Annotated in this window: 41 protein-coding genes and 2 pseudogenes (1 of these 43 only partly in view); 24 read left to right on the top strand and 19 right to left on the bottom strand. The window is 70.6% G+C overall.

The features are described from left to right. Nucleotides 1-35 precede the first annotated feature (35 nt). Together ACZ561_RS38030 and ACZ561_RS38025 are read right to left on the bottom strand one after the other, a co-directional pair. Nucleotides 36-986, bottom strand: a complete 951-nt coding sequence (locus ACZ561_RS38030) for an ABC transporter substrate-binding protein (RefSeq protein ID WP_471004362.1) — start codon at nucleotides 984-986, stop codon at nucleotides 36-38. A gap of 166 nt (nucleotides 987-1,152) precedes the next feature. Continuing rightward, nucleotides 1,153-2,691 (bottom strand): aminotransferase class I/II-fold pyridoxal phosphate-dependent enzyme, encoded by a 1,539-nt coding sequence (locus tag ACZ561_RS38025; protein ID WP_471004360.1) that lies wholly within the window; start codon nucleotides 2,689-2,691, stop codon nucleotides 1,153-1,155. A 72-nt stretch (nucleotides 2,692-2,763) separates the two neighbouring features. On the opposite strand from ACZ561_RS38025, the gene ACZ561_RS38020 reads away from it, so the two are divergent. After that, the gene (locus ACZ561_RS38020) at nucleotides 2,764-3,681 is read left to right on the top strand and encodes a LysR family transcriptional regulator (RefSeq protein WP_471004358.1); all 918 of its coding nucleotides are present in this window, start codon (nucleotides 2,764-2,766) and stop codon (nucleotides 3,679-3,681) included. 134 nt (nucleotides 3,682-3,815) lie between these two features. Further along, nucleotides 3,816-4,334 (top strand): HAD domain-containing protein, encoded by a 519-nt coding sequence (locus tag ACZ561_RS38015; protein WP_471004356.1) that lies wholly within the window; start codon nucleotides 3,816-3,818, stop codon nucleotides 4,332-4,334. Between the two features lie 90 nt (nucleotides 4,335-4,424). Here ACZ561_RS38015 and ACZ561_RS38010 read toward each other — a convergent pair whose 3' ends face one another. The 3 genes from ACZ561_RS38010 to ACZ561_RS38000 all read right to left on the bottom strand — a co-directional run bounded on the left by ACZ561_RS38010 (nucleotide 4,425) and on the right by ACZ561_RS38000 (nucleotide 8,545). Beyond that, a complete protein-coding gene (locus ACZ561_RS38010) occupies nucleotides 4,425-6,029 on the bottom strand; it encodes a carboxylesterase/lipase family protein (RefSeq protein WP_471004354.1) in 1,605 nt (534 codons plus the stop codon). Nucleotides 6,030-6,060: 31 nt separating this feature from the next. Further along, nucleotides 6,061-6,999, bottom strand: coding sequence for a 5'/3'-nucleotidase SurE (gene surE / locus ACZ561_RS38005; RefSeq protein WP_471004352.1), 939 nt, complete (start codon nucleotides 6,997-6,999; stop codon nucleotides 6,061-6,063). 268 nt (nucleotides 7,000-7,267) lie between these two features. Beyond that, nucleotides 7,268-8,545, bottom strand: a complete 1,278-nt coding sequence (locus ACZ561_RS38000; RefSeq protein ID WP_471004350.1) for an MFS transporter — start codon at nucleotides 8,543-8,545, stop codon at nucleotides 7,268-7,270. Nucleotides 8,546-9,262: 717 nt separating this feature from the next. Between ACZ561_RS38000 and ACZ561_RS37995 the strand changes: the two genes are divergently transcribed. The 3 genes from ACZ561_RS37995 (at nucleotide 9,263) to ACZ561_RS37985 (ending at nucleotide 12,813) form a co-directional block, all read left to right on the top strand. Further along, a complete protein-coding gene (locus ACZ561_RS37995; RefSeq protein ID WP_471004348.1) occupies nucleotides 9,263-9,988 on the top strand; it encodes a phosphatase PAP2 family protein in 726 nt (241 codons plus the stop codon). Nucleotides 9,989-10,089: 101 nt separating this feature from the next. Next, nucleotides 10,090-11,643 (top strand): carboxylesterase/lipase family protein, encoded by a 1,554-nt coding sequence (locus ACZ561_RS37990; protein WP_471004346.1) that lies wholly within the window; start codon nucleotides 10,090-10,092, stop codon nucleotides 11,641-11,643. Nucleotides 11,644-11,805: 162 nt separating this feature from the next. Next, entirely contained in the window at nucleotides 11,806-12,813 is a 1,008-nt protein-coding gene (locus tag ACZ561_RS37985; RefSeq protein WP_471004344.1) for a LacI family DNA-binding transcriptional regulator, read from the top strand. Between the two features lie 130 nt (nucleotides 12,814-12,943). On the opposite strand, the gene ACZ561_RS37980 is transcribed toward ACZ561_RS37985, so the two are convergent. Together ACZ561_RS37980 and ACZ561_RS37975 are read right to left on the bottom strand one after the other, a co-directional pair. Further along, a complete protein-coding gene (locus ACZ561_RS37980; RefSeq protein WP_471004342.1) occupies nucleotides 12,944-13,687 on the bottom strand; it encodes a phosphatase PAP2 family protein in 744 nt (247 codons plus the stop codon). A gap of 209 nt (nucleotides 13,688-13,896) precedes the next feature. Beyond that, nucleotides 13,897-14,850, bottom strand: coding sequence for an alpha/beta hydrolase fold domain-containing protein (locus tag ACZ561_RS37975; protein ID WP_471004340.1), 954 nt, complete (start codon nucleotides 14,848-14,850; stop codon nucleotides 13,897-13,899). A 340-nt stretch (nucleotides 14,851-15,190) separates the two neighbouring features. Here ACZ561_RS37975 and ACZ561_RS37970 point away from each other — a divergent pair, with 340 nt between their 5' ends. The 13 genes and pseudogenes from ACZ561_RS37970 (at nucleotide 15,191) to ACZ561_RS37910 (ending at nucleotide 29,316) form a co-directional block, all read left to right on the top strand. After that, on the top strand, nucleotides 15,191-15,580 hold the full coding sequence (locus ACZ561_RS37970) for an ATP-binding protein (RefSeq protein ID WP_471004338.1): 390 nt from the start codon (nucleotides 15,191-15,193) through the stop codon (nucleotides 15,578-15,580). Between the two features lie 111 nt (nucleotides 15,581-15,691). Then, nucleotides 15,692-17,317 (top strand): annotated as a pseudogene (locus tag ACZ561_RS37965) (AMP-binding protein); the annotation flags it as partial. Then, complete coding sequence (locus tag ACZ561_RS37960) at nucleotides 17,303-17,986, top strand: acyl-CoA thioesterase (protein ID WP_471004376.1); 684 nt, start codon at nucleotides 17,303-17,305, stop codon at nucleotides 17,984-17,986. The pseudogene ACZ561_RS37965 and the gene ACZ561_RS37960, both read left to right, overlap by 15 nt. Further along, nucleotides 17,977-20,331 (top strand): oxidoreductase, encoded by a 2,355-nt coding sequence (locus ACZ561_RS37955; protein ID WP_471004336.1) that lies wholly within the window; start codon nucleotides 17,977-17,979, stop codon nucleotides 20,329-20,331. The genes ACZ561_RS37960 and ACZ561_RS37955 overlap by 10 nt, the downstream gene beginning before the upstream one ends. Nucleotides 20,332-20,345: 14 nt before the next feature. Continuing rightward, on the top strand, nucleotides 20,346-21,374 hold the full coding sequence (locus ACZ561_RS37950; RefSeq protein WP_471004334.1) for a carbon-nitrogen hydrolase family protein: 1,029 nt from the start codon (nucleotides 20,346-20,348) through the stop codon (nucleotides 21,372-21,374). Next, nucleotides 21,371-22,489, top strand: a complete 1,119-nt coding sequence (locus ACZ561_RS37945) for a cupin domain-containing protein (RefSeq protein ID WP_471004332.1) — start codon at nucleotides 21,371-21,373, stop codon at nucleotides 22,487-22,489. The genes ACZ561_RS37950 and ACZ561_RS37945 overlap by 4 nt, the downstream gene beginning before the upstream one ends. Nucleotides 22,490-22,505: 16 nt before the next feature. After that, on the top strand, nucleotides 22,506-23,405 hold the full coding sequence (locus ACZ561_RS37940) for a fumarylacetoacetate hydrolase family protein (RefSeq protein WP_471004330.1): 900 nt from the start codon (nucleotides 22,506-22,508) through the stop codon (nucleotides 23,403-23,405). Between the two features lie 294 nt (nucleotides 23,406-23,699). Then, a complete protein-coding gene (locus tag ACZ561_RS37935) occupies nucleotides 23,700-24,407 on the top strand; it encodes a maleate cis-trans isomerase family protein (protein WP_471004374.1) in 708 nt (235 codons plus the stop codon). Nucleotides 24,408-24,467: 60 nt separating this feature from the next. Continuing rightward, nucleotides 24,468-25,295, top strand: a complete 828-nt coding sequence (locus tag ACZ561_RS37930; protein ID WP_471004328.1) for a PaaX family transcriptional regulator — start codon at nucleotides 24,468-24,470, stop codon at nucleotides 25,293-25,295. 126 nt (nucleotides 25,296-25,421) lie between these two features. Further along, nucleotides 25,422-25,622 (top strand): DUF5988 family protein, encoded by a 201-nt coding sequence (locus tag ACZ561_RS37925; protein ID WP_471004326.1) that lies wholly within the window; start codon nucleotides 25,422-25,424, stop codon nucleotides 25,620-25,622. A gap of 743 nt (nucleotides 25,623-26,365) precedes the next feature. Further along, complete coding sequence (locus ACZ561_RS37920) at nucleotides 26,366-26,983, top strand: TOPRIM nucleotidyl transferase/hydrolase domain-containing protein (RefSeq protein ID WP_471004325.1); 618 nt, start codon at nucleotides 26,366-26,368, stop codon at nucleotides 26,981-26,983. 413 nt (nucleotides 26,984-27,396) lie between these two features. After that, a complete protein-coding gene (locus ACZ561_RS37915; protein ID WP_471004323.1) occupies nucleotides 27,397-27,894 on the top strand; it encodes a lamin tail domain-containing protein in 498 nt (165 codons plus the stop codon). Nucleotides 27,895-28,329: 435 nt separating this feature from the next. Next, complete coding sequence (locus ACZ561_RS37910; RefSeq protein WP_471004321.1) at nucleotides 28,330-29,316, top strand: glutathione S-transferase family protein; 987 nt, start codon at nucleotides 28,330-28,332, stop codon at nucleotides 29,314-29,316. Nucleotides 29,317-29,498: 182 nt separating this feature from the next. Here the strand turns inward: ACZ561_RS37910 and ACZ561_RS37905 are convergent, their stop codons facing one another. The 6 genes from ACZ561_RS37905 to ACZ561_RS37880 form a co-directional block, all read right to left on the bottom strand. Continuing rightward, nucleotides 29,499-32,294, bottom strand: coding sequence for a DUF5682 family protein (locus tag ACZ561_RS37905; protein WP_471004319.1), 2,796 nt, complete (start codon nucleotides 32,292-32,294; stop codon nucleotides 29,499-29,501). Next, on the bottom strand, nucleotides 32,291-33,412 hold the full coding sequence (locus tag ACZ561_RS37900; protein ID WP_471004317.1) for an ATP-binding protein: 1,122 nt from the start codon (nucleotides 33,410-33,412) through the stop codon (nucleotides 32,291-32,293). Before ACZ561_RS37900 ends, ACZ561_RS37905 begins: the two co-directional genes overlap by 4 nt. Nucleotides 33,413-33,501: 89 nt before the next feature. After that, on the bottom strand, nucleotides 33,502-34,914 hold the full coding sequence (locus ACZ561_RS37895) for a vWA domain-containing protein (RefSeq protein WP_471004315.1): 1,413 nt from the start codon (nucleotides 34,912-34,914) through the stop codon (nucleotides 33,502-33,504). Next, on the bottom strand, nucleotides 34,911-36,299 hold the full coding sequence (locus ACZ561_RS37890; protein ID WP_471004313.1) for a hypothetical protein: 1,389 nt from the start codon (nucleotides 36,297-36,299) through the stop codon (nucleotides 34,911-34,913). The genes ACZ561_RS37895 and ACZ561_RS37890 overlap by 4 nt, the downstream gene beginning before the upstream one ends. Beyond that, nucleotides 36,299-36,784: a hypothetical protein gene (locus tag ACZ561_RS37885; protein WP_471004372.1), complete on the bottom strand. Its 486-nt coding sequence runs from the start codon at nucleotides 36,782-36,784 to the stop codon at nucleotides 36,299-36,301. The genes ACZ561_RS37890 and ACZ561_RS37885 overlap by 1 nt, the downstream gene beginning before the upstream one ends. A gap of 266 nt (nucleotides 36,785-37,050) precedes the next feature. Continuing rightward, the gene (locus ACZ561_RS37880; RefSeq protein WP_471004311.1) at nucleotides 37,051-37,644 is read right to left on the bottom strand and encodes a TetR/AcrR family transcriptional regulator; all 594 of its coding nucleotides are present in this window, start codon (nucleotides 37,642-37,644) and stop codon (nucleotides 37,051-37,053) included. A 152-nt stretch (nucleotides 37,645-37,796) separates the two neighbouring features. On the opposite strand from ACZ561_RS37880, the gene ACZ561_RS37875 reads away from it, so the two are divergent. Both ACZ561_RS37875 and ACZ561_RS37870 read left to right on the top strand, forming a co-directional pair. Then, complete coding sequence (locus tag ACZ561_RS37875; protein WP_471004309.1) at nucleotides 37,797-38,231, top strand: hypothetical protein; 435 nt, start codon at nucleotides 37,797-37,799, stop codon at nucleotides 38,229-38,231. A 483-nt stretch (nucleotides 38,232-38,714) separates the two neighbouring features. Next, on the top strand, nucleotides 38,715-39,326 hold the full coding sequence (locus ACZ561_RS37870; RefSeq protein ID WP_471004307.1) for a GNAT family N-acetyltransferase: 612 nt from the start codon (nucleotides 38,715-38,717) through the stop codon (nucleotides 39,324-39,326). A gap of 43 nt (nucleotides 39,327-39,369) precedes the next feature. Here the strand turns inward: ACZ561_RS37870 and ACZ561_RS37865 are convergent. Next, nucleotides 39,370-39,998, bottom strand: a pseudogene (locus ACZ561_RS37865) (transposase). Nucleotides 39,999-40,335: 337 nt separating this feature from the next. On the opposite strand from ACZ561_RS37865, the gene ACZ561_RS37860 reads away from it, so the two are divergent. The 3 genes from ACZ561_RS37860 to ACZ561_RS37850 all read left to right on the top strand — a co-directional run bounded on the left by ACZ561_RS37860 (nucleotide 40,336) and on the right by ACZ561_RS37850 (nucleotide 46,252). Continuing rightward, complete coding sequence (locus ACZ561_RS37860) at nucleotides 40,336-41,619, top strand: RICIN domain-containing protein (protein WP_471004305.1); 1,284 nt, start codon at nucleotides 40,336-40,338, stop codon at nucleotides 41,617-41,619. Beyond that, on the top strand, nucleotides 41,616-43,874 hold the full coding sequence (locus ACZ561_RS37855) for an RICIN domain-containing protein (protein WP_471004303.1): 2,259 nt from the start codon (nucleotides 41,616-41,618) through the stop codon (nucleotides 43,872-43,874). Before ACZ561_RS37860 ends, ACZ561_RS37855 begins: the two co-directional genes overlap by 4 nt. Before the next feature lie 185 nt (nucleotides 43,875-44,059). Next, a complete protein-coding gene (locus ACZ561_RS37850) occupies nucleotides 44,060-46,252 on the top strand; it encodes a discoidin domain-containing protein (protein WP_471004301.1) in 2,193 nt (730 codons plus the stop codon). A 69-nt stretch (nucleotides 46,253-46,321) separates the two neighbouring features. Here ACZ561_RS37850 and ACZ561_RS37845 read toward each other — a convergent pair whose 3' ends face one another. The 4 genes from ACZ561_RS37845 to ACZ561_RS37830 are packed head-to-tail and all read right to left on the bottom strand — an operon-like array spanning nucleotide 46,322 to nucleotide 50,927. Then, on the bottom strand, nucleotides 46,322-47,698 hold the full coding sequence (locus ACZ561_RS37845) for a GH1 family beta-glucosidase (protein ID WP_471004299.1): 1,377 nt from the start codon (nucleotides 47,696-47,698) through the stop codon (nucleotides 46,322-46,324). 34 nt (nucleotides 47,699-47,732) lie between these two features. Continuing rightward, nucleotides 47,733-48,572 (bottom strand): carbohydrate ABC transporter permease, encoded by an 840-nt coding sequence (locus ACZ561_RS37840; protein WP_471004370.1) that lies wholly within the window; start codon nucleotides 48,570-48,572, stop codon nucleotides 47,733-47,735. A 31-nt stretch (nucleotides 48,573-48,603) separates the two neighbouring features. After that, on the bottom strand, nucleotides 48,604-49,596 hold the full coding sequence (locus tag ACZ561_RS37835; RefSeq protein WP_471004297.1) for a carbohydrate ABC transporter permease: 993 nt from the start codon (nucleotides 49,594-49,596) through the stop codon (nucleotides 48,604-48,606). A 14-nt stretch (nucleotides 49,597-49,610) separates the two neighbouring features. Then, complete coding sequence (locus tag ACZ561_RS37830) at nucleotides 49,611-50,927, bottom strand: ABC transporter substrate-binding protein (protein WP_471004295.1); 1,317 nt, start codon at nucleotides 50,925-50,927, stop codon at nucleotides 49,611-49,613. Between the two features lie 185 nt (nucleotides 50,928-51,112). On the opposite strand from ACZ561_RS37830, the gene ACZ561_RS37825 reads away from it, so the two are divergent. Further along, complete coding sequence (locus ACZ561_RS37825) at nucleotides 51,113-52,435, top strand: ROK family protein (protein ID WP_471004293.1); 1,323 nt, start codon at nucleotides 51,113-51,115, stop codon at nucleotides 52,433-52,435. A 167-nt stretch (nucleotides 52,436-52,602) separates the two neighbouring features. Here the strand turns inward: ACZ561_RS37825 and ACZ561_RS37820 are convergent, their stop codons facing one another. Further along, nucleotides 52,603-53,242 carry the 3' portion of a MerR family transcriptional regulator gene (locus ACZ561_RS37820; RefSeq protein ID WP_471004291.1) on the bottom strand. Its footprint extends 365 nt past the window's final position, so the window shows 640 of its 1,005 coding nt (coding positions 366-1,005); its start codon lies beyond the right edge, outside the window — the gene reads right to left on this strand; the stop codon is at nucleotides 52,603-52,605.

Genomic DNA, 53,242 nt, shown 5'->3' with positions numbered 1-53,242 from the left:
GTCACGACGACTGCCCTTCAGTGGTACGCGAGAGGTCAGGAACCGCCGTTGATCTTGGCCGCGGGAATCGCGCCGTCGGCGGCCCCCCACTTGTCCAGGGCGGCCTTGTAGGTGCCGTCCTTGATGATCGCGTCCAGCGCTTCCTTGAGCGCGTCACGCAGCTGGGTGTTCTTCTTGTCGACCGCGATCCCGAACGGGCCGGCCTCGATCTGGTCGCCGACGATCTCGAACGCGTTCCCGCCGTCGGCCTTGAGCGCCAGGTCGAGGGCGACCGGGTAGTCGTTGACTCCCGCGACGGCGCCGCCCGCCTTGACGCGGGTCTGGGCCTCCGCATCGGTCGGGAAGGACTCGATCCTGATGGCGGGCTTTTTGCTCGCCTCGCACTGCTTCGACTGCGTCTTGACGACGTTCTCGAAGGTCGTGCCTCTCTGCACAGCGGCCTTCTTCCCGCAGAGGTCGGTGATGGACTTGATGTGGTGCGGGTTGCCCTTCTGGACGTACACGACGGAGCCCGCGACGAAGTAGTCGACGAAGTCCACGCCGTTGCCGGTCTTCTGGCCCTTGTCGTCCAGACCCTCCTGACGGGCCTTGGTGTCGGTCATCGACGACATGACGATGTCCTGTCGCCCGGAGTTGAGGGAGGTGATGAGGCCGTCGAAAGTGCCGCTGGTGAAGACGAACTTGACGCCGAGCTGCTGGCCGAGAGCGTCGGCGATGTCCGGGTCGACACCGACGATCTTTCCGTTCTCCATGAACTCCATCGGGGCGTACGCGGCGTCCGTACCGACCTTGATCACGCCGGCGACCTGATACTTCTTCGGAAGCTTGGCGAACAGAGGAGCGTCACTCCGTGCGCCACCGGGCTGGGTGCCACCGGAGCTCTGGCCGGCGCCGGTCTGGTCGCCGCAGGCGCCCAGCAGCAGCGTGGCTGTCGTCGCGGCTACGGCGGCGGCGATCGCCTGACGAGTCGGAATGCGTGCGGGCATGGGCGTGCTCTCTCTCGGGGGTGGGTGTGGTGTGCGGAAGGCGGGGGTGGTGCTGGGCGTCCCGGGTAGCCGGGCCGTGTCCGGCGTCTCGGTCGGCCTGGTCGTGCCGGGTGTCCCGGTCGGTCCGAGTGGTGCCCGGTGGCTCGACCGGGTCGTGCCCGGTGGCTCAGTCGGCCTCGGGACGGCTGTGGTCGTGGCCGCTGTCTCCGTCGACGACGCGCAGCCGGGTGACGCCCAGGTCGAGCGCTCCTCGGACATGGCCGTTCGGTGCGGTCGCGGTCTGCTGAAGAAAGCGGACGACCTCGGCGGTGATGACCTCGCCCGGCAGGATGTTGGGGATACCGGGCGGGTACGCGGCCAGCGTGTCCGCGGAGATGCGTCCGACGGCCTGCTCCGCGGGCAGTACCCGGGTCGGGCTCAGGAACGCCTCACGGGCCGTGAGCTTCGCGGGACCGGGCGCGGGCAGCTGCAGCACGGCAGATCGCTCGGTGTCGGATCCCGTGAGCGGGGAGGGCAGGGTGTGCAGCGCTTCGAGGAACCGATCCGTGTCAGGGACGAACCCCGCCCCGATCACGGCGACGATCGCCGCGTCGGTCGCCACCTCGACCATGATCTGGTGGTCCCGGAAGAGCCGACGCCTGGCTTCGTGCCCCGTGATCCCGCCGGCCCGGGTGTCGAGTGCGATCCGCAGCGGATCGGCGCGGACGATGTCGGGGAAGGCGTGGAAGCCATCGCTCACGACACCGAAGCGACCCAACGCGCGCACGACGTTGCGCACCCTGTCCGCGGCCTCGACCGACCCTGAGGTCGCGTCCGCGTCGATGACCAGGCTCCTGCGCGCAAGATCCAGTGACGCGGTCAGCAGGGCACTCGCGCTCGTGGACTGCACCAGCCGGAACGCCCGGTCCACGAGCGGTTCGAGGCGGTCCGCGAACGGGCCTTCGGCCACGTGCAGCATCGCCGACTGAGTCAGGCTGCCACCGAGCTTGTGCGTACTCGAGGTCACCATGTCCGCGCCCAAGGAGAGCGCACTCGCGGGAAGCGCGGGGTGGAAGCCGAAGTGCGAGCCCCATGCTTCGTCGACGATGAGAGGCACCCCAGCGGCATGGGCGGTCTCCGCGATGGCGCGCACATCGGCGACCGCGCCGAAGTAGCTCGGGGACACGATGTACACGGCGGCCACGTCCGGCGTCCGCTCGAGCGCCGCCGCCACGTCCCCGGCGGTCACGCCGTGGGCGATGCCTTGCTCGGGGTCGACGGAGGGCTGGACGAAGACCGCGTCCATGCCCGAGAGCACCAGCCCGTCGATCACGCTGGAGTGCACGCTGCGCTGCACGACGAGCGTGCGGCCCAGCGAGGGGGCCACCATCGAGGCGATCTGATTGCCCTGCGAAGCGCCGTTGGTCAGGAACCAGGTGCGCCGTGCGCCCCAGGCTTCGGCCGCCAGCGCCAGCGCCCTGTCGAGCGGAGTGTCCGGGCCGAGATCGATGCCGTCGAGCAGCGGCGGGAAGTCCAGGGCCGTGATCCGCGAACCGAAGAACCCGGCGAGGTCCGATCCAGGGACCGCGGCATGGCCGGGAACGTTCAGCCTCAGCCAGTCCCGTCCGGCGTGGGCGAGAACCGCCTCGGCGTACGGGGCGGACAGCTGGCCGGAGCCAGGATCAGTGGGGGAGTGGGTGCGGGGAGCGGTCGTTCGCGTGTTCACCCCGGGAGCGTGACACGGCTCCAGTCATTGAGGAATGGTGGACTTTTCGTGACCCCTCCATAGGATCTCTATATGCTCGACGTGAGACATCTCCAGGTACTCCGCTCCATCGCCCAGGAGGGCTCGCTCGCCGCCGCCGGCCGCGCACTGCACTACAGCCAGCCCACGATCACCCACCACCTGGCCTCCCTGGAAGCGCACTTCAACGCCCAGCTCGTCCAGCGTGGACCGCGAGGCGCCACGCTGACCGAGCTCGGCGAAGCCCTGCTGCCGCACGCCGAGGCCGTACTCGACCGTCTGCGCCATGCAGAGCTGGAGGTGCGTAACCTCGCCGAGCGTGGCATGCGCACCATCCACATCGGTACGTTTCCCACGGCCGGGGCCCTGCTGCTGGCACCGGCGGTCAAACGCCTCCACCACCAAGGCGTCCACATCTCGCTCACCGAAGGCGAACTCCCCCTGCTCCTCCGCAGGTTGCGTGCCAGGGAACTCCAGGCCGCCCTCGTGTTCTCCCAGCCCGGCGACCGCCTCGACCTCGAGGAGGAGGTCGAACTCCACCCGCTGCTGTCCGATCCGCTCCTCCTGGTCATGCCGCAGGACCACCCGTGCGCCTCGCTGGGCCAGGTTCCTCTCGCCGAGCTGCGCGACACCGCATGGGTGGGCGCCGCCGACCCGCACGACCCGTGCGACCGCGTCCTGGCATGGGCGTGCGGCCGAGAGGGCTACGAGCCCCTGCACGCGATGCGCACCGACGACTACGCCGTGGTTCAGGGCCTTGTGGCGGCCGGGACGGGCGTGGCCCTCGTCCCCAGGCTCGCCCTGGGAGCACCCCGTCCCGACGTCGTCGTACGCCCCCTGGCCGGACCCGTCCTCGCCCGGGAGATCAGCGTCGCCGTACTGCGCTCGACCTCGGCCAGCGCCGCCCAGGAACTGATCTCGGCGCTACTGGAACAGGCGGCGCTGATCACGGACCGCTGGGCCGCGCCCTGACAGAGGACCGGCGGCATCGCGTCAGGGCGTCCGGCAAGCTGCCGGTGCGGCGGCGGCCTCGCCTCGCCGCAGGCGGCCGCACGGCCCACGCCGTCGCGGCGACACCCGTTGGAATCCATCGCTATCGTGCCCCGGTGACTGGCTCTCCGCAGCGTCCGCTGCTGTTTCTTGATGTCGATGGACCGCTCATCCCTTTCGGCGCGGCATCCGGGCACTATCCGACGTACGTCACCGGACTCGCCCCCGCCTCCGCTGAGAACCCACTCCTGAGCAGGATCGATCCCGACCACGGGCGCCGGCTGGCGGCGCTGCCGTGTGAGGTGGTCTGGGCGACGACATGGATGGGTGACGCGAACGAGTGCATCTGCCCCCGCATCGGTCTGCCGCAGCTGGGCGTCGTGGTCTGGCCGGAGCCTTCCGCCACCGATGCACAGGACGAGCGGGACGGATTGCACTGGAAGACCCGCCCCCTCGTCGAATGGGCGTCGGGGCGCCCGTTCGCCTGGGTCGACGACGAGATCACCGACACGGATCGGGCCTGGGTCGCCACCCATCACCGAGGACACGCCCTGCTTCATCGCGTCGATCCCCGCCGTGGTCTGACCGATGGAGACTACGCAGTTCTCGACTCCTGGCTGCGGCAGCCGTCCTGACGCGAGGAGGAGCACCCGGACCGAGCGACGTGAACGACGCCGGGCCACCGCACACCGACAGGTGTGCGGTGGCCCGGCCCCGTAGCGGAGTTACAGCGGTGGACGAGTCGTTCGGGTCCGCCAGAAACCGCACTGGTGGTCCGTCGCGAAAGACGAACTCGTCCGCGTCGACGTGGGGTTCAGTGAGAGGACCGTCCCGCTCCCGGTCGCGGGCCAGACCGTCTGCCCCGGTACCGTCGGCGTACCGAAGCGGGCGAAGGCACCCCAGTAGCGCTTCATCCGCGTCGCGAGTGCCACCTGGACCTGGGTCAACGGCCGGTCGCCCGCCGTGAAGTCGTGCAGATACGCCAGCTCGGCACTGTGCGCGTTCGACATGTCGAGCCCCGGAACCTGCGCACCCGCGAGCGTCGGCGAGGCCGGGTCGTCGAACTCGTAGGCGTACGTCGGCACTTGTGCGGCGAAGAGCTGCGCCGTCCACGCGGTGTGGCAGGCGAAGGAGGAGTCGGTCATGACCGCCGACAGCGCCAGATACGGCGAGCCGAACGCCGAGACCGGATAGCGGGCGAGCACCTCCGGGCCCGCCGCACCGTACGCCGCCAGGATCTGTGCCTCGTACTCCGCCTCCGTCAGCCGCGGCTGCGTCAGTGCCACGAACAGCCGCGACTCGGAGCGGGTGCTCCCGATCATCACCGGCACCTTGTTCCACTTCCCGCTGCCGATCGCGGCGGCCGGATCCACCGGCAGCAGCCCGTCACCCGAGGCCGGTCCCGAGGTCGGCAGTGTGCGTGCCGCCTCGATCAGCGCCGCCGCCGGGGCGGCGCGCAGGCATGCGACGATCGTGGCCGGATCGGCGCAGCCCGCCCGCCCGGCGAACTCCCGAGCCTGCGCCTCGGCCCGCGCACTGTCGGGTGTACCGATCAGGGTGCACGGCCCGCTCTGCAACACGGCGCGGTGGAACAGCCCGGTCGCCGAGGGCGCCGCGAGAAGCCCGCAGACCGAACCGCTGCCGGCCGACTGCCCGGAGACCGTCACGTTGGCGGGGTTCCCTCCGAACGCCGCGATGTTCTCCCGTGTCCAGCGCAGCGCCTGGATCTGGTCCAGCAGACCGAAGGAGCCGGTGCGCCGGGCGTTCTCCCGGGCGAGTTCGGGCAGAGCGAGGTAACCGAGCTGTCCCAGGCGGTAGTTGATGCTGACGACCACACTGTTCGTGAGGTCGGCCGTCGTCCGGCCGCCGAACTGGGTGCCGGTGCCCTGGCTGTACGCACCCCCGTGGATCCACAGGATCACCGGCAGCCGGGCTCCCGCCCTGGCCCCCTTGGGGCGGTACACGTCCAGGTAGAGGCAGTCCTCGCTGACGGCTGTCGGGTCCGCGATGCCGAACGGCGAGAACTGCACACAGGCCGGCGCCTGGCGGGTCGCCTCCCGTGCTCCGCTCCATCGGCGCGGCTCACGCGGTGCCCCCAGCCGGGCCTCCCCGACCGGCGGCGCCGCGTAGGGAACCCCGAGGAACTCCTGTGCCCCGTCGTGGTTCCGGCCGCGCAGCGTGCCCTGCCCGACGGTGACCACGGGCCGTGCGGACGTACCCGCCGAAGCGGAAGCCGTGGCCGGGACCGCCGATGCGAGCAGTGCCACCAGTGCGAGCGCCGTACCGAGCAGGGGTCTTGCCGAAGTGGGCCGCTTGCCGGGCCGCTTCATCCGTCCTCCTGAGTGGGCCGATGGAGAGCGGTCACGGACGCAGACCGGAGAGGAGGGCAGCGGTGACGGCGTGGTCGGCGGGCCCGGTGTTCCAGTTGGCACTCATCGGGCTGACGGCGATCCGGCCCGCGCTGACCGCTTCCACGTCTCCACCCTTCGCCGCCGGACGCATGTCGACGGTCACGTCGACCTTCCAGGTGCCGTCGCCGGAGTCGGTGAAGTTCGGTTCGAGGATCGTCTGCGGATCCTGGAACGTGGTCGACACCCCGGCGGCGGTGCCCTTGCCGTCGGCGCCGACGACCGGGTGGTTCACGTTCAGCCCGACGCCCTTGGGGAGCAGCGGCCCGGACTTCGCCTGTGTACGCAGCCGGTCGATGAGCTTGACGGCGAAGTCGAGCGTCGGGCCCATCGCGTTGACGGTGGTGACCGGATCGGGCACCGAGAGGCCGCCCGTGCTCAGGGCGATGGCGGGTACGCCGGACTCCACCGCCACGACGGCGCCGCCGACCGTGCCGGAGTGGCTGGCGAGACCGGCCACGTTCGGCCCGAAGTTGGTGCCGGACACCACCAGGTCGGGGGCACGGCCCTCGAACACCTCAGAGAGGCCGAAGGCCACCGAGTCGCCGGGGCTGCCGTCGACGGCCCACACCTTCGGCACGGGGTGCTTCACCGTGATCGTGGGGGCGTTCGACATCTTGGTACCGCTGCCGCTCTGGTTGGTGAGCGGGGCGACGATGGTGACGTCGTGCCCGGCGGCGGTCAGCCGCTCGAACGCCTTGCGGATGCCCGGCGCGTTGTAGCCGTCGTCGTTGGTGAGCAGGATCCGCAGCGGAGCGGCGGTCGCTGCGGGGGCCGCGGGGGCCGCGGGGGCCGGTGCGGTCCGGGGCGAGGCGACCGCGGGCGCCGTACCCACGAGGGCCGCGGTGCACAGGATCAGCATGGCCGGCGGCAGAACTCGCTTGCGTCTCACAGGAGGCTCCTAGGAATTGGGAGGCAGGGGGGTGAGGGTGTGGTGGCGCGAGAGTGGTGTTCCGCGAGGGTGTGGTGGCGCGATGAGGTGGTGCGAGGCCGGCGGGCACGTGACCCTCGGCATGTGCCCGCCGGAGTACGGGTCGGGCGGCGTCGGCGCGGGATGCGGCCGACGGGGCCCGGGCCTCTCTGTCGGATCACCCGAGCCCGGCCTGTCGGTAGGCATGGCACGGCACGCGCCCGATCCGGCGGAGACGGCTCGGCGTGGATCAGCGCACGCTGCGGATCGGGAGGATGGCGAGCGCGCCGATCAAGGACAGGGCCCCGCCGGCCAGGAACAGCGGGGTGTACCCGCCCAGGGCGGTGACGATGGCGGAGGCGACGAACGGGGCGACGATCTGCGGCCCGGCGTTCGCGACGTTCAGGACGCCCATGTCGCGGGCCGCGTCCTCCGCCCGGGGGAGGACCAGGGTGACGAGCGCGGTGTCGACGGCCATGAAGCAGCCGAAGGCGAGGCCGTTGAGCGCGCTGAACACGAGCATTCCGGTCCAGGTCGGGCTGATGACGGGGACGATCATGACCAGCCCGGCCAGCGCCGCCGAGACGCCGACGAACACCTTGCGACGGTTCCAGCGGTCGGACAGCAAGCCGCCGACGACGGTGGAGAGGGCGACGGCGACCATCGACACCGGGGTGAGGATCGCGATCGCCTCGGGCGGGGTCATTCCGGCGGGCAGGGAGATGTGGTCGCCCAGGATGTACAGCTGGTAGCCGACGACGGAGAAGTAGCCGAGCACCATCAAGGCGCGGCCGATGAAGGCCCAGCGGAAGTCGTGGTTGGCCAACGCGGAGAGGAAGGCGGCGAGTTGGGAGCCCTTGGGTCCCTTCGGTGCGGGCTCGGTGCGCGGGGTGTCACGGCAGAAGACGGAGAGCAGCAGTGCGGCGACGGCGACGATCGCGCCGAAGACCAGGTATCCGGTACGCAGATGCGTCGCCGTCTGCGAGGCGATGAGGACGCCGACGGTACCGCCGATCGGCATTCCCAACCCCACCAGCGCGGACGCCGTGCCGCGGCGGGCTGCGGGGACGCGGTCGGGCACGATCGCGGTGACGGCCGCCTGGTAGGTGTTCATCGTCGCCTGGACCAGGCACCAGCCGATGCCGACGAGCAGCGCGGTGGTGACGCTGCCGAGCAGGGCCAGAGCGAGCAGCGCGCCGAGTGCACCGCCGAGGATCCAGGGGTTGCGGCGGCCGCTGCGGTCGGAGAGGGCGCCGGCGATCGGATTGAAGGCGGTCGCGAAGATGGCGCTGATACCGCCGATCAGGCCCAGTACGGCGACCTTGTCGTCGGGGGCGATCGCGGCGACCTGGGTGGGCAGGAGGACGGAGCCGACGCCCATGTAGACCGCCATCATGGCGGAGTTGGCGACCAGCAGCAGGAGCATGAGCCCGCGCTGGCGCGGAGCTTCCGGTTCCGCGGTGGTGGCGGTGCTGTCGGCACCTGCGGCGGGCGGGTCGATCGGATCGGTGAGCTCGTTCGTGGCCATGACGACTCCTGGGAGGACGGAGCGGGGAGCTGGAGGGGTACGGGACCGGGTGTCGGCCGGGGTGCGGGCCGTGATGCATCGCTTCCGCTGCACGAGTGGGCGGTACACGGGTGAGGGAGACGCCGCGTGAGCGGCGGTGTCACCGGAAGCCGTTGCGGGACGGCTGCGGCCGACAAGATGTTGTTACACGTGTTACCCGCAGCGCTTGGAGACTGTGTAGCACCCATTTCCGGGTCCCGCTAGAGCCTGCGCCCAGTCGTTGCGCAGATCGTGACCGAGGGGAGAATCGCACGTGGGGCACGTGTAACCAGTCGGGCGGCGGTGCTGACCAGGGCGATCGTGTCTCGAAACCCTCTTGCTCTTGTGGCGGCGGTCACGCATCCGCAATACTCCGTGCCGCACCGCGACGACGGCTCCAGGGCTCCGGTGCTCCAGCCGGCCCATGCAGCCGTACGACCTACGCCTGTACGGCCGAGCGACCACCACGCTTCCCCGCCTCCGCGTTCCCCCGCCTCCGCGTACCCCTGCGGTCGTGCCTGCCCGCCTCCGCGTCCCCTCCCGTCGCGCTGTCTCCGCTTCCGTGCGCTTCTTCCCCTCCCGTGACTGCCCTCCCGCGTCCTCCGCGTCCCCCCGCTTTCGCGCGCCTCCCGTCCGTACCCCGCGCCCGCCCTCCCGCGCGCCCCACCGCTCCGGGTGAACCACCGTGAAAGGCCCGCCATGATGCCGAGCCCACCCGACGCCGCGCCGTCCCCGCCCCCGCGTCCCGCGCACCCTCCCCGCCACCACCTCCCGGCCACCCCGCCGCGCCACGCGCTTCCCGCCGGAATCGCGCTCCTTCTGGCGCCGCTCCTGATCGGGCTGGTGCTCCGGGCCGGCGACCGCCCGTTCTTCCAGGGGGTCGACGATCGCTGGGCGGCCTCGATGGACGGCTCACAGGCCGACGCGGCCACCGGCATCGCCACCGTCCTCGACCGGCTCGGCGGCCCGCTCGGCATGGTCCTGCCGCTCATTCTGTGCGGCTGCCTCTGTGTCTACGGTCGCTGGCGCTCGGCGCTGTACATGTTCGTGGCCAATGTTCTCGCCAGTGTCGTCGTGGTGCTGCCCCTCAAGCAGCTCGTCGACCGCCCGCGTCCGCCCTATCCCTGGGTCCTCGTCAATGACGGCTCGTACCCCTCCGGTCAGGTCTTCAGCGCTGTGGCCTTGATGTTCGTGGCCGCGGTGGTGCTGTTCCCGCCGCGTGCGCGACGCTGGTGGTGGCTGTTCGGTGCCGTGTACGTCGTCGCGATGATGTGGAGCCGCACCTGGCTGCACGCCCAGTGGCTCAGCGACACGCTGGCCGGCGCGCTGGCCGGAGTCGGCGCCTGCCTGTTGCTGTGGCGGGCGTTCGAGCCCCTGCTGAAAACGGAGGCGGAACGTACGGCGGCCAACAGCCTCTGGCTGTGAAGGCCCGGTCGTGTCGCGAATCGTTGACGGTCGAAGAATTTCCGCAATACTCTCGACGGGGTCGGCGTCTGTTCGGCGCCCGACCCAGGAAGGATTGGCTCATGGTTCTCACCCCAGGCCCGGATCACACGCTGGTCGACCTCCCCGCAGGGCGTCTGCGCGGCACGGCCGAAGGCGGGGTCGCCGTGTTCCGTGCCGTGCCCTACGCCGCACCCCCGGTCGGCGACCTGCGCTGGCGCCCCGCCCAGCCGCACCCGGGCTGGAGCGGAACCCGGGACGCGACCGCCGACGGTCCCAGCGTGCCGCAGCTGTACATGGAGGGCGGGGACCCGGTCCTCGGCGGCCATGGATCGCCGCCCTTCGACGAGGACAGCCTGACGCTCAACGTCTGGACCCCGGCTGCCGACGAGGCCCGCCGCCCGGTGCTCGTCTGGATCCACGGAGGCGGCTTCGTCTCGGGTTCCGGGTCGATGCCGAACTACTCGGGCGAGACCTTCGCCCGCGACGGCGACCTCGTGGTGGTGAGCATCAACTACCGCATCGGCCCCTTGGGTTACCTCTACACCGGCGCCGAGGAGGGCAACCCCGAAGGCGCCGGCAACCCGTGGCTCAGCGACCAACTCGCCGCCCTCCGCTGGATCGTGGCGCACATCGGTTCGTTCGGTGGCGACCCGGAGAACATCACCGTCGCCGGGCAGTCGGGCGGTGCCCTGTCGACGGCCGCCCTGGCCGGACTCCCCGAGACCCAGGGGCTGATCAGGCGCGTGATTCTGCAGAGCCCGCCCTTCGGTCTCGACCTCCCCGGCCCGGACGCGTACCTGGAGCGGACCGCCGCCTATATGGAGCTGACCGGCGTCAAGAGTGTCGCGGAACTGCGCGAGCTGCCCTGGCCCGTGCTGATCGGTGCGGCCGGCGGGCTGTTCGCCCGTACGTCGAGCTGGGGCTACTGGCCGACCCCGTTCCTGCCCGTCGTCGACGGGGTCACCCTGACATGCCACCCGGTGGAGGCGCTGCTGCACGGCGCCGCGAGCGGCATCGACGTGATGATCGGCTGGACCCGCGAGGAGGCCAACTTCGGCTTCGCCCTGGACCCGGCGTATGCCGCCGTCGACCGGGACCAGGTGATCGCCCGTATCGCCGAGACCTTCGGGGCCGAAGCCTCGCCCGGGGTGTACGCGGCGTACGAGCGGACCCGGCCCGGCGCGAGCCCCGCCGATGTGCTGATGGATCTGATCACGGACGAGCTCTTCCGCGTCCCCGCCGTACGACTCGCCGAGGCCAGGGCGGAATCGGGGCGGCCCGTCTGGGCCTACCAGTTCGACCTCCCCACGCCCGCGTACGACGGCCGCCTCGGCGCCGCCCACTGTCTCGAACTCCCCTTCGTCTTCGCCAACTTCGACCGGTGGGCGCACGCGCCCTTCCTCGCCGGGCTCGACCCCGCGGTACGCGACGGGCTGGCGCACACGATGCATCAGGCCTGGATCGCGTTCGCCCGCACCGGCGACCCGAACCACGCCGAGATGCCGACATGGGACCCGTACGGCGCGGACACACGCACCACGATGCGCTTCGACTCGGTGGTGACCGCTCTCGGCGACCTCGCCGGTGACTCGCGTCGCCTGCACGGCGCGGTGACGCGGGACCTCACGCCGTAACGCGAACGCTCCCTGCGTATCGGCAGGGCCGACGGACCCGTGGTGGGTCGGGCGCTGTCGCGCGCGGCCCACCACTCTCTTGATCTAACTCGTGTAACCTCGGAGGTGGAAGCAGGCACGACAGCAGACACAAACTCACCGCAAGGAGCGTCAAGGGACGTCATGGCAGAAGAAACCCCCGTCCCCGCATCGATCACGAGCGCCGATGTGGCGCGCCTCGCCGGGGTGTCCCGCGCCACCGTCTCCTTCGTACTCAACGACACCCCGGGCCATCGGGTCAGTGAGAGCACGCGTGCCCGCGTCCTCGACGCGGCCGACCGGCTCGGGTACGTCCCGCACGCCGCCGCCCGGTCCCTGCGCGCCGGCCGGAGCAATCTCGTCCTGATGCCCGCCTCGATCTCCGCGATCGGCCGACTCGTCAGCGACTGGGTCGACGACCTGCACAGCGAACTCGACCGCCGCGGCTACACCGCCGTCCTCCACGCGGGCCGCTTCAGCGATCCCGTCGACGCCGCCCGCGCCTGGGCGGAACTGCGCCCGGCGGCGGTCGTCGCCCTCGACGGCGACCGCCTCACCACGCAGGCCGCCGAGTTGCTGCGCCGCGCCGGAGTGCGCGGACTACTCGCCTTCGCGTCCCGCCCGCTGCCCGGCGTCCATACCATCGGCTTCGACCACGCCCGTATCGGCGCCACGGCCGCCGAGCACCTGATCGCCCGTGGCAGGAGCCGTATCGGCGTCGTCATGCCCCAGGAGCGCGGCCTCGACGCCTTCGCCCGGCCGCGCCTCGCGGGAGCCGAATCGGTCGCCGCACGGCACATGGCCACCGTCACCCCGGTGGAGCTCGCGTACACCAGGGAGTCTGCCGCCGCGCTCGCCGGCCGCTGGGCGAGCCTGGACCTCGACTCCGTCTTCGCCTACAACGACGAGTACGCCGCACTGCTCCTGCACGCGCTCAAGGTCGAGGGCATCGCCGTGCCGGACGAGGTGGCGATCGTCGGCTCCGACGACCTCGTCCTCTCGGCGTTCCAGCAGCCCGCGCTCAGCACGATCCGCCTGGACCTGGCCTCACCGGCTCGGATCGCGGACGCCCTGCACGAGCTGATCGAGACGGGTTCGACCGCACCGCTCCCCGCCATAGAGGCCGTACTCGTCCACCGCCAGACCTCCTGAGTTCCATCCCCGCCAGGGACGTGCGGCCCCGCCTGTCCGCGGCGCCACCTCCACCGGGCCGGCGGAGGCTCACCTGAAATACGGCGGCTCCCGGTCCGTTGGTTCACGGGCCGGGAGCCGCCGCATTCGGCTACGGCACCGCAGGTGCTGCGTCCGGGGTGGTCGCGGCCGCCCCCCGGCGGTCGCGGAGCGATTCCCGGGCGAGCGCGGGGACGCAGAGCCACCACGCCAGCAGACCCGCGCCCGCACCGGCGGCCGCTCCGGCCGCGGTGTCGGTGAGCCAGTGCGCGTGGAGCCAGGTACGGCTCCACATCATGGCCAGCGTGAACACGGTGCCCCCGAGCCACCAGGCCCGTCGCCGCGCGGCCGGGACCAGCAGTACCCCGACGAGTACGACGAGCAGCGCCGCCCCCGCCGCATGGCCGGACGGGAACGAGCCGTGGTCGACCCGGACCAGCGGGTTCGCCGGACGCGGCCGGTCCACCAGGTGCTTGAGCCCCTGGACGACGAACAGATTGCCGGCGAAGTAGACGCCCAGCAGAAAGCCGACCGAGGCCCAGCGCCTGCGCAGAAGCAGGAAGAACAGCAGGGCGAGCGGTACGACGACGCCCAGAGGGCCGCCGAACCAGTTCAGGACCGCTGCCAGTACGGCGTACGGCCCGTCGTGCGGGCCGCCCATCCAGGCCAGCCACTGGTCGTCGAGACTCTGGAACGGCGGGTTCGTCGGGTTCGGCCGGACGACGAAAGCCGGCAGCGTGGCGATGCCGAGCAGCAGAAGCCCCGCCACGAGGACACCGGTGCGGCGGTGCGGGGCCGCCGTGCCGGCGGGCGGTCTTTCCGTGAGGGGGGAGGGGGTGGCCGAATGCGTGGACATGGGTGCCTCTCGCGACCGCGGGGTGGGTCCGCGGCCTTTGGATGGTCGACGTACCCGAGGGGCCCGGACGGACCGGGCCCCTCGGCGGAACAGGACTGCGACGGAATGCGGACCGCGAAGGAACGGGAGCGCGTCGGAAGGGGGAGATGGAGCCGGCAGGGGGACCGGCTGCGGGTGGGGGCGCGGGGGCAGGGCGCCGGGCGGGAGCCTCAGACCCCTGGGCTCAGGTGCCGGGCCAGGAACGCGACGCTCTCCGCGACGATCTCCGGGATGTCGGGGGAGCCCAGGAAGATGTGGTCGGCGTCCTCGACCGGCCGCAGGGTCACGTCTCCACCCGCGGCCACCAGGGCTTCGGCGAGCGCCTCGCTCTGGCTGAACGGGACCAGTCCGTCCCGCGTGCCGTGGATCAGCAGGAACGGCGGCGGGGTCGAGTCCTGCGCGTACGTCACCGGGCTCGCGGCCAGGGCGAGCGACGGGCGCTCCGCCTCGGTGCCGCCGAGCAGAGCGTCGTACGGGTCGGGGAACTCGCCGCCCGGGGGCATCCCCGGCAGTGGGTGACCGGCCAGGGCGGGGAGGTCGGAGACCCCGTACCAGTCGACGACGGCCCGGACGCCGGTGTCTCCGGTGGCCACCCCGTGCGCGCCCTCCAGTGCTTCGGCGTTCGCACTGCCCGGGCCGACGAGGCCGGCCAGTGCCGCCAGGTGACCGCCCGCCGACTCGCCCCAGACGGCTATCCGGTCCGGGTCGACGCCGAGTTCGCCGGCGAACTGGCGGACGTACCGGATCGCGGCCTTCACGTCGTGCAGCTGGGCCGGGAAGGGAGCTTCGAGGCTGTGCCGGTAGTCGATGGAGACGAGCGCGAGCCCGGCGGCCAGGACCGATCCGTGCAGCAGCGCGGCCGGCACGGTCGGCGGCGGGTAGCGCCGGTCGCCGTCCAGCCAGCCGCCGCCGTGGATCCAGACGACAGCGGGGAACGGCCCCTCTCCGGCCGGGACTTGGACGTCGAGGAGCCGGGGACGGTAGCCGGGCGTGGTGGCGTAGGTGACCCCGTCGAAGCGGCGCACCCCGTGCTCGTCCGTCACTGGCGGTACCGGGGGGTGGTAGGGCGGGGGCGGCCAGGTCATGTCGGCCAGGTCGAGCTCGGCCGGGTGGGATTGCGTCATTGCGGCCCTTCTGCCGGACCCGGGGTTCGTAGCGCTTTGTCCGAAATGCTTGCGCGTGGCGCCCGGGGAGACGTAACGTGTTACACGTGTTATCAAAACTCTAGCGACGCATTTCCGCTGACGACAAGCCCAGTAGCTCTCTGATTCTTGGGCTAGTTACACGAGTGACCATGTGGTTGCGTCGCGTGTCCCCCTTTGGGAGCGCGTCATGCTCACCGCCACCGCTCATCCCGCACCCCACGTTCCGGCCCCTGCGCACGCGCCGGCCCCGGGTCACGCCCAGGGGTGCGCTGCGGATCACGCTCCGGGTCCCGCCCCCGCGCGGGCCTTCGTTCGCTGGGTGCCCGAGCCCACTGCGGCGACCGTTCCGCTGGTCCGGACGCGCGTCCGCGTTCTGCTCGAGGGCTGGCGGATCGCCGCCGACATCGCGGACACCTTCCTTCTGGCCGTCAGTGAGCTCGTCGGCAATGTCGTCCAGCACGCCGCTGCCGCGACCGGTCGGATGCGCGTCGGCGTCTCCTGTGGCGGGGGCTGGCTGTGCCTGCAGGTTGCCGACGGGGTGGCTGCCCTGCCTCAGCTGCCCGATCCCGCCGTGGAGGTCGATCCGGACGCCGAGGGTGGTCGAGGTCTGCTTCTGATCGAGCTGCTGGCTGCCGAGGTCGGCGGTGAACTCGCCGTATTGGCACACGAGTTGGGCAAGTGCGTGCGGGTGCGCGTCCCCCTCGCCTGAGTCGCTCGGGCGACGCTGCGGGGCTCGAAATATCGAGGAAAGTTGACGGCCGCCAAATTATCGAGATACTTGCCTCATCTCCCCGCTGCTCCCTGATTGAGGTGCCGCCCCATGGAGCTCTCCCCTTCGGCACATGCCGATTCCTTCTGCCGTGACCGGCTTCCCGACTTCTCCCTCTGGCCCCAACTCCACTTCGATCTACCGGAGTTGGACTATCCCGACCGGCTCAACTGCGCCCGCCGCCTGCTCGACGACGCCGTCGAGCGCTGGGGCCCCGACCGTCCCTGTCTGCTGACCCCGACCGAGCGCTGGACCTACGGCGAGCTCCAGCAGCGCGCCGACCAGGTCGCCCAGGTGCTCACCGAGGACCACGGGCTCCGTCCCGGAAACCGCGTCCTGCTGCGTGGCCCCAACAACCCCTGGCTCGTCGCCGCGTGGTTCGGCGTCCTCAAGGCGGGCGGTGTGGCTGTCACCACCATGCCGCTGCTGCGCTCCACCGAACTCGCCGAACTGTGCGAGATCAGCCGCCCGTCGGTCGCCGTGTGCGACCACCGATACATCGCGGAGCTCGACGCGGCGGGCCCTCCGGGCCCGCCAGGACGCTCCGGCCTGCCGGTCATCCCGTACGGGGGCCATGGCGAAGCCGATCTGACCGCCCGTTGCGCCACGAAGGAGGGCCGGTTCACCGCCGTCGAGACCGCGGCCGACGACGTGGCGCTGATCGCCTTCACCTCGGGGACGACAGGGCGCCCCAAGGCGACGCTGCACTTCCACCGGGACGTCCTCGCCAACGCCGAAACGTTCTCGCGGCACATCCTCAAACCCCGCCCCGACGACGTCTTCACCGGCACACCGCCGCTGGCCTTCACCTTCGGCCTCGGCGGGCTCGTGGTCTTCCCCCTGCACATGGGCGCCGCGACCCTGCTGATCGAGCAGGCCACCCCCGAGCAGCTGGCGGATCTCGTCGCGGCGCACGGTGTGACCGTCCTGTTCACCGCGCCCACCGCCTACCGGGCGATCATGGCCGCCGGGGCGACCGGGCAGTTGTCCGGACTCCGCCGCTGCGTGTCCGCGGGAGAACCCCTGCCGGCCTCCGTCTGGGAGGAGTTCCACGCCGCCACGGGCCTGCGCATCATCGACGGCATCGGCGCCACCGAGATGCTGCACGTCTTCATCTCCGCCGCCGACGAGGACATCCGCCCCGGTGCCACGGGCCGGCCCGTCCCCGGGTACCGCGCCGCAGTGGTCGACGACCAGGGCGATCCGGTACCCGACGGACAACCCGGCCTGCTGGCCGTCACCGGCCCCACCGGCTGCCGCTACCTCTCCGACCAGCGCCAGACCACGTACGTCAGGAACGGCTGGAACATCACCGGCGACACCTACATCCGGGACGCCGACGGCTACTTCTGGTACGTGGCCCGCAGCGACGACATGATCGTCTCCTCCGGCTACAACATCGCCGGCCCGGAGGTCGAGAAGGCCCTCGCCGCCCACCCGTACGTCAAGGACTGCGGCGTCGTCGGCGCCCCCGACGAGCGGCGCGGCATGGTCGTCAAGGCGTACGTCGTCCTGCGCGACGGCACCCCGGCGGCCGCCTCCACCGTCCGCGAGCTCCAGGCCCACGTCAAACAGGCCATCGCACCGTACAAGTATCCGAGGGCCGTCGAATTCGTCGCGGACCTCCCGAAGACCGCCAACGGCAAGCTCCAGCGCGGCGAACTGCGCCGACTCGCCCGGGCCGGGGCCCGCGCCGAGGACGCCCGCACGGTTGGCGACCGCACGGAGGTCGCAAGACCCGTCGACCCCCGTACAGCGGCCGCCGAACCCGGCACCCCCAGTACAGCGGCCGCCGAACCCGGGAACACCCGCACCGAGGCCGACGGAATCGACGGCACCCGCACCAAGGCCGGCGAAGCCGAAGGCAGTTGCGCCGACGGCGCCCCCGAGGCCCTGGTCGCGCGCCTGCCCAGCGTTATCGTCGAGCGCCGTGTCGAATGGCCCGACACCGACGCCGCCGGCCACTACCACCACTCGACCGTCGTCCGCTGGGTCGAGGCTGCCGAGGCCGTACTGCTGCGCCGCCTGGGACTCTCCCACCTGTTCGGCAGCACGCCCCGCGTCCACTTCGAGGCCGACTACCGCGCCCGGCTCTGGTTCGGCGAGGCCGTCCGCACCGAACTGCGCGTCACCAAGGTCGGCGCGAGCTCCCTTCACTACGCCTTCACCGTTTTCGGCGAGGAAGGCGCGGAAGCCGCCACGGGCCGCATGGTCATCGCCCACTCGGCGGCCCGCGCCACCGGGACCACCCCCTGGCCCGCCGATGTCCGCGAGGTCCTCACCAAGGCGGGCCCGCAGGCCCCCGAGCTGATCCACAGAACCACAGGAGGTACCCCGTGCGCGTAGCAGTCATCGGAGGAGGGCCCGGCGGCCTGTACTTCGCGGCCCTGGCCAAACAGCTCTCCCCTGACTGGGAGGTCACCGTCTGGGAGCGCAACGCCCCCGACGACACGTTCGGCTTCGGGGTGGTCTTCTCCGACGAGACCCTCGACGGCATCGCGACCGCCGACCCGGTCATCCACGCTTCGATGTCGGCGGAGTTCGCCCGCTGGAGCGACATCGACGTCCGCTACCGGGGACAGACCCTCACCTCCGGCGGACACGGCTTCGCGGCGCTCGGCCGCCGGAGTCTCCTGCGGATCCTCCAGGACCGCAGCGCGGCCCTCGCCGTGGACGTCCGCTACCGCACCCAGGCACCGCCCGCGGACCGACTCGCCGCCGAGTACGACCTGGTGGTGGCGTGCGACGGCGTCCGCTCGGCCACCCGCGCCGCCTATGCCGACACCTTCGGCCCGGACCTCGACGAACGCGCCGGCCGCTACATGTGGCTCGGCACCGACAAGGTCTTCGAGGCCTTCACCTTCATCGTCGAGGAGCGGGACTTCGGCACCCTCCAGGTGCACGCGTACCCGTACGACGACACCCGCTCGACCTTCATCGTGGAGCTCGACGAGGACACCTGGCGGCGCGCCGGTTTCACGGACTCCGCCGACCGGGAGTACCCGCCCGGTGCCAGCGACGAGGAGAGCATCCGGCGCTGCGAGGAGATCCTCGCCGGGCACCTGGACGGCCACCGCCTCCTGCCCAACAACTCCAAGTGGCTCCGGTTCACGACAGTGCGCAACCGCACCTGGCGCCACGAGAACGTGGTCCTCCTCGGGGACGCCGCCCACACCGCCCACTTCTCCATCGGCTCCGGCACCAAGCTCGCCATGGAGGACGCCCTCGCCCTCGCGGCCTGCCTGCACGAGCACCCGGACGACGTTCCGGGCGCGCTCGCCGCGTACGAGGACGAGCGCCGGCCGGTCGTGGAGTCCACCCAGCGGGCCGCCCAGGCCAGCCTCGAATGGTTCGAGAACATCGACCGCTACACCGGCCAGGACCCGCATCAGTTCGCCTTCAACCTGCTGACCCGCAGTCGCCGCGTCACCTACGACAACCTGCGCGTCCGCGACGAGGCGTTCACCACCGCCGTCAACACCACCGAGCCCGTCCCGCCGATGTTCCGGCCCTTCCGGATCGGCGGCCTGCACCTGCGCAACCGCATCGTCGTCCCGCCCACCGCCCTCGACACCGCCCGTGACGGAGTCCCGGGCGACTTCGACCTCGTCCACCTGAGCACGCAGGCGCTCGGCGGGGCCGGCCTGGTCATCGCCGGCATGACCGCGGTCGGCGCCGACGCCCGCCCCGACCCCGGCTGCCCGGGCCTGTGGAACGACGATCACGAGGCCGCCTGGCGACGCATCACCGCCTTCGTCCACGGCCAGAGCGACACCTGCCTCGGCATCCAGCTCACCCACGCGGGCCGCCGTGCGGCCGCCGGACCCCTGATCGCCGCCTCCCCACTGCCCTGGGACGAGAACGGCTCGGCGCCGCGCGAGGCCACCCGTGCCGACATGGACCTGGTCGTACGGGACTTCGTACGTGCGGCCCAGCGCGCCGACCGGGCGGGATTCGACGCCCTGGAACTCCAGTACGGGCACGGCCACTTGCTCTCCGGGTTCCTCTCGCCACTGACCAACCGACGCACCGACGAGTACGGTGGCACCCTGGCCGCGCGGCTGCGCTTCCCCCTGGAAGTGCTGCGCGCCGTACGGGAGTCATGGCCGGCGGGCAAGGCACTGCTGGTCCGGATCTCCGCAGCCGACTGGGCGGAGGGCGGCCTGAGCGAGGCCGACGCCGTGGGCATCGCCCGGGCCCTCGCCGAGGCGGGCGCCGACGCCATCGACGTCTCCACCGGGGAGGTCGTCGCACATGAGCGGCCCCGCTTCGGCCGCAGTTACCAGACCCCGTACGCCGATCTGATCCGCAACGCCACCGGGGTACCGACCATCGCCGTCGGAGCCATCTCCACGTACGACGACGTGAATTCCATCATCCTGGCGGGCCGTGCCGACCTGTGCGGCGTCGGCCGCGCCCAGCTCCACGACCCGCTGTGGACCCTGCACGCCGCGGCCGCCCAGGGCTATCGCGGCCCGGCCGCACCCTGGGCTCCGTCCTGGAAGGCCGGCAGCGGCCGCCCGCCCGCGGCTCGCACGGACCGCGTACCTCCGCGACTCGAACTCCTGCGGCAGCCCGCCGCCCCCGTGCACCAGCGCTGGCTGCCGCGCGCGGCCACCGCCGGCGCGCCCGCTGAAGCCGCCATCGCCTCGGTGCCCGCCGAAGCGGCCACCGCCTCCCGCACCCGATGAAAGGGGACAACCCCGTGCCCCAACCGCCGCCGACCCTCGACGCGCTGCCCCGTTTCACGGCCGCTGCCGTCCAGGCCGCGCCCGTCTACCTCGACCCCGCCGCCACCGTCGACAAGGCCGTCGCCCTGATCGCCGAGGCGGCCGGCAACGGCGCCCGACTCGTCGTGTTCCCCGAGGTGTTCGTCCCCGGCTACCCGTACTGGAACTGGACGATGAACCCCGTCCAGGGCTCGCCCTGGTTCGAGCGGCTCCAGCGCGCCTCGGTCGACATCCCCGGACCGTACGTCGACGCCCTGCGCGCCGCGGCCCGCCAGTACGGCGTCGTCCTCGTCATCGGAGTCAACGAGCGGGCGTCCCACAGCCTCGGCGTCCTCTACAACACCCTGCTCACCATCGGGCCGGACGGAGAACTCCTCGGTGTGCACCGCAAGTTGGTGCCTACGTGGGCCGAGAAGCTCACCTGGACCGGTGGCGACGGAAGCTCCCTGCGCGTCCACCGGACCCCTGTCGGCCCGCTCGGCGCCCTCGCCTGCGGCGAGAACACCAACACTCTGGCCCGGTTCACCCTCCTCGCCCAGGGCGAACTCGTCCACGCCTCCTGCTACATCGCGCTGCCCGTCGCCCCGGCCGACTACGACATGGCCGACGCCATCGCCGTACGGACCGCCGCCCACAGCTTCGAGGGCAAGGTCTTCTCCGTCGTCGCCTGCTCCACCGTCTCGCCGGAGATCGTCGACACCCTCGCCGGGGACGACGACGAGCTGCGCGCCCTGTTCCAGCGGCCGCGCAGCGCACTGTCCGGCATCTTCGGCCCCGACGGCCGCCCCGTCACCGAACCGCTCGTCGACGACGAAGGCATCGTCTACGGCGAGATCGACCTCGGCCGCTGCATCCAGCCCAAGCAGATGCACGACATCACCGGCCACTACAACCGCTTCGACATCTTCCGCCTCGAAGTCGACAACACCCCACGCCCGCCGGTGACCTTCACCGCGCCGCAGGCGGGCCCCCCGACCGCCACCGCACCTGAGGAGGACGTATGACCATCGAGCAGGACGACAGCATGCTCGGCCGCGCCCGGGTCTCCGACACCCCCGAACTCACCGCGTACTACGGCGAACTCGAAGCGCTGGACGCCGGCGCCCTGTGGACCGTCGCCAACGACATCGAGCCGTGGTATCCGCAGCCCAAGTCCGTTCCCGTACTGTGGCGTTACGAGGAACTGCGGCCGCTCGTCCACAAGGCCCTCGGACTGGTCGAGGCCGACGACGCAGGCCGTCGCGTCGTCATGCTCGTCAACCCCGGACGCAAGGACGTCAGCGCCGCCGCCGGACTCCTCTACACCGGTCTCCAGATCATGGGCCCGGGGGAGGCCATGACCGCCCACCGCCACCAGGCCGCCGCCCTCCGCTTCGTCCACGAGGGCAACGGCGCCTGGACCATCGTCGACGGCCAGAAGCTCGAGGTCGGCCCGCGCGACTTCGCCATCACCCCGAACGGCACCTGGCACGAGCACGGCAACGACGGGACCGACGCCCCGGTGATCTGGCAGGACGGCCTGGACATCCCGCTGGTCAACGCCCTGGACGCCGGGTTCTACGAGGTGCATCCCGACCTCTACCAGACTCCCGGAAAGGTGGTGAACTCCTCCGTCCTCACCTACTCCGGCACCCTGCTCCCTTACGGGGCGGAGAAGTGGACCCGGCCCTATTCGCCGCTGCTCGCCTACCCGTGGGAGCCGACCTACGAGGCCCTGCGCGGCCTCGCCAAGGCGACCGAGGGCTCCCCGTACGACGGGGTCATCGCCGAGTACACCAACCCGGTGACCGGCGGCCCGGTGATGCCGACCATGGGCGCCCACATGCAGCTGCTGCGCCCCGGACAGGCCACCGCGGCCCACCGGCACACCGGCTCCGTGATCTACACCGTCGCCAAGGGCCGGGGTGCGTCGGTGATCGCCGGCCGGCGCTTCGAGTGGACCGAGGGGGACATCTTCTGCGTCCCGTCCTGGGCCTGGCACGAGCACCACAACCTCGACCCGTCCGAGGACGCCTGCCTCTTCTCCTTCAACGACTTCCCCGTCATGCGCTCCCTCGGCTTCCACCGCGAAGAGGCGTACCCCGACAACGGTGGCCACCAGCCCGTCACCGCCGCCTGACCCACGAGGAGCCCCCATGCGTTTGCTGACCTTCACGACCGCCGCCGATGAGTCCCCGCGGCCGGGCGTCGAGACCGACGACCAGATCCTCGACCTCACCGCCCTCGCCGACCACGCGGGCGTCCCCCTCCCGCACGATCTGCTCGGCCTGGTCCAGGCCGGCCAGGCCACCCTGGACGCCGTGCGCCTGCTGCTCGAAGGGGACCGTCCTGCCCACGCCGTCCACCGGCCCGGTGACGTCCGGCTCGGCGCCCCCTTCCGCCCCGGCAAGATCATCGGGGTCGGACTCAACTACGTGGAGCACGTCGAGGAGTCCAGCCGCAGCCTCGACACCGACAAGGAACTCCCGCCTCGCCCCGTCCTGTTCAGCAAGCCCGCCACCGCCGTCACCGGCCCCGGCGCGCCCATCCTGCACAACGCCGACCTCACCACCCAGCTGGACTGGGAGTGTGAACTCGCCGTCGTCATCGGCCGCACCGCCTCCCGGGTGAGCGAGGAGGACGCGTACGACCACATCTTCGGCTTCAGCATCGTCAACGACATCAGCGCCCGCGACCAGCGCCGCTCCGGCCAGTGGTTCTTCTCCAAGGGGCAGGACTCGTACGCGCCATTCGGCCCGGTGGTCGTCACCGCCGACGCGATCCCGGATCCCATGGCCCTGGACCTCTCGCTGCGCGTCAACGGCGTCACGAAGCAGAAGTCGAACACCCGGCACATGCTCTTCCCCATCGCCCGCCTGATCGCCGACATCAGCTCCGGAGTGACCCTGGAGCCCGGCGACGTCATCGCGACGGGCTCGCCGTCCGGGGTGGGGGCCGGCATGGTCCCGCCCGAGTTCCTCGCGCCCGGTGACACGGTGGAGGCGACGGTCGAGCTGATCGGCACCTTGACCAACCCAGTGGTCGACGCCCGCTGAGCCCTGTGCCGAGGGCCCGTACGTGTCCGAACCGCAACGAGCGGTACCGGCCCGGCACGCTGAGCCCTGTGCCGAGGGCCCGTACGTGTCCGAACCGCAACGAGCGGTACCGGCCCGGCACGCTGAGCCCTGTGCCGAGGGCCCGTGCGCGCCCGACCCGCAACGAGCGGTACCGGCCCCGCACGGCCACCCCGCACCCATCCCCGTACGAGAACCGAGGAGCACCCCGTGCCACCACCCCGCAACCACCGCACCTACCGCATCGGTCAGATCGTGCCGAGCTCCAACGTCACCATGGAGACCGAGGTCCCCGCGATCCTGCGCGCCCGTGAGGCCGTCGCGCCGGACGAGCGGTTCACCTTCCACTCCAGCCGGATGCGCATGACCCACGTGACGCCCGAGCAGCTCAAGGCCATGGACGCCGACTCCGACCGCTGCGCCGTGGAACTCTCCGACGCGCGCGTCGACGTGCTCGGCTACGCCTGCCTCGTCGCCATCATGAGCATGGGACCGGGCTACCACCGGGTCTCCGAGGAGCGGCTGCACCTGCGCACGGTCGAGAACGGCGCCCCCGCGCCGGTCGTCACCAGCGCGGGCGCGCTCGTCCAGGGGCTGAACACCATCGGTGCCAGGAAGATCGCGCTGCTCGCCCCGTACATGCGCCCCCTCACACAGACAGTCGTGGACTACCTCACCCGGGAGGGCATCGAAGTCCTCGACCACCAAGCCCTGGAGATCCCGAACAACCTGGACGTGGCTGCCCACGACCCGGCCAGGCTGCCGGGGCTCGCCCGCGCGCTGGACCACGCGGAGGCCGACGCGGTCGTCCTCTCCGCATGTGTACAGATGCCCTCGCTCGGCGTGATCGAGGAGACCGAACAGCTCCTGGGCAAGCCGGTCGTGTCGGCGGCGGTGTGCACCGCCCACCAGATGCTGCGCGCCCTGGACCTCCCGGCCGTGGCCCCCGGGGCCGGGCATCTGCTGTCGGGGGCGTACGCCTGACCGGACAGGGCCCGAAGGGGGCCCCGATATGATCGCGACCGCGTACAACGGAAGGCGATCATGTCGGACAGCCCCCTCAGGCCCAGCTCGTTGATCAACACGGTCTACGGAGCGTTCCTGCGCCGCCTCGGCGGCTGGATCTCCATCGCGGACCTGATCACGCTGATGGGGGAGCTGGACGTCGACGGCCCCGCGGTGCGCTCGGCGATCTCCCGGCTGAAGAAGCGCGGGGTCCTCGAACCGGAACGCCGAGGTGCCACCGGCTACCGGCTCAGCCCGGCCGTCCTGCCCGTCTTCGACGAGGGCGACCGCCGAATCTTCGGCAGCCTCGAACCTGCCGATCTGGCGGACGGCTGGGCCATGGCGGTGTTCTCCGTACCGGAGTCGGAACGCTCCCACCGCTACCAGCTGCGCACCCGCCTGACGTGGCTCGGCTTCGGCAACATCGCCCCGGGCGTGTGGCTGGCACCGGGCCGGCTGCTGGAGGACGCCCGGAGCATGCTCGTACGGCTCGGCCTCAGCGAGTACGTCCACCTGTTCGCCGCCGAGTACGCGGCCTTCAGCGATCTTCCGGGCACAGTGAGCTCGTGGTGGGACTTCCCGGCGATCCAGAAGCAGTACGCGGAGTTCACCGACACCTACGCACCGGTGGCCACCCGTCTGACGGCGACCGAAGCGCAACCCGAACCGGCCGAGGCCTTCCGCCACTACGTCCCGCTGCTCACCCAATGGCGGCGCCTCCCCTACCTGGACCCGGGTCTGCCCACCGAACTGCTCCCGACGGACTGGAACGCGGTGGCGGCCCGCCAGGTCTTCCAGCAACTGCACGGAATTCTGCTCGACCCGAGCCTGCGCCACGTGGGCGAGGTCACGGGGCTGCGAGCCTGAGCGCCCGGGGCTCCGCCGACGCGCCGAACGCGCGGACACTCGGGTTCCTCCGTACGCGGGGTGCGCGGGGTGCGGGGGCGGCGCGTCGGGGTGCGCAGGGTCGGGTGGTTGGTGAGACTGGGGCCCATGACGATCATGGCGGCACTTGTGGGCGGGCCGGACGACCTGGCGGAGCGGGTCGTGCCGGTGGCCGAGCCGGGCGAGGATCTGAAAATCCCACACCGTGGCGGATACGAACATTTCAAAGCCACTTCGCGCGTTCAGAAGGGCCCAGAAGGAGAGCTCCCCGTCTACGAGTGGTGGGAGCGCACGGAAATCGCCGAGTGACGGCGGCGGCTCCGGGGGTAGCGTCCGGGCGCCCCCGGGCGCTGCTCACCCCGGAGAGCGGCGGCTGACGAAGCCGGCGAAGATCAGGACCCTCCCGGCCGCGTCACCCGGTGAACCCCGGGCCGGCGGGGCCGGTGCCGGGGCCGGTGCCGGCGACGGGCGTGACGGCGTCGCTCGTGCCAAGGCTGGTTGTGCCGGCGCCCGCACGTGCCTAGCAGCCGATCACGCCGGCAGCCGTACCGGCAGCCGTACCGCCAACCGCCGGTGCTGTGGGCCGACTTGGTCGGCCTCGAATTCGCCGTGCAGGAGTCGTACGCGCTCGGCCAGTCCGGGCATGCCGTGCCCGGACGTGGGGAAGGCACCCCGGCCCGCGCTCGTGCCCGTACTCGTCCCGGCCCCGGTCCGGTCGACCACTGTGAGCGCCGGCCTGGCCGGCGCGGCCGCCACCCGGACCTCGATCGGACCGCTCGCTCCGTGCGGGTCGGGTGCCCAGCGCAGATGCGTACGACCGCCGGTCTCGGGGACATCGGCGCGCAGGCCGTTGTCCTGCGGCGGTGTCTACTGGGGCCACGGCGGCGACATCGCGGGATACGAAACCCCGGGGGAGAAGTCACCGACGACGACCCCGCCGCCGGCATCGCGGTCACCAGCGTCCCCACCGACGTCGCGGTCATCAGGCGTGTCCAGTCAGGCGTTCGAATAATGCGCTGCCGTGCGGGCCGGTGGGCGTGCAGACTCGCTCCATGGTGGACATGTGGGCGTTCAGGGATGCGGTCGATCGATGGGCGGCGGGTGGTCCCGGTGGACCGGCGAGTGAGCTGGCCAGGCAACTGGGGCTGCGGACGGCGGTTCTGCTGGAAGGGCTGAGTGACCTCGCGGCCGTCGAGGCGCTGGCCGCGCGGCGTGGCCGGGACCTCGCCGCCGAAGGAGTGTGCGTCGTGTCGATGGGCGGGGCGATGAACGTCGGCCGCTACGCCGGCCTTCTCGGGCCGCCCGGTCTCGGCCTGCGCTTGACAGGACTGTGCGACGAGCGCGAGCAGCGCTACTACGAACGCGGCCTGGAGCGGTCCGGGGCGCCCGGCGCGAGCTTCTTCGTGTGCGTGGCCGACCTGGAGGACGAGCTCATCCAAGCGCTCGGTACGGCGAGGGTCGAGGAGATCATCCGGGCCGAGGGCGACCTGCGCCCTTGGCAGACCTTCCTGAGCCAGCCGGCGCAGCAGGATCGACCCCGTCACCAGCAGTTGCGGCGCTTCCTGGGCACGAAGAAGGGCCGCAAGATCCGCTACGGCGGTCTCCTGGTCGAGGCCCTCGACCCCGCGCAGGTACCGGCCCCGCTCGACGACCTCCTCGCGAGCCTGTGACCTCCTCCTCGGGCGGGACCGCTGAGGGCTGGTCGTCTTTGCGTGCGAGGTCGCCCTGGTTGTGCGAAGAATCGTGCGGAACGGCTGTTACGCAGGCCCCTCCGCCAGTTGGGGGAGTGTGCGGGGCGACGCGGCGATCCGTGCTCCGGAGCCGGTAAGGGCTTGCCGTTGATCATTGAACGGGTGGGTGTAGCGGGCAGCGAATGTCAGGGCCACATCTGCGGCATTTGCGTGCTCTGTGAATCTGATAGTTACAGAAATGTCCGCATTTGGTAACTGGGTTCGGTCGGCCTGTCGACATGTCCGAAAAGGCCGCAGAGTTCGGGTCCTCGGCCACACCGGACCGAGACAACCCAACCGCATCCACCAGCTCGAATGGCTGGTGGGGCACTGCTCTTGAGGGGACATCACCCATGTCTGCTTCTTCGACCGCCCGCCGCATCGCGGCGACCGCGCTGGCCGCCGGCGCCATCGTCTCCGCCACTGCTCTGCCGGCCGTCGCCGCTCACGACGACGACCGCCACCGCCAGCAGCCGAGGGTCGAGATCAGTCGCGTGCAGGCCGACAGCCCCGGACGCGACAACCGCTCCAACCGGTCGCTGAACGCCGAATGGGTCGAGATCACGAACAACAGCCGTCGCGCTGTGAACCTGGACGGCTGGACCCTGCGTGACAACGACGGCAACCGCTACCGGTTCCGCGACGTCCGCCTCGCCGGCCGGGCCACGATCCGGATCCACACCGGCGAGGGCCGCGACAGCCGCACCGACCTCTACCAGGACCGCCGCAACTACGTCTGGGACAACAACCGCGACAAGGCCACCCTCCGCGACGACCACGGCCGCACCATCGACACCAAGTCCTGGGGCAACCACCACCACGACCGCGACCACGACCACCACCGCGGCTGACACCACCCGCAGGTGACGGTCCGCCGGACGACGGTGGACAGGCACCCCGATGGGACCCCCTGAACCGCGTGCGCCGTGCGCCTTGACCCGCTCGGCGCCCGCACCCCTCCGCTCGCAACCAGGCGATGCGGCAGGGTGGTGACAGGCATGACGAAGCGCCCCTCCCCGCCAGGTGAGGGGCGCTGCTCGTGTGACGGCGCGGGCGGTGAAGCTCCCCTCGAAGTCCAGGTGCCGTGACCGGCCACCCGGTCGTACCTTCGCCTCGGCGTACAGCCGGGCCCCCGCTACCTGGTCGCACGGGCATCACCCTGGACCGCGTGGCGTCCCTCGCGATCCGGCTCCGAACGTGGACCTACGCGACCCAGCAATGAGGTCTGATGCATGAGGCCGGCCCGTGCGACTTCCACGAACGCCAAGGATGGCTAGGCTCGGGACATGGCTGGTGACGGTGAGTTCAAGCGGGACAGGAACTACATCACGACTCGGATCACGGCCGACGGCCGCGACGGCTATCCCGTGGAGCCCGGGCGCTATCGCCTGGTCATTGCCCGGGCCTGCCCGTGGGCGAATCGGGCTGTGATCGTCCGGCGCCTGATGGGCCTCGAGGGCGTGATGTCGATGGGTGTCGCCGGGCCGCTGCACGACGAGCGGAGCTGGTCGTTCCATCTGGACCCGGGCGGCAAGGACCCGGTGCTCGGCATCGAACGGCTGCAGGAGGCGTTCTTCGCGCGTCAGCCCGGCTACCCGCGTGGCATTACGGTGCCCGCGATCGTCGACGTCCCCACGGGTGAGGTGGTGACCAACGACTTCGTACAGATGACGCTCGACCTGGGGCACGAGTGGGCCGCCCACCAGCGGGACGGCGCGCCGAACCTCTACCCGGAGAAGTGGCGCGACGAGATCGACGACGTGGCCGACAAGGTCTTCCAGGACGTGAACGACGGCGTCTACAAGTGTGGCTTCGCAAGCTCACAGGAGGCGTACGGCAAGGCGTACCAGCAATTGTGGGAGCGGCTAGACTGGCTGGAGCAGCGGCTGACGAGCAGGCGCTACCTGGTGGGCGACACCATCACCGAGGCCGACGTCCGGCTCTTTCCGACACTGGTCCGGTTCGACGCCGTCTACCACGGCCATTTCAAGTGCAACCGGCAGAAGCTGACCGAGCTACCCGCCTTGTGGGCCTACGCGCGGGACCTGTTCCAGACGCCCGGATTCGGCGACACGATCGACTTCGAGCAGATCAAGGCCCATTACTACGTGGTGCACCGGACCATCAACCCGAGCGGGATCGTCCCGAAGGGCCCGGACACCAGCGGTTGGCTCACCCCGCACGGTCGGGAACACCTCGGTGGGCGGCCGTTCGGCGATGGCACACCGCCCGGTCCGCCACCGCAGTCCGAGAGGGTGCCGTCTCTCACCTGAGCCGACCGGCATCGACGGCCCGTCGGACACCGCCAGGAGGTTCCTCCCGCCACCGACGACCGTCGTGCCGAGGGCGAGCCGAGCCGCTTCCCGGCGCGGCGGGGCAGCGCACCGGCGGGCAGGAGCACGCCGGCACGCAGGAGCCCGGGTCGGGTGGACGGCAGGCTCCTGCGTGCTCCCTGTCAGATCCGGGTCAGCAGGAGCTCGACGGCCTCTGCCGTGGCGGGGTGACGTCCCACCAGGGCCGATCCGGAGGGACCACTCGTGGCCGGCTCCCAAGGATCCTCGCACCCGAGCAGCGCGGCGACCGCATCGCAGGTCGCGGGATGGGCGTCGAGCAGGATCGCGCGGTCGCCGCCTCCCGGGTCGGACGTGGCGCGGTTGCGGACCGGCTGCGGCGTTTCCCGCCACGGCGGGATCCAGCTGTCCAGCGCCCCGAGCCGGGAGGGGAAGATCCGTCCGGCCTCGCGGATGAGGAGCGGGGCCAGCTCGGCGCCGCTGGATCGCAGGGTGGTGATCAGGGTCGGCAGCCAGGGCAGGAGTACCGGGTCCGGAAGCCGGCCGAAGGCGTTCGACACCGCTTCCACGACGAAGTCGGTGAGGCCGGGCGCGGGCTCCAGGGCGTGGAGGAAGCCGCTGAGATAGCGGGGGTACGTCGGCAGGGCCAAGGGGTTGGTGAGGAGGTCGTCGCAGCGCTCCCTGAGCTCGCTCCGGCTCATGGTTCCGAGCTGGGTCTGCGAGGCCCACAGCAGCGCGGTCTTGGACGGGTCCTCCGGGTGGGACTGAGCGACCGCGAGCTCGAGCTGGGTGCGGTCGCAGCCCAGGGACAGCGCCAGTGACTCCATGCTGAACAGGAAGCCGAGCATCGCGGCCACCTGCCGCACGCCCGCGTCCTCGTCGGCGAACGCGGTCGGAAGCAGCGTGCAGTAGTGCGCGTAGCCCGTTTTCACGAAGGATTCGATCCACGGGGGCAGCACCGGCTCGCTCGTCCGGTAGTACGCCAGGAGCCGGCGCACACGGCGGAGTACCTCGGGCGCTCCGTCGACGCTCCGCTCGGCCGCGAGCACCTCCAAGGCGCGCGTGCCCAGTTCATCGGCGAGGCGACGGCTGCGCAGATGGAGGGTCGCGTCCTCGACGGCCTGGAGAACGGTCGCGGCGGTGGCCTGCGGGCCGTACGCCGCGCGGCGCAGTCGTTGTTCAAGGACCTGTTCGACGCTGACGCCCTCGTAGCCGAGTTCGATGAGGGCGCGTTGGTGGGTGCCGAGCGCGAGGTCCCACGACTCCTGGATCGGGCGCTCGCCGAGGGTCCGCTCGCCCATGATCGGGCGAGCGGCACCGTGGGGCATCAGGTACCGCAGCATCCACAGCACATCGGAGCAGCGCTCCAGCTCAGGGCGGCCGGCGATGTCCAGCAGCGCCCGCTTCACGCCTCGTGCCTCGAGCTTCAGCCCGAGCGGAGCGAGTCGGTCGTGGACGTCGCGGGCCAGGGGCGGCAGGGCTTCGTAGCCGACCTGACCGATTCGGTCCCCGCCCATCATGATCTCCACGAGTCGGCGCACGTCGCGCCGCCCGGGCACGGTGTCCTTCTCGATGCAGGTGACGGCCGCGTCCTGGAAGTCGTACGGGGTGGGCTTGGCCCGGTCCCGCATCCCGGCGAGCAGGATCGACGTCTCGAAGACGGCGATGGCGTCGGCGGTGGAGGCGAGGTAACCGTTACGGCGGGCGGCGCGCACGATGTCCACGGACCAGCCGAGCAGTTCGGCCTCGTCCAGACGGTCCAGGACCGGCGGCCTCCGAAGGAAACCGGTGAGCATGTCCGCCGGCTCGGCACTCGGCACGGTCGCCACGGCCGAGATCTTCCTCGGTCGCGTCTTCTTCGCTCCCGCCTGTCCCGCGAGTCGGAAGGGCTCGACACGCGTGCGCTTGAGGTTCTTCGCCCACACCGTCGCCGCGATCGACACCGAGCCTGCGGCGAGCCCGAACTGCGCCTCGATCGCCGCGTGGCTCGAGGGGATCAGGCCGTACTGCCAGGTGGTGCCGGTGCGGGGGCTGATCTCGAAGGTGTCGCCGCCGTCCACGCCGAACTCCGCCACACGGCTTGCGGCGTGGAAGGCGCCACAGACGTACATGCAGTCCGCGGGGTCCGTGCCGGTCGCGGCCAGGTGCTCGCGCATCCGCGTCCACATGTAGCGCTCGCGGTCCTCGTCGACCCGCACGCGCTCCGCGTCCCCGGGGGCCAGACGCCGGAAGAGGCTCCCGATGAGGAACATGGCCTGGCGGTACGTGTCGTGGTCGCTGTCACCCAGCGGCAGTTCGACGTACTGGTGCCACCACTCGGACCAGTGCCGCACCCTGCCGTGCCGCAGCAGATGCTCTTCGAGTTCGGCGAACCGCGGCCGCAGGTCGCCGATCTCCACGCCGACGGCATCGCCGTGCAGCGCGGCCTCCTCCTCGGCCGCCGGCGCGTCCGCTTCGGCCGTCTCCGTCCGGCCGCGGCGCGTGTCCCACTGGAAGACGTGATCCGAGGAGCGGTCCACGAGGACGAGCTCCACGCCCGGGGTGTCCAGCGCGTACGCGATCGCCTGGTACTCGGCCGACGCCTCGGTGATCGGGGCGACCACGGACAGCGGCGCCCACTCCTCCGGGAAGCCGTCGAGCCGGGACGCGAACGCCTGGACCGCGACGGGGAGCCTGCAGTTGCGCAGTTCGGTGAGCAGGGGCGTCATGTCCTCGCACAGCTCCAGGTACACGACCTTCGGCTGCTTCTCCCGCAGCCGGCGTGCCATCGCGAGCGCGGAGGCGGGGGAGTGGTGGCAGACCGGGAAGATCTCCAGCGGCTCGCGCGCGGCGCGGTCGACGTCGTCGACGAGGCCGAGGAGGATGCCCTCCAGGGCGGCCGGCCCGTCGGCGAACGCGGCTGCCGCCTCCTGGAGTTGGACGCGGAGCGCCTCGAAGGTTCCTTCCTGGTGGCCGCTCACGACAGGGTCGCGATCGCGTCGCGGCCGCCGTCGAGGAACTCCGGCCACAGGCCGCCTTCCTCCTTGCCGCGGGGCTCGACGACACCGTGCAGGTACTTGTTGAGGATGGCCAGGTCCTCGGGCTCGCGGCGGGCAAGGGAGCCGACGAGGGAGGAGGCGAGGGTGCGGGCGGTGAGGGCGCGCTCGCCGAAGAAGTTGGAGTGCAGGATGGCGTCCTCCAGGACGCCGATCTGCTCGGCGGTGGACAGCGCGGACTCCAGCTTCTCGTCGTCGCTGGTGGCAGCGGTCGCCGAGGCGCGCAGGTCGGCGAAGCTCTGAAGCAGGACATCCAGCAGGTTCGGCGGGACGTCCAGTTCGATCTGGTGGCGGCGCAGGAGTTCCTCGGTGCGGAAGCGGACGATCTCCGTCTCGCTCTGCTTGTTCGTCACGACCGGGATACGGACGAAGTTGAAGCGGCGCTTGAGCGCCGAGGAAAGGTCGTTGACACCCCGGTCGCGGCTGTTGGCGGTGGCGATGACCGAGAAGCCGGGCTTGGCGAAGACGATGTTCTCGCCGTCCGCGCTGTCGAGTTCGGGGACCGAGATGTACTTCTCGGACAGGATCGAGATGAGCGCGTCCTGGACGTCGCTGGTGGAGCGGGTGAGCTCCTCGAAGCGGCCGATGGTGCCGGTCTCCATCGCGGTCATGATCGGCGAGGGGATCATCGACTCACGCGACTGGCCCTTGGCGATGACCATGGACACGTTCCAGGAGTACTTGATGTGGTCCTCGGTCGTGCCGGCCGTACCCTGCACGACCTGAGTGGAGTTCCGGCTGATCGCGGCGGACAGGAGTTCGGCGAGCCAGCTCTTGCCGGTGCCGGGGTCGCCGATGAGCAGCAGGCCGCGGTCGGAGGCGAGGGTGACGATGGAGCGCTCGACGAAGCTGCGGTCGCCGAACCACTTCTGAGGGATCTCGCGGTCGAGGCCGTCGGCGCGCTCCGAGCCGAGGATGAACAGCCGGACCATCTTCGGGGACAGCCGCCAGGAGAACGGCTTGGGGTTGTCGTCGATCGACTCCAGCCAGTCGAGTTCCTCGGCGTACTTGATCTCGGCGGGAGCGCGCAGCAGGTCGGACATGTTCGGTGCCTTTCGTGCAGGTCTGGGGCGGCGCGGGGCCGCAGGTCTCGGGGCGCGCCGCCGTCGTCCGGCGGCGCAGGAAGGAGTGGTCAGGTGAGGAAGGTCTTCAGCTCGTGGACGAGCTTGCGGATGTGGCCGGAGAGCACGGGGGTGCCCTGGTCCTTGAAGCGCTCGCGGAACCACGGGTTGACGCTTCCTCGTCCGGCGCTGGTCACCGAACCGACCGGGATGAACTTGGCGCCGGAGCGATGCACGGCCGCCATGGAGGCGAAGAGTTCCTCACTGCGCCATTCGTAGAAGTCCGAGATCCACACCACGACGGTGTTCCGGGGCTCGGCGATCTTCGGCTGGGCGAGCGCCATGGCGACAGTGCCGTCGGTGCCGCCGCCCAGCTGGGTTCGCAGAAGGGTCTCGAAGGGGTCGTGCACCCAGGGAGTGAGGTCGAGGGCCTGCGTGTCGTAGGCGATGAGGTGGACGTCCACCTTCGGCAGCCCGGCGAAGATCGAGGCGAGGATGGTGCAGTTCACCATCGAGTCGACCATCGAGCCCGACTGGTCCACGACCACGATCAGCCGCTGGGGCGTCGTCTTTCGAGCGGTGTGCCGGTAGTAGAGGCGGTCGACGTACAACTGCTCCTCCTCCGGGCTCCAGTTGGTCAGGTTCTTCCAGATCGTCCGGTTCACGTCCAGGTTTCGGAAGACCCGCTTGGGTGGGACCGAGCGGTCCAGTTCCCCGACGGAAGCCTTCTCCACCTGCGTACGCAGCACCTCGGCGACGTCGTCGACGAACCGTCGGATCAGCGCCTTGGCGTTCGCGAGCGCCACCCCGGAGAGGTTGTTCTTGTCCCGCAGCAGCTGCTCGATCAGCGACATGCTGGGCGTGAGCCGGGACGCGAGCTTCGGATCGGCGAGCACCTCTCGAAGGTGCATCCGCTTGACGAGGTCCGCCTCGATGGCGCCGAGCTCCGGCCCGATCTGCGGAATCAGCCGGCTCAGGTCCGGCGTACCGCGGCGCCCGCCCGTGCCGTACGGGCTGACGCCGCGCCCGCCCGCTCCTGCTCCGGCGCGACCCCCGCGGAGGTCACCGGGCCGGCACCCGAGGGCACGCTCCAGCCATCCCGCGTCGGACTGCCAGCCGGCGAGCTGCCCGGCGCTGACGGATCCGGACGGGGAAGCGAACACGTTGAGCAGGACCTTCGACAGCAATGCCGCGCGGCGTACCTCGGCCGCTCGGTCGCGCGGTTCGTCGCCGTCCTGGGGCACCATCAGCCCGTCGAACTCGTCTGCCAGTTCGGGGTGGCGCTGCACGACGGAGTCGACGGAGGCCTGCGGATCAAGCAGGCCCGGCGGCAGCCCGATGTCCTCGACTACGGCGAGGCTCGCGGATTCCAGACCGGGCTGCTCCTCCGGGTCGAAGAGACGGGCCAGCAGTCGCCAGTACAGCACCTGGCGCCGGTTCTCGTCCGCGTCGGCCCGCGGGGTCTCGGGAGTGGGGTCGGTCATGCGCGCAACAGCCTTCCCGCTCGCTCACGCAGCACGGCCACGGCGTCGGTGGCGGCCTTCTCCGCCTTGACGCCTGCCTTGTCGGTGGTTCCTCCGGCCCAGGATCCGGCGTGGATCGCCAGGGTCTTCTTCCGCACGGTCGTCTCGACCGCGAGAGGCTGTACGCGGAACGCTCCGGCGTCCCAGCGCAGGAGGCCGATGCACGCCCGGGACGCGGCGACGTTCTCCGGGGTGAGAGGGCCGGCGGCCGGGATGCGGTCGGTGTCGACGGTGAGCGGATGTCCGGCGACGGTGAACGTCAGCACGTCGTCGTCCGGGGACGTGACGTAACCCTCGAGGAACACCGGGGTCGCGATCCGGGCGGGGTGCCGGTCCAGGGGAGCGGGGACGGCGTCGGCCGCCGTCGGAAGGACGACCCGCGCGGTGACGAAGGGATCGGCCGGCTCGCCCGCGCGGGCCAGGGTGTCGTCCCAGATCAGGTCACCCTCGGCCGTGACGGGCATCCCGACCAGATCCATCGTCCCGCCCTCGCCGACAGCGGCCAGAAGCGACATGTGCGGGCGGAGGAGTTGCCACAGGCCCGCACCGACGACGGTGTCCGGCTTCGGCGCCGAGACGGAGGCCCGCACCAGTCGGGCGGTGCCGCCGTCGGCCGGCTCCAGCACGGCGTGGACCTGCGCCTGTACGGCCGTGGCGTGCTCGTGCAGATCGACGCCGAGAGGGAGGAGACGACCGGTCACCGTGTCGGTGGTCGCCGCCTCGGCCGATCCGGGCAGTGTCAGCAGCAGAGCGCGCGACCACAGGTCCGCCCAGCGGCGCTCCGGGATCCGCTCGAGCGCGGCACCGGGGCAGCTGGCCGCAAGCTCGGTGGCGAAGCCGTCGAGCAGGACAGCCAGGCGGCGCAAAGCCGGGTCCGGCAGCATCGCCGAGACGACGGGGGCCGCCCCGGACACGATCTCGTGGTCCAGTCCCCGCCAACCGGTGCGCGCGAGGTCGCACAGCCATGACCGGGCGGCGGCCAGCACGTTGACCGGCTCGCCGCTGGGCGCCGGCCGGGGCGCGTCATCGGCGCTCGCCCGGCCCGTTGCCGCGTGCACCCGCTCGACGAGCGCGTCGTGGACGGAGCCGAAGAGGGCGACGCGGGCGGCGGCGAGGGCGAGGAAGTGCTCTTCCCCGGCGGCGCCCGCCGTGGCCTTCTCCGCAGCCTCGCCGACTCGGGTGGCCAGCGGGGTGCCCGCGACGGCATGGGCGAACGCGATCAGATCACCGGCCTGAGCGGGCCGGGGCCGCAGGAGCCCGTCGGTGAGAAGGGCGTCGAAGCCGTCGACGGCGGCGAGTGCCTCCTCGAGGCCGGGAACCGGCTCGGTGAGCAGGTCGGCATGCATCAGGCCACCTCTCGGGTGGGCGGGAACCACTGCATCTCGGGCAACGGATCGGTCGACGGCTGGAGTTCGAGGTAGGACAGATGCCGCAGGAACCGGCTGAACACCGGTGCGGCTGCCGCGGTTCCGCCGGCCGCGGCCGAAGGGCGGGTGGCGGACATGGCGCTGGTGACGCCCGCCGCGTTCAGCTGCTCGTCGGCCGTTTCGACCTTCAGGTACCGGGCGACGCGCTCCGCCCCGTACTGCAGCACCGCCTCACCGATGAGGGCGCGGATGTGGTTGCAGAAGGAGCCCCGAGCGCCGCCGCAGGGCCGGTTGTTGTTGGTGCTGCACGAGAAGGCGTAGTCGCCGACCGCGACCGATGAAACGTAGACCCGGGCGATGTCCGATCCGCTGGACACCACACCCTGCAGGCGCCCGTCGGCCAGCTCCACGAACGGAACCTTGGCCAGCTTCCGTGGGCGAGCGGGCTGCAGCACCCGCGTCAGACTCGAAGTCTCCCAGTGGGACAACGCAGATCTCCTCAGGGCATGGGAAGGGTAAGGGAAGGCCCACGCCTGAACGGCGGGACATGTAAGAACCTAGTGGCGACCACTGACATCGCACCGTGCGAGGCCTGTTGGGGTGGCGCACTGACCAGCGGCTGGACGGGTTCCAAGGCCTTGGGTGATGGGGCCGGCCGGCCCCGGGGGCGCCGCTCGTCACGTGGGCGGGGCGGCCGGCCGGGACCCCGCTCGTCGATGCCTCCGGCCGGCTACGACGACGGCTGATCGGCGCTCTCGGCGGCCCCGATGCCGGTGATCAGCGCATCGAGACCGCGCTTGATGCGGGCCACGTCCCAGCCGCGCTCGGTGCGCTGATGGTCGAACAGGCCCGGCGTGTACGCCATGAGGAGCAGATCCGCCAGGTAGGGGACGTCCGCGCCGGGCGCGAGTTCGGTGACCATGCCGACGATCTGCTCGTGGTGCCGGCGAAAGGGGGTGCTGCGATAACGCCCTGCCGGCGCGCTCGCCTCCGCAAGAAGCAGCAACTCCCGGTTGTCGTCCACGAGGTCGGCCATGCCGTGCAGAAAGGTGCGCAGCCGGTCATGTGCCGACGGGGCCTCATCCTCGCAATACCGCGTGAAGGCCTCCTGGAAGCGCGTCTCGTTGTCCTCGATCAGCGCGTAGACGAGCCCCGGCCGGTTGTGAAAGCGCCGATAGACCGTGCCGACCCCGACTCCGGCCTCCTTGGCCACCGCGTCCAGGGACAGATCGGCGAAGCCGTCCGTCGCGAGCAGGTGCCGAGCGGCGTCGAGGATGCGGAGGCGATTACGGGCGGCGTCGGCGCGCTCGTTGGGGGCGGTCATGCGGAGCAGCGTAGCGGACGTAGCGGAGGCTTCTCCGGTTGACTCTTGCTAATCGGAGAGCTCTCCACTTAGGGTTACGGCAAGTCAACCGGAGTGGTCTCCGGTTGGCGTTTGGAGATCCAACATGCCTCACTCGCAAGGAGATTGACATCATGACGTCCACCGCCACCTCCCCTGCCGCCCTCCTCGACGGCCAGACGATCGGCATTGCGTACCACGCGATCGCCGCCGTGCGGGACCGGCTCCTCGCCGCCTCGGGCCTGACCTTCCACCAGTCCGTGGCGCTCAACGCCGTCTCCGACGGGCTCGACCGCGCCGGTGCCGTCGACCGTGTGACCGCGACGCTCAAGATCGGTGGGCCGGAAGCACTCGCCTTGCTCGACGAACTCGCCGATGCCGGTCTGATCGACGGCCCCCGAATGTCCGTCACCGACAAGGGCGTGAGCCTCCAGGGAGAGTTCAGGGCCGCTGTGGCCGGGCTGTCCGAGCGCCTGTACGGAGACCTCCCGGCGACCGAACGCGAGATCGCGGCCCGCGCGCTCGCCCACGTCACCGCCAGGGCGAACGCCGAACTCGCCGCCCAGTAGCCGCCTGTGTCCCATATCCGTGGTGTCCGGAACGGCATGGGCGGCTTTGATGTCGTTGACGGCGGCGGACAGTTCGCGGAACCCGCCGTCGGGTGAAGCGGCGAGGCTCCAGAGGATCCGCCCCTTGCTCGTCCGTGCCATCGGATCCGGCGGACCGGTCGCCCCGTGGCTCCCGCAGGATCCGCCGCCGTGACGCCGGTGGCTCCCGTCGGTTTCGACGTACCGGGCGGGCCCGACGTGCCGGGCGGCCCGTACGTCGGACAGGCCCGGCGGGCCCACGGCGCCAGCTCCCGTCCTTGGCGGGCGAAGCCATTGCGCCACCGGCAATCCGCTTCCCGTCTCTGGGTGCCGAGGGCCCGCTTCCCGCCTCCAGGGCCTGTTGTGAAAGTCGACCCATGCCATCACAGCTCGCTTGATCGTTGCCCCGAAGATTGATCACCAATAGGTTCATGCCACCGGATCTGAGCTAGTGGGGGTGCTGGGATGCTTGCGTTGACGGAGGTCGCCGACGACCCGTCGATTCTGACAAGTCGCCTGACGTTGAATGACTGTTCGGACGTGGTGTTCCGCCCTCTCGTACACGCCGATGCAGAGCGCCTGTCGGGCTTTTTGGGGGATTTGTCAGTTGAATCGAGGCGGCTGAGTACGTTCGATGGGTACGACCTCGCAACTGCGTCGGAGCTGTGCGACGCGATCGCGCGCTTCGACAAGCTCCGGCTTGTGCTTGAGGAAGTGCCATCTGGCAGAATCGTCGGCCTACTTGAGTTCAGTTTCGATCTCCACACCGAGGACATCGCGCGCTATCGCGAGGCCGACATCCGCCTTGCAGCCACCGATTGCCGCTTCGGTCCCACACTGGCTGACGACTACCAGGGGAGAGGGGTGGGAACGCAAGTCTTCCCACTCGTGACGGACGTCGCGCGCCGCTTCGGCAGGAAGAGAATCATCTTGTTGGGCGGCGTTCTCGTCGACAACCCACGCGCCATTCGCTTCTACCAGAAGAACGGCTTCCAGGAGGCCGGTTCCTTCACCGGGGCCGACGGGGTGCGGTCGTTGGACATGATCCTGGACCTCGATTCGATGCAGGGACCGTGACGGTCTTCGCTCAACCTTTGCTATCACGGGACAAGAGTGCTGGTCACAGCCACTCGTTGATGGCTGCGACCAGCACGGTCGCTTCGTAGCGGACAGCGAGTTGTCGTACCTCGTGGCGACAGCACGGTGGCGCTTGAGACGGTTGATCCCGCACTCGACCGCGTGGCGCCTGCGGTAGTCGGCCGGGTCGAAATGCGGCGGCCGGCCGCCGCGGGAGCCGAGCTTCCGGCGGTTGCGGGCCTGGTCGGCCTTGTCTGGGGTGGTGCAACGGAATCCCGCGGCGGCGCAAGTAGGCGCGGTTTTTGCGGGAGGCGTAGGCCTTGTCCGCGCGGACCCGATCGGGGCGGACGCGTGGCGGGCGCGGCACACTGTGGAGTCGACGCTCAGGTCCCACGTGATCGCACCCCTCGCGTCGGCCAGGGACTGGAGACGGTTGAGGATCCGGTGCCAGGTGCCGTTCCGCTGCCCTCGGCGGAACAGGTCATAGACCCGGTTCCACGGTCCGTATTCGACCGGGACATCCCGCCATGGAACACCGGTCCGGACCCGGAACCGTATGCCGTCGATCAACTTTCGCTGAGGCCGGACAGGCGGCCGTCCCACCCTGGTGCCCTTCGGCAACAGCTGCTCCAGCGCCGCCCACTGCTCGTCCGTGAGATCTCCCCGACCCATGAACCGTGATCATTCACAGCCCAAGATCCAGTTTCGATGCACGGCCTAGGGCGGCGAGACCCGACCGAGATCTGAGCTCGGAGATCGGAGCTCATGCAAAGCCCCTTTCCGGCGGGCCGCCGCAACCGCGGATCCGTGACGCCTGAGCGGCCCGAGTTCACCGATGCGGCACAGGTCCATACCAAAACCCTTGACGCACGTCTTAGTTCACTCCTTAAATCATGGGTGCAACAAAGCGATCCGGCGTCCCGCGCCGTCGAGGCGCTCCGCCCGTTGCCGCTGAGTGTCATGGGCATGACTTTCAGTGCGTCCCCCACACCCGACGGAAGAGAGAGTCATGCACTCCTCCCGCTCGCCACGGCGCCTGCTGTCCTCCGCCGTGACGGCCCTCGTCCTCGCGGCGCTCGGCCTCGGTCTCTCCGGTCCCGCGCCGGGCCTGTCCGCAGCCTCCGACCAGCGCACCGCGCTCAGGCCCGCCGCCGAGGCGGCCGCCGTCACCTTCTCCGACGACTTCGACGGGCCCGCGGGCTCCGCGGTGGACGGATCCCGGTGGCAGGTCGAGACCGGCGACAACGTCAACAACCACGAGCGGCAGTACTACACGGCCGGCAACCGCAACGCCGCGCTCGACGGCCAGGGGCACCTGGTCATCACCGCGCGGAAGGAGAACCCCGGCAACTACCAGTGCTGGTACGGCCGATGCGAGTACACCTCGGCCCGGCTGAACACCGCGGGCAAGTACACCGCGCAGTACGGCCACGTGGAAGCCCGGATGAAGGTCCCGCGCGGGCAGGGCATGTGGCCCGCGTTCTGGATGCTCGGGAACGACCTCGGCCAGGTCGGCTGGCCCGACTCGGGTGAGATCGACATCATGGAGAACGTCGGCTTCGAGCCCTCAACCGTCCACGGCACCCTCCACGGCCCCGGATACTCCGGCGCCGGTGGCATCGGTGCCGCGTGCACGCTCCCCGGCGGGCAGGCCTTCGCCGACGCGTTCCACACCTTCGCGGTCGACTGGTCGCCCGGCAGGATCACCTGGTCGGTCGACGGCACCGTCTACCAGACGCGCACCCCGGCCGATCTCGGCGGACGGAGCTGGGTCTTCGACAAGCCGTTCTTCCTGATACTCAACCTGGCGGTCGGCGGCTACTGGCCGGGCGACCCCGACGGCTCCACCGTCTTCCCCCAGCAGCTCGTCGTCGACCACGTCCGCGTCACCACGGCCGACAACCCCACCACCGGCGGCCCCATCACCGGGATCGGGGGCACATGCGTCGACGTGGCCGCCGCCGGGACGGCCAACGGCACGGCGGTCCAGTTGTACGACTGCAACGGGACCGCCGCCCAGCGGTGGACCGTCGGAACGGACGGAACGATCCGGGCGCTCGGCAAGTGCCTCGACGTCGCCTCCGGCGGCACCGCGGACGGCACTGTCGTCCAGCTGTGGGAGTGCAACGGAACGGCGGCCCAGCGGTGGGACGCCAACGCAGCCCGGGACATCGTGAACCCCCAGGCGGGCAAGTGCCTCGACGCCAGCGGCAACAGCTCCGCCAACGGCACCCGGCTGCAGATCTGGACCTGTACCGGCGGCGCCAACCAGAAGTGGACGGTGACCCGATGACCGGCCTCTCCCGGGACGACGGCGCCCCACGGCACCGGCACCGTAGCACCCGTCCTCTGACGGCGCTCCTCGGCGCCGCGGCCGCCGTCTGCGCGACTTTGGCCGTCCACCCCGCCGCGACGGCCGCCCACCCCGCAGCCACGGCAGCCCCTGTCGCCGGCGTCGCGGCCGCGCCCCCGACAGGCTGGGTCACCGTCGTCAACAGCGGCAGCGGCAAGTGTCTCGACGCGCGGGCGGCCGCCACAGTGAACGGCACCGCCGTGCAGCAGTACGCCTGCAACGGCACGACCGCGCAGCAGTGGACCATCACACCGACGGCCGACGGCCATGTGCGGATCGCCAACCGCAACGACACGGCCCAGGTCGTCGACGTCAGTGACGTGTCCGCCGCCGACAACGCCGCCGTCCACCTCTGGACGTACGGTGGCGGGAACAACCAGCAGTGGCAGGCCGTGGACGAGGGCGGGGGAGCGTACCGCTTCGTGAACCGGCACAGCGGCAAGTGCCTGGACGTGCCGGCCGCCTCGACCGCGGACGGCGTCCAGCTGGTGCAGTACACCTGCAACGGCACGGCCGCCCAGCGCTTCCAGGTGACCCCCGTGAGCACTGCTCCCGGCGATGTCGATCTCGGCCCGAACGTCGCCGTGTTCGACCCTTCCATGCCTTCCGCCACCATCCAGAGCCGGCTGGACACGATCTTCCGACAGCAGGAGACGAACCAGTTCGGTCCGCAGCGCCACGCGGTGCTGTTCAAGCCCGGCACCTACAACAACGATGTCAACGTCGGCTTCTACACCCAGGTCCTCGGCCTCGGCCAGTCCCCGGACGCGGTGACGATCAACGGGGCCGTCCACGTGGAGGCCGACTGGTTTCCGCCGCAGAACGCCACGCACAACTTCTGGCGGGGCGCCGAGAACCTCTCGGTGAACCCGACGGGCGGCACCGACCGCTGGGCCGTCTCACAGGCGTCCTCGTACCGCCGGATGCATGTGCGCGGCAATCTGGAGCTCAGCGACGGCGGGTGGTCGAGCGGCGGGTTCATGGCCGACACGAAGATCGACGGGCAGGTACGCTCCGGCACGCAGCAGCAGTGGCTGACCCGCAACTCCCAGCTCGGCAGCTGGACCGGCTCCAACTGGAACATGGTCTTCGTCGGCAGCCAGGGCGTCCCGGGCACCACCTTCCCCAACCCGCCCCACACGACCGTCGAGCGCACGCCGACGATCCGCGAGAAGCCCTTCCTGTACGTGGACGGCGCCGGCGCCTACCGGGTGTTCGTACCCGCTGCGAGGGCCGACTCGACCGCCACGACCTGGGCCGCGGGCAGCGCCCCGGGGGCCTCGCTCCCGATCGACCGGTTCCACATCGTGAAGCCGGGTGCGACCGCCGCGCAGATCAACGCCGCGCTGGCCGAGGGGAAGGACCTGCTCGTCACCCCCGGCGTCTACCGTCTCGACCGGACCCTGAAGGTGACCCGGCCCGACACCGTCGTGCTCGGTCTCGGCCTGGCGACCTTCATTCCCGAGGGCGGCGTCACGGCCATGACCGTGGCCGACGTGGACGGTGTGAAGATCGCGGGCGTCCTCTTCGATGCCGGTACGGTCAACTCCCCGACCCTGGTGGAGATCGGGCCGCCGGGATCAGCCGCGTCCCACGCGGCCAACCCGACCTCGCTGCACGACGTCTACTTCCGGGTCGGCGGCGCGGCGGTCGGCAAGGCCACGACGAGCCTCGTCGTCAACAGCGACCACGTCATCGGCGACCACATGTGGATCTGGCGCGGTGACCACGGCACCGGCATCGGCTGGAACACCAACACGGCCGACACGGGTCTGATCGTCAACGGCGACGACGTGACCATGTACGGCCTCTTCGTCGAGCACTACCAGAAGCACCAGACCATCTGGAACGGCAACGGCGGCCGGACGTACTTCTACCAGAACGAGATGCCCTACGACCCGCCCAACCAGGCCGCTTGGATGAACGGTTCGACGCAGGGTTACAGCGCCTACAAGGTCGCGGACTCGGTGACCAGCCATCAGGCGTACGGGCTCGGGAGCTACTGCTTCTTCAACGTCAATCCCGGTGTGGTCGCGGAGCGTGCCTTCGAGGCGCCGCAGCACCCGAACGTCCGCTTCCGCAGCATGGTCACGGTCTCCCTCGGCGGTACGGGGACCATCCGTCATGTGATCAACGACCGTGGTGGACCGTCCAATTCCACGACCAACGTCGCCAACCTGGTGAGTTACCCCTGAAGCGCGCCGGGGCGCCTCGCGGCGCCCCGGCCCGGGACCACCGCAGCGTCACCGACTTAATGAAAGACCTAAGAAAAGTGAGGCCGGAGTCATTGACCCCGGCCGGACCGGCGGGCAAGGTGCGGGAGAGCGCTCTCTCGCGCCTTCTTCGTTTCTTCCAACTCCCTTTACGAGGAGACCTCTTCATGCCCGCAGTCGGCATACCCGTGGCGGCACCGCCACGCAGACGACGCCCCGCCGCAGCCCGCCGCGGCATCGCAGCCACCGTCGTGACCGCCCTCGTCGCAGCGCTGCTCGCCCTCCTCCCGGCCCCCGCCGCCCAGGCCGCCCCGGTGCTGCTCTCGCAGGGGAAGCCGGTCACCGCCTCCAGCCAGGAGAACGGCGGGACGGCCGCGGCCGGCGCCGTCGACGGCGACCTCGACACGCGCTGGTCCAGCGCCTTCTCCGATCCCCAGTGGCTCCAGGTCGACCTCGGCGCGCCCGCGGCCGTCGAGCGCGTCGAGCTGCGCTGGGAGGCCGCGTACGCGACCGCCTACAGGATCGAGACCTCCGTCGACGGCACCACCTGGTCGACGGCCCACTCCACGACCACCGGTGCCGGCGGCACCGAGACCGTCGCCGTCTCGGGCACGGCGCGCTACGTCCGGATGGAGGGCCTCATCCGGGCCACCCCATACGGCTACTCCCTCTGGGAGTTCCAGGTCTACGGCGCCACGAACGGCGGCCCGATGCTGCCCGGAGGCGGTGACCTCGGCCCGAACGTGCACATCATGGACCCGTCCACGCCCGGCATCCAGGCCAGGCTCGACCAGGTCTTCCAGCAGCAGGAGTCGGCCCAGTTCGGCAACGGCAGGCACGCCTTCCTCTTCAAGCCGGGCACCTACAACGGTCTCAACGCCCAGATCGGCTTCTACACCCAGATCGCCGGTCTCGGCCTGCGCCCCGACGACACCACCTTCAACGGCGACGTGACCGTCGACGCCGGGTGGTTCAACGGCAACGCGACGCAGAACTTCTGGCGCTCGGCGGAGAACCTGGCGCTCAACCCGGTCAACGGGACCAACCGCTGGGCCGTCTCCCAGGCCGCCTCCTTCCGCCGTATGCACGTCAAGGGCGGCCTCAACCTCGCCCCGAGCGGGTACGGGTGGGCCAGCGGCGGCTACATCGCCGACAGCAAGATCGACGGCACGGTCGGGCCCTACTCGCAGCAGCAGTGGTACACCCGGGACAGCGCCGTCGGCGGCTGGACCAACGGTGTGTGGAACATGACCTTCTCCGGCGTCGAGGGCGCCCCGGCGACCAGCTTCCCCAACCCGCCGTACACCACCCTCGACACCACCCCGATCTCCCGCGAGAAGCCCTTCCTCCACCTCGACGGCAACGAGCTCAAGGTCTTCGCGCCCGCCAAGCGCACCAACGCCCGCGGCGTCAGCTGGGCGAACGGCACCCCGCAGGGCGAGTCGATCCCGCTCAACCGCTTCTACGTCGTCAAGCCGGGCGCCACGGCGGCCACCATCAACGCCGCGCTCGCCCAGGGCTTGCACCTGCTCTTCACCCCGGGCGTCTACCACGTCGACCGGACCATCGAGGTCGACCGGGCGGGCACCATCGTGCTCGGTCTCGGCCTCGCCACGATCATCCCCGACAACGGTGTCACCGCGATGCGGGTCGCCGACGTCGACGGCGTCCGCCTCGCCGGCTTCCTGATCGACGCGGGCCCGGTCAACTCCCCGACGCTGCTGGAGATCGGCCCGCAGGGCGCCTCCGCCGACCACGCCGCCAACCCCACCACCGTTCAGGACGTCTACATCCGCATCGGTGGCGCGGGAGCCGGCAAGGCGACCACCAGCATGGTCGTCAACAGCGACGACACGATCGTCGACCACACCTGGGTCTGGCGAGCCGACCACGGCGAGGGCTGGGGATGGGAGACCAACCGAGCCGACTACGGCGTCCGCGTCAACGGCGACGACGTCCTGGCCACCGGCCTGTTCGTCGAGCACTTCAACAAGTACGACGTCGAGTGGTACGGCGAGCGCGGCCGCACGATCTTCTTCCAGAACGAGAAGGCGTACGACGCGCCCAACCAGGCCGCCATCCAGAACGGCACGACGAAGGGCTACGCCGCCTACCGCGTCGACGACTCCGTCGACGTCCACGAAGGCTGGGGCCTGGGCAGCTACTGCTACTACAACGTGGATCCGACGATCCGCCAGGACCACGGATTCACGGCCCCGGTGAAGCCCGGGGTGAGGTTCCACAGCCTGCTCGTCGTCTCACTCGGCGGCAACGGCCAGTACGAACACGTCATCAACGACATCGGCTCACCGACCTCGGGGACCGCGACGATCCCGTCCACGATCGTCTCGTTCCCCTGACCTCCGCGCACGGAGAAGCCCCGCCCACCGGTCGGATCCGGCGGGCGGGGCCCTTTCCCGTACGTCTGGTCAGCTGCCCGCGCTCGCCTCCCGGTGGGCCCGGATGATCTCCGCGTACCGGTGTCCGCTCGCCTTGATCGTGCGGGCGTGGGTCGCGTAGTCGACGTGGACGAGACCGAAACGCTTGTCGTAGCCGTAGGCCCACTCGAAGTTGTCCAGCAGGGACCAGGCGTAGTAACCCGCCAGCGGTGCGCCCTTGCGTACGGCCCGGGCGCAGGCCGCGATGTGCTGCTCCAGGTACCGGATCCGGTCCGGGTCGTGCACGGCGCCGTCGGGCCCCACGGCGTCGGGGAACGCGGAGCCGTTCTCGGTGACGTAGAGCCGCCGTACCCCGTAGTCCTCGGTCAGCCGCAGCAGCAGCGCCTCGAGCCCTCCGGCGTCGATCTGCCAGTCCATGCCGGTGCGCGGTACCTCGGGCAGACGCACTTCCTTGGCGTACGGGACCGGACCCGTGGGGTCGTCCTCGACGGTCGCCGGGAAGTAGTAGTTGAGGCCGTGCCAGTCGAGCGGTGCGGCGATCGTCTCCAGGTCACCGGGGTGTTCCGGCAGCTCGACCCCGTACAGCTCGCGCATGTCGACCGGGAAGCCGCGCCCGTAGACGGGGTCGAGCCACCAGCGGTTGGTGTGCCCGTCCATCCGGACGGCCGCCGCGATGTCCTCGGGGCCGGTGGAGGCGGCCTCGACCGTGGAGTGGTTGGTGACGAGACCGATCTGCGCGCCGGGCGCGGCCGCGCGCAGGGCCTGAGTGGCCAGACCGTGGCCCAGCAGGAGGTGGTAGGAGGCGCGGACGGCGGCGGTCAGATCGGTCAGCCCGGGGGCCATCCGGCCCTCCAGGTGGCCGATCCACCCCGAGCAGAGCGGCTCGTTGAGGGTGGCCCACTGGGTGACGCGGTCCCCGAGCCGGCCGGCGACGGCGGAGGCGTACGCGGCGAGGTGCTCGGCGGTCTCGCGCGAGGTCCAGCCGCCCCGGTCCTGGAGGACCTGGGGAAGGTCCCAGTGGTAGAGGGTCACCGACGGTGTGATGCCGGCCCCGAGGAGCCCGTCGACGAGCCGGTCGTAGAAGTCGAGGCCGGCGGTGTTGACCGGTCCGTCGCCGCCGGGGACGACGCGCGGCCAGGCGACCGACAGCCGGTAGGCGTCGGTGCCGAGCCGCTTCATGATGGCGATGTCCTCGGACCACCGGTGATAGTGGTCGCAGGCCTCGTCGCCGTGGTCGTCGTTGTCGACCTTGCCGGGAGTGTGGGAGAACGTGTCCCAGATGGAGGGGGACCTGCCGTCCTCCGCCACGGCTCCCTCGATCTGGTAGGCCGAGGTGGCCGTGCCCCAGACGAAGTCCCGGGGGAGGGCGGCGAGGTCTGTGGGCAGGGAGTCGGTCGCTTCGGACACGGAGATCCTCTCAAGGCGTGCTGATGGAGGGGGACTACTTGACCGCTCCGGCGGTGAGTCCGGTGACGAGATAGCGCTGAAGGAGGAGGAAGCCGGCCACGACGGGCACGCTCACGACGAGGGAAGCGGCCATGACCTGGTTCCAGTACACGTCGTTCTGGGTCGAGTAGCCCTGGAGGCCCACCGCGAGGGTGCGGGTGGCGTCGTTGGTCATCACCGAGGCGAACAGCACCTCGGCCCACGCGGTCATGAAGGCGTAGACGGCGACGGCGACGATGCCGGGGATCGCGGCGGGCACGATCACCCGGAAGAGCGCGCCGAGCGGACCGCAGCCGTCGACCTTGGCGGCCTCGTCCAGATCGCGGGGCACCGAGTCGAAGTACCCGATGAGCATCCAGATCGAGAACGGCAGGGAGAAGGTGAGATAGGTGAGGATGAGGCCGCCGCGTGAGCCGAACAGCGCGATCCCGGTGGCGTTGCCGATGTTGACGTAGATGAGGAACAGCGGCAGCAGGAAGAGGATGCCGGGGAACATCTGGGTCGACAGCACCGTGACCGTGAAGACCCGCTTGCCGCGGAAGGAGTACCGGCTCACCGCGTAGGCGGCGAAGACTGCGATGACGACGGAGCAGACGGTCGCCGAACCGGCCACGATCAGCGAGTTCATGAAGTAGTCGGCGAGCGGGACCGTCTCCCAGATGTCGACGTACGGCCGGATCGTGAGCCCCGAGGGGATCCACTGGAACTTCCCCGAGACGTCCTGCAGCGGCTTCAGCGAGCTCGAGATCATGACGTACACCGGAAGCAGGACGAATCCGGTGAGGAGAGTCAGAAAGATCCGCCTGCTCCACAGGAAGGACCGAGGCGGGGCCATGGGGGAGCGGGGCGCGCGGCGTGCGGTGGTCTCAGGCATCGCCCGTCTTCCTTCCGCGGGAGGTGGCCAGGAGGTAGACGCCCGTCACGACGAGCAGGAAGAGCAGCAGCAGTACCGACATGGCCGCGCCCGTGCCGAAGTTCCAGGTCTGGAACGACGACTGGTAGATGTGGATCGAGATCACGTCGGCCGCCTCGGGGGCCGCCTTGCCGAACAGCACGAACGGCGTGTTGAAGTCGTTGAACGTCCACAGGAAGAGCACGAGGACGAGCACCTGGTTGACCGGGCGCAGCGAGGGCAGCGTGATCCGGCGGATCTGCTGCCAGACGCCCGCGCCGTCCAGGGCGGCGGCCTCGTAGATCTCCCGGGGGATGTTCTGCAGACCGGCCATCATGATGAGGAAGGCGAAGGGCCAGCCCTTCCACACCGATACGACGAGCAGCGTGACGAAGCTGTTCTCGCCGATCAGCCAGAACGGCGGGCTGTCGGTGAGCCCGAGCTGGTCGTGCAGTACATGGTTCACCAGGCCGTTGTCCCGTTGGAACATGAACGCCCAGGTGATGACGGCGGCGTAGACGGGCAGGGCGTAGGGGACGAGGAAGATCGTCCGCAGGATGCCCCGGCCACGGAAGGTCTCCTGGAGGAAGATCGCGGCGGCGGTGCCCAGCAGCCAGCACAGTCCGACGGAGAGCAGCGTGAACAGGCAGGTGGTGAGGAAGGAGTTCAGCAGCGCCTGGCCCACCGGCGCGTCGAAGTCGACGGTGAGGGCGTAGTTGTCGAAGCCGGCCCACGGAGCGGTGCCCCAGTCCCGGATGTAGAACTGGGTGAGTTCCTTGAAGCTCATGACGATGCCGATGACCATCGGCACCAGGTGGACCAGGATCTCGAGGACGAGCGCGGGGAGCAGCAGCAGGTACGGCAGCGAGATGCGGCGGAGCCGCCCGGGAGGGCGCGGGCTGCGCGCCTTCCCGGGGGTGAGCTTCGGTGCGGTCCGTCCCGCCGGTTCGATGGCGGTGGTCGTCATGTCGGTGTCCGTGCTCACTTCTTGGGCATCTGCTGCTGGGCCTTCTCGAGCTTGGCCCGCACCGACTCGGTGGTCACCTCACGGCCGGCGGCCGCCTCGGCGAAGAGCTCCTTGACGGCGGTGCCGACGACCGTCTCGAACTGCGACTCCTCCGGCACCTGGGGGAGCGCGGCGGCGCTGGTGGCGAGGGTTTCACGCAGGACGGCGAGGGCCGGGGTGTTGAACGCAGGGTCCTGCTGGGCGGAGGAGACCGGCGGTATCGATCCGTAGGCCTTGTTGAGGATCTTCTGCTCCTCGTCACCGGTCATGAACTTCACGAACTTCATGGCGCCGTCGATGTTCCTGGTGTTCTTGAAGACGGCCATGTTGATGCCGGCGACCATGGAATTGGTGGACTTGCCCTGTCCTGGAGCGCCGGACTGCACGGGAGCGGGCGCGACACCCCACTCGTCCTCCTTCATGCCCTGCGAGGCGAAGGTGGCGGAGGCGGTCTGCCACAGCACCATGGCGGTCTTGTCGTTGGAGAAGTCGCTGAGGGACTGGTTCTGCGCGTACTCGGCGTTGCCCGGGGCGACGATCTTGTGCTCGGCCATCAGGTCGACGTACTGCTCGACCGCGGCCACGGCACCGTCGGAGGTGAAGTCGGCCTTGCCGTCGGGGGTGAAGAAGTCCGCGCCGTGCTGCTTGCCGAGGACGAAGACCTGGTGGATGTTGTTCGCGAGGTTGGAGCCTTCTACGCCGATCGCGGACTTGCCGTCCTTGCTGAGCTTCTTGCCGGTGGCGACCAGCTCGTCCCAGGTGGCCGGCGGCTTGGCGATGCCCGCGTCCGCGAACATCTTCTTGTTGTAGTAGAGGGCGTACGCCATGGAGTACAGGGGGACGCCCGCAGGGTCCTGGCCCTGGACACCGGTGGAGTCGAGCGCCGACGCCACGAAGCGGTCCTTGCCGCCGATCTTCTCGAAGTTCTTCGCGTCCCAGGGGAGCAGGGCGCCGCTGGACTGCAGGGAGGCGCTCCAGGTGTTGCCGATGTTGAGGACGTCGGGGCCCTGGCCGGAGGTCGTGGCGGTGAGGATGCGGTTGAGCAGGTCGTTCCAGGGGACGACCTCCAGCTTCACCTTGATCCCGGTCTGCTTCTCGAACTTGTCGAGTTCGGGCTGGAGGACCTCCTTGTCGACCTCGATACTGGCGCCCTGGTTGGACGCCCAGTAGGTGAGCGTCTTGGGGTTCTCGTTGGACCCGGCACCGCCGGAGGTGCCGCCGCCGCAGGCGGCCGCCGAGAGGACGAGGGAGAGGGTGACGGCGCCGACGGCTGCGGCTCGGGTTCTGCGCATGACTCCAGGGGCCTTTCGTGGAGTGGCGGATCGCCCGCGAGGGGGAACGGCGCATGGTCCCGCGTTCAGTTCCCGAACGACCTCAGGGCTTAATTTAGGATGTGAGTTAAACCTCAAGCGAAGGTCGCGTCAAGAGTCGTGACAGCGGTATGTTGCTTGCAAGCACATGACGACGAGGGGGCAGGGTGACAGTGCGCAGCGGCCGTACGGTGCGTGACCTGCGGCGGGAGAACCGCACCGCGGTGTTGCAACGGTTGTATTTCGACGGGCCGTTGAGCCGCTTCTCGCTCGGGCCGGTCACCGGCCTGAGTTCGGGCTCCGTGAGCAACGTCGTGGCCGAACTGGTCACCGAGGGCCTGGTGGAGGAGGCGGGCAGCGTCGACTCCGCCGGCGGCCGCCCCCGCACGCTGCTGCGCATCAGCCCGCACAGCGGGTACATGATCGGGGTGGACGTCGGCGAGACCCGGGTGCGGGTCGAGCTCTTCGACCTGGCCCTGACCGAACTCGCGCGGGTCGAGCGGCCGTTGGAGACGAAGGGGGAACGGCGGGTCGACCGCTATGACGTCGGGGTCGTCGTCGGTCATCTCCGAGAAGGCATCACAGAGGTTCTGGAGCGGGCCGGTATCGCGGCGGAGCGCCTGCTCGGCGTCGGCATCGGCGTGCCGGGCATCGTCGCCAGGACCGGCGACGACGGCGCCGTCGTGCACGGGCAGACCATCGGGTGGGACGCCGTACCGCTGGAGCGACTGCTGCGTGAGTCCCGACTGCTGCCCGACACCGTCCCCTACTACATCGACAACGGCGCCAAGACGCTCGGCCAGGCGGAGATGTGGTTCGGAGCCGGCCGGGGCGCGCGAAACGCGGTCGTGGTCCTCTTCGGCTCGGGTGTCGGCGCCTGTGTCGTCGCCGACGACATGAGACCCGGCCGGGCCGTGGAGTGGGGCCATCTGACCGTACGGGTACGGGGCCGCCGCTGCCGCTGCGGCGCCCAGGGCTGCCTGGAGGCGTACGCGGGGGCCGAGGCGCTGCTCCAGCGCTGGGCCGAAGCGGGCGGCCGCCCGCCCGCGGACGCTGACGAGGAGACCGCGCTGACCGCGATGCTCGCCGCCGCCTACCCGGCACCCGCAGCCGACGGTGCCGTACCGGAGGCCGACGACACGGCCCTGGCCGTCCTGGAGGAGACCGCCGAGTACCTCGGCGCCGGGTTCTCCGACCTCATCAACCTCTTCCAGCCCGAGCGCATCCTCGTCGGCGGCTGGGCCGGCCTCCAACTCGGCGCCCGCTTCCTGGACTCCGTACGGGCCTACGCCACCTCCTACTCCCTCTCCTACCCGGCCGCGCACGTACGCATCGACCTCGGCACCCTCGGTCCGGACGCCGTCACCGTCGGCGCGGCGATCCTGCCGCTGGCCGACTTCTTCGCCCGCGGCGGCCGCCGCGCGGAGACGAACCAGGAGGAGCAGCCTCCGGCCTGGCAGACCACCCTCCAGGAACGGGCGGCGCAGTAGGGCGCGGCCGCGGTCGGTGAGGGGGCCGGGCTCGTACGTCGTCACGGTCGGCTGCCGGCGGGCGGCCGCGGTGCCCTGACATCCGGCGGGAACGGCCGCAACCGTTCCCGTTCGGCATCCGTGAGAGCACTACGAGTGCGGTGACCAGCGGCACAGGGCAGGGATCGTCATGGGGCATCGCGCAGCGTGAGAATGTACGCGGCAGTGAGCGCAACGCCACGGTCTTCGTCATGCGACAGATCCGCAAGGGCACGTGACGCCGGGATTCCGGGGATGTCCGCGAGTGCCTGCGTCAGCCGTCGACGTGCGGAGGGACCGCTGGTGCCGCGGGCGAGGAACTCGACGAGCCTGGTGGTGATCTGGTCCGCCAACCCGGGATCACGCGCCAGCACGCTCAGTGCATCGGCCGCATCGACGTCATTCGTCTCCTCGACGACCATGTCGATGAGCGTCGGAACCGCGTCGGCCACTCCACGTACCCCGAGCGCCACAGCCGCACATCTGCGGACCGCGATGTCGGAGTTCGTCAGGGCATCCCGCAACAGCGCGGTCGCCCCATCGCTCGGGATCTCGGCGATGGGCCGGACAGCACGCTCCCGCACCTCGGCCACCGGCGAGCCAAGGCCTTCCGCCAGCAGCGTCAACCCTCCATCGCCCGATTGCGCCAGAGCCCATCGAAGGGCTCCGGCGACGTTCGGGTCCGACTCGCCCAACGCCGCCTCGGCCAGTACTTCCACGGGCACCGGAACCCCTTCGACCGAGGACAGGGCCGCGCGCTGACGTCTGCCGGCACTCTCCGACCCCAGA

It is taken from the genome of Streptomyces sp. NPDC039609 (genome assembly GCF_055596705.1).
This window is presented reverse-complemented; position numbering and strand designations above follow the sequence as displayed.

What these genes read in the sequence shown, in the direction of transcription:
- ACZ561_RS37980 (WP_471004342.1), bottom strand. Translation starts at nt 13,687, where the DNA reads ATGTCCACGCATTCGGCCACCCCCTCCCCCCTCACGGAAAGACCGCCC.
- ACZ561_RS37860 (WP_471004305.1), top strand. Translation starts at nt 40,336, where the DNA reads ATGCACTCCTCCCGCTCGCCACGGCGCCTGCTGTCCTCCGCCGTGACG.
- ACZ561_RS37940 (WP_471004330.1), top strand. Translation starts at nt 22,506, where the DNA reads ATGCGTTTGCTGACCTTCACGACCGCCGCCGATGAGTCCCCGCGGCCG.
- ACZ561_RS38000 (WP_471004350.1), bottom strand. Translation starts at nt 8,545, where the DNA reads ATGGCCACGAACGAGCTCACCGATCCGATCGACCCGCCCGCCGCAGGT.
- ACZ561_RS37920 (WP_471004325.1), top strand. Translation starts at nt 26,366, where the DNA reads ATGGTGGACATGTGGGCGTTCAGGGATGCGGTCGATCGATGGGCGGCG.
- ACZ561_RS37930 (WP_471004328.1), top strand. Translation starts at nt 24,468, where the DNA reads ATGTCGGACAGCCCCCTCAGGCCCAGCTCGTTGATCAACACGGTCTAC.
- ACZ561_RS38030 (WP_471004362.1), bottom strand. Translation starts at nt 986, where the DNA reads ATGCCCGCACGCATTCCGACTCGTCAGGCGATCGCCGCCGCCGTAGCC.
- ACZ561_RS37990 (WP_471004346.1), top strand. Translation starts at nt 10,090, where the DNA reads ATGGTTCTCACCCCAGGCCCGGATCACACGCTGGTCGACCTCCCCGCA.
- ACZ561_RS37915 (WP_471004323.1), top strand. Translation starts at nt 27,397, where the DNA reads ATGTCTGCTTCTTCGACCGCCCGCCGCATCGCGGCGACCGCGCTGGCC.
- ACZ561_RS37840 (WP_471004370.1), bottom strand. Translation starts at nt 48,572, where the DNA reads ATGGCCCCGCCTCGGTCCTTCCTGTGGAGCAGGCGGATCTTTCTGACT.
- ACZ561_RS37985 (WP_471004344.1), top strand. Translation starts at nt 11,806, where the DNA reads ATGGCAGAAGAAACCCCCGTCCCCGCATCGATCACGAGCGCCGATGTG.
- ACZ561_RS37835 (WP_471004297.1), bottom strand. Translation starts at nt 49,596, where the DNA reads ATGACGACCACCGCCATCGAACCGGCGGGACGGACCGCACCGAAGCTC.
- ACZ561_RS37895 (WP_471004315.1), bottom strand. Translation starts at nt 34,914, where the DNA reads ATGACCGACCCCACTCCCGAGACCCCGCGGGCCGACGCGGACGAGAAC.
- ACZ561_RS37945 (WP_471004332.1), top strand. Translation starts at nt 21,371, where the DNA reads ATGACCATCGAGCAGGACGACAGCATGCTCGGCCGCGCCCGGGTCTCC.
- ACZ561_RS37935 (WP_471004374.1), top strand. Translation starts at nt 23,700, where the DNA reads ATGGAGACCGAGGTCCCCGCGATCCTGCGCGCCCGTGAGGCCGTCGCG.
- ACZ561_RS37910 (WP_471004321.1), top strand. Translation starts at nt 28,330, where the DNA reads ATGGCTGGTGACGGTGAGTTCAAGCGGGACAGGAACTACATCACGACT.
- ACZ561_RS37875 (WP_471004309.1), top strand. Translation starts at nt 37,797, where the DNA reads ATGACGTCCACCGCCACCTCCCCTGCCGCCCTCCTCGACGGCCAGACG.
- ACZ561_RS37975 (WP_471004340.1), bottom strand. Translation starts at nt 14,850, where the DNA reads ATGACGCAATCCCACCCGGCCGAGCTCGACCTGGCCGACATGACCTGG.
- ACZ561_RS38020 (WP_471004358.1), top strand. Translation starts at nt 2,764, where the DNA reads ATGCTCGACGTGAGACATCTCCAGGTACTCCGCTCCATCGCCCAGGAG.
- ACZ561_RS37900 (WP_471004317.1), bottom strand. Translation starts at nt 33,412, where the DNA reads ATGTCCGACCTGCTGCGCGCTCCCGCCGAGATCAAGTACGCCGAGGAA.
- ACZ561_RS37890 (WP_471004313.1), bottom strand. Translation starts at nt 36,299, where the DNA reads ATGCATGCCGACCTGCTCACCGAGCCGGTTCCCGGCCTCGAGGAGGCA.
- ACZ561_RS37995 (WP_471004348.1), top strand. Translation starts at nt 9,263, where the DNA reads ATGATGCCGAGCCCACCCGACGCCGCGCCGTCCCCGCCCCCGCGTCCC.
- ACZ561_RS37880 (WP_471004311.1), bottom strand. Translation starts at nt 37,644, where the DNA reads ATGACCGCCCCCAACGAGCGCGCCGACGCCGCCCGTAATCGCCTCCGC.
- ACZ561_RS37925 (WP_471004326.1), top strand. Translation starts at nt 25,422, where the DNA reads ATGACGATCATGGCGGCACTTGTGGGCGGGCCGGACGACCTGGCGGAG.
- ACZ561_RS37870 (WP_471004307.1), top strand. Translation starts at nt 38,715, where the DNA reads ATGCTTGCGTTGACGGAGGTCGCCGACGACCCGTCGATTCTGACAAGT.
- ACZ561_RS37855 (WP_471004303.1), top strand. Translation starts at nt 41,616, where the DNA reads ATGACCGGCCTCTCCCGGGACGACGGCGCCCCACGGCACCGGCACCGT.
- ACZ561_RS37850 (WP_471004301.1), top strand. Translation starts at nt 44,060, where the DNA reads ATGCCCGCAGTCGGCATACCCGTGGCGGCACCGCCACGCAGACGACGC.
- ACZ561_RS37830 (WP_471004295.1), bottom strand. Translation starts at nt 50,927, where the DNA reads ATGCGCAGAACCCGAGCCGCAGCCGTCGGCGCCGTCACCCTCTCCCTC.
- ACZ561_RS38010 (WP_471004354.1), bottom strand. Translation starts at nt 6,029, where the DNA reads ATGAAGCGGCCCGGCAAGCGGCCCACTTCGGCAAGACCCCTGCTCGGT.